General features: G+C 72.5%; 49 protein-coding genes and 2 pseudogenes (2 of these 51 only partly in view). 26 read left to right on the top strand and 25 right to left on the bottom strand.

The features are described 5' to 3' along the window. Together QFZ75_RS16755 and QFZ75_RS16750 are read left to right on the top strand one after the other, a co-directional pair. A protein-coding gene (locus QFZ75_RS16755) for a DUF6879 family protein (protein ID WP_307537800.1) crosses the window boundary here: on the top strand, positions 1–698 show its 3' portion. It extends 64 nt beyond the left edge of the window; 698 of the gene's 762 nt are visible here — the last part of the coding sequence; the start codon falls outside the window, past its left edge; it ends in the stop codon at positions 696–698. 16 nt (positions 699–714) lie between these two features. Beyond that, positions 715–1567, top strand: a pseudogene (locus QFZ75_RS16750) (helix-turn-helix domain-containing protein). A 44-nt stretch (positions 1568–1611) separates the two neighbouring features. Here the strand turns inward: QFZ75_RS16750 and QFZ75_RS16745 are convergent. From QFZ75_RS16745 to QFZ75_RS16735, 3 genes are read right to left on the bottom strand one after another with little or no spacing between them, the layout of a single operon-like run. Further along, complete coding sequence (locus QFZ75_RS16745) at positions 1612–2382, bottom strand: enoyl-CoA hydratase/isomerase family protein (protein ID WP_307537798.1); 771 nt, start codon at positions 2380–2382, stop codon at positions 1612–1614. Continuing rightward, a complete protein-coding gene (locus QFZ75_RS16740) occupies positions 2379–2813 on the bottom strand; it encodes a Zn-ribbon domain-containing OB-fold protein (RefSeq protein ID WP_307537797.1) in 435 nt (144 codons plus the stop codon). The genes QFZ75_RS16745 and QFZ75_RS16740 overlap by 4 nt, the downstream gene beginning before the upstream one ends. A gap of 59 nt (positions 2814–2872) precedes the next feature. After that, positions 2873–4036, bottom strand: coding sequence for a lipid-transfer protein (locus tag QFZ75_RS16735; RefSeq protein WP_307537795.1), 1164 nt, complete (start codon positions 4034–4036; stop codon positions 2873–2875). A gap of 93 nt (positions 4037–4129) precedes the next feature. Here QFZ75_RS16735 and QFZ75_RS16730 point away from each other — a divergent pair, with 93 nt between their 5' ends. Further along, positions 4130–5776 carry a FadD3 family acyl-CoA ligase gene (locus tag QFZ75_RS16730; RefSeq protein ID WP_307537793.1) on the top strand — a complete coding sequence of 549 codons (1647 nt, stop codon included), beginning with the start codon at positions 4130–4132 and terminating at the stop codon, positions 5774–5776. 97 nt (positions 5777–5873) lie between these two features. Here the strand turns inward: QFZ75_RS16730 and QFZ75_RS16725 are convergent, their stop codons facing one another. From QFZ75_RS16725 to QFZ75_RS16715, 3 genes are read right to left on the bottom strand one after another with little or no spacing between them, the layout of a single operon-like run. After that, the gene (locus QFZ75_RS16725) at positions 5874–8498 is read right to left on the bottom strand and encodes an FtsX-like permease family protein (protein ID WP_307537792.1); all 2625 of its coding nucleotides are present in this window, start codon (positions 8496–8498) and stop codon (positions 5874–5876) included. 4 nt (positions 8499–8502) lie between these two features. Further along, on the bottom strand, positions 8503–9267 hold the full coding sequence (locus QFZ75_RS16720) for an ABC transporter ATP-binding protein (RefSeq protein ID WP_307537790.1): 765 nt from the start codon (positions 9265–9267) through the stop codon (positions 8503–8505). Beyond that, positions 9264–9536: a hypothetical protein gene (locus tag QFZ75_RS16715; protein ID WP_307537788.1), complete on the bottom strand. Its 273-nt coding sequence runs from the start codon at positions 9534–9536 to the stop codon at positions 9264–9266. The genes QFZ75_RS16720 and QFZ75_RS16715 overlap by 4 nt, the downstream gene beginning before the upstream one ends. 753 nt (positions 9537–10289) lie before the next feature. Here QFZ75_RS16715 and QFZ75_RS16710 point away from each other — a divergent pair. Together QFZ75_RS16710 and QFZ75_RS16705 are read left to right on the top strand one after the other, a co-directional pair. Next, positions 10290–11615: a sensor histidine kinase gene (locus QFZ75_RS16710; protein WP_373466048.1), complete on the top strand. Its 1326-nt coding sequence runs from the start codon at positions 10290–10292 to the stop codon at positions 11613–11615. After that, a complete protein-coding gene (locus QFZ75_RS16705) occupies positions 11603–12262 on the top strand; it encodes a response regulator transcription factor (RefSeq protein WP_307537786.1) in 660 nt (219 codons plus the stop codon). The genes QFZ75_RS16710 and QFZ75_RS16705 overlap by 13 nt, the downstream gene beginning before the upstream one ends. Before the next feature lie 162 nt (positions 12263–12424). Here QFZ75_RS16705 and QFZ75_RS16700 read toward each other — a convergent pair whose 3' ends face one another. The 3 genes from QFZ75_RS16700 to QFZ75_RS16690 all read right to left on the bottom strand — a co-directional run bounded on the left by QFZ75_RS16700 (position 12425) and on the right by QFZ75_RS16690 (position 16200). Then, entirely contained in the window at positions 12425–12577 is a 153-nt protein-coding gene (locus QFZ75_RS16700; RefSeq protein WP_307537785.1) for a hypothetical protein, read from the bottom strand. Positions 12578–12763: 186 nt separating this feature from the next. Further along, positions 12764–13006: a hypothetical protein gene (locus QFZ75_RS16695; protein ID WP_307537783.1), complete on the bottom strand. Its 243-nt coding sequence runs from the start codon at positions 13004–13006 to the stop codon at positions 12764–12766. Between the two features lie 227 nt (positions 13007–13233). Next, complete coding sequence (locus tag QFZ75_RS16690) at positions 13234–16200, bottom strand: BTAD domain-containing putative transcriptional regulator (RefSeq protein WP_307537782.1); 2967 nt, start codon at positions 16198–16200, stop codon at positions 13234–13236. 223 nt (positions 16201–16423) lie between these two features. Between QFZ75_RS16690 and QFZ75_RS16685 the strand changes: the two genes are divergently transcribed. The 10 genes from QFZ75_RS16685 (at position 16424) to QFZ75_RS16640 (ending at position 28443) form a co-directional block, all read left to right on the top strand. Next, complete coding sequence (locus QFZ75_RS16685; protein WP_307537781.1) at positions 16424–17656, top strand: amidohydrolase family protein; 1233 nt, start codon at positions 16424–16426, stop codon at positions 17654–17656. Between the two features lie 160 nt (positions 17657–17816). Further along, positions 17817–18758 (top strand): LLM class F420-dependent oxidoreductase, encoded by a 942-nt coding sequence (locus QFZ75_RS16680; protein WP_307537779.1) that lies wholly within the window; start codon positions 17817–17819, stop codon positions 18756–18758. A 139-nt stretch (positions 18759–18897) separates the two neighbouring features. Continuing rightward, positions 18898–19680 (top strand): SDR family NAD(P)-dependent oxidoreductase, encoded by a 783-nt coding sequence (locus QFZ75_RS16675; protein ID WP_307537777.1) that lies wholly within the window; start codon positions 18898–18900, stop codon positions 19678–19680. Positions 19681–19810: 130 nt separating this feature from the next. Further along, entirely contained in the window at positions 19811–20929 is a 1119-nt protein-coding gene (locus tag QFZ75_RS16670) for an LLM class flavin-dependent oxidoreductase (RefSeq protein WP_307537776.1), read from the top strand. Between the two features lie 199 nt (positions 20930–21128). Beyond that, positions 21129–22913, top strand: a complete 1785-nt coding sequence (locus QFZ75_RS16665; RefSeq protein WP_307537774.1) for an amidohydrolase family protein — start codon at positions 21129–21131, stop codon at positions 22911–22913. A 47-nt stretch (positions 22914–22960) separates the two neighbouring features. Then, entirely contained in the window at positions 22961–24412 is a 1452-nt protein-coding gene (locus QFZ75_RS16660) for an aldehyde dehydrogenase family protein (RefSeq protein WP_307537772.1), read from the top strand. A gap of 398 nt (positions 24413–24810) precedes the next feature. After that, complete coding sequence (locus QFZ75_RS16655; RefSeq protein WP_307537770.1) at positions 24811–25662, top strand: hypothetical protein; 852 nt, start codon at positions 24811–24813, stop codon at positions 25660–25662. A gap of 191 nt (positions 25663–25853) precedes the next feature. After that, positions 25854–26609, top strand: a complete 756-nt coding sequence (locus QFZ75_RS16650; protein ID WP_307537769.1) for an SDR family oxidoreductase — start codon at positions 25854–25856, stop codon at positions 26607–26609. Between the two features lie 71 nt (positions 26610–26680). Then, positions 26681–27601: an SDR family NAD(P)-dependent oxidoreductase gene (locus QFZ75_RS16645; RefSeq protein WP_307537767.1), complete on the top strand. Its 921-nt coding sequence runs from the start codon at positions 26681–26683 to the stop codon at positions 27599–27601. Between the two features lie 38 nt (positions 27602–27639). Beyond that, the gene (locus QFZ75_RS16640; protein ID WP_373465887.1) at positions 27640–28443 is read left to right on the top strand and encodes a TetR/AcrR family transcriptional regulator; all 804 of its coding nucleotides are present in this window, start codon (positions 27640–27642) and stop codon (positions 28441–28443) included. A gap of 88 nt (positions 28444–28531) precedes the next feature. Here the strand turns inward: QFZ75_RS16640 and QFZ75_RS16635 are convergent, their stop codons facing one another. Continuing rightward, complete coding sequence (locus QFZ75_RS16635) at positions 28532–29107, bottom strand: DUF1062 domain-containing protein (protein ID WP_307537764.1); 576 nt, start codon at positions 29105–29107, stop codon at positions 28532–28534. 242 nt (positions 29108–29349) lie between these two features. Between QFZ75_RS16635 and QFZ75_RS16630 the strand changes: the two genes are divergently transcribed. Beyond that, a complete protein-coding gene (locus QFZ75_RS16630; protein ID WP_307537762.1) occupies positions 29350–29988 on the top strand; it encodes a LysE family translocator in 639 nt (212 codons plus the stop codon). Positions 29989–30040: 52 nt separating this feature from the next. Here the strand turns inward: QFZ75_RS16630 and abc-f are convergent, their stop codons facing one another. Beyond that, entirely contained in the window at positions 30041–31738 is a 1698-nt protein-coding gene (abc-f, locus tag QFZ75_RS16625; RefSeq protein ID WP_307537760.1) for a ribosomal protection-like ABC-F family protein, read from the bottom strand. 545 nt (positions 31739–32283) lie between these two features. On the opposite strand from abc-f, the gene QFZ75_RS41150 reads away from it, so the two are divergent. Both QFZ75_RS41150 and QFZ75_RS41145 read left to right on the top strand, forming a co-directional pair. After that, positions 32284–32808 (top strand): serine/threonine-protein kinase, encoded by a 525-nt coding sequence (locus QFZ75_RS41150; RefSeq protein ID WP_373465886.1) that lies wholly within the window; start codon positions 32284–32286, stop codon positions 32806–32808. Further along, entirely contained in the window at positions 32805–34055 is a 1251-nt protein-coding gene (locus QFZ75_RS41145; protein ID WP_373465885.1) for a DUF4328 domain-containing protein, read from the top strand. Before QFZ75_RS41150 ends, QFZ75_RS41145 begins: the two co-directional genes overlap by 4 nt. 24 nt (positions 34056–34079) lie before the next feature. Here QFZ75_RS41145 and QFZ75_RS16605 read toward each other — a convergent pair whose 3' ends face one another. Further along, on the bottom strand, positions 34080–35681 hold the full coding sequence (locus QFZ75_RS16605) for a CehA/McbA family metallohydrolase (protein WP_307537759.1): 1602 nt from the start codon (positions 35679–35681) through the stop codon (positions 34080–34082). Between the two features lie 232 nt (positions 35682–35913). On the opposite strand from QFZ75_RS16605, the gene QFZ75_RS16600 reads away from it, so the two are divergent. From QFZ75_RS16600 to QFZ75_RS16590, 3 genes are all read left to right on the top strand, one after another. Continuing rightward, complete coding sequence (locus QFZ75_RS16600) at positions 35914–36759, top strand: LLM class F420-dependent oxidoreductase (RefSeq protein WP_307537757.1); 846 nt, start codon at positions 35914–35916, stop codon at positions 36757–36759. Positions 36760–36863: 104 nt separating this feature from the next. Next, positions 36864–39449 (top strand): bifunctional FO biosynthesis protein CofGH, encoded by a 2586-nt coding sequence (locus tag QFZ75_RS16595; RefSeq protein ID WP_307537755.1) that lies wholly within the window; start codon positions 36864–36866, stop codon positions 39447–39449. Positions 39450–39560: 111 nt separating this feature from the next. Beyond that, a complete protein-coding gene (locus QFZ75_RS16590) occupies positions 39561–40133 on the top strand; it encodes a hypothetical protein (RefSeq protein WP_307537754.1) in 573 nt (190 codons plus the stop codon). A 12-nt stretch (positions 40134–40145) separates the two neighbouring features. Here QFZ75_RS16590 and sigJ read toward each other — a convergent pair whose 3' ends face one another. The 5 genes and pseudogenes from sigJ to QFZ75_RS16565 form a co-directional block, all read right to left on the bottom strand. Further along, positions 40146–41135, bottom strand: a complete 990-nt coding sequence (gene sigJ, locus QFZ75_RS16585; RefSeq protein WP_307537753.1) for an RNA polymerase sigma factor SigJ — start codon at positions 41133–41135, stop codon at positions 40146–40148. Then, positions 41132–41899, bottom strand: a complete 768-nt coding sequence (locus tag QFZ75_RS16580) for an SDR family oxidoreductase (protein WP_307537751.1) — start codon at positions 41897–41899, stop codon at positions 41132–41134. The genes sigJ and QFZ75_RS16580 overlap by 4 nt, the downstream gene beginning before the upstream one ends. After that, positions 41884–42309, bottom strand: a complete 426-nt coding sequence (locus QFZ75_RS16575; RefSeq protein ID WP_307537750.1) for a hypothetical protein — start codon at positions 42307–42309, stop codon at positions 41884–41886. The genes QFZ75_RS16580 and QFZ75_RS16575 overlap by 16 nt, the downstream gene beginning before the upstream one ends. Beyond that, positions 42306–43033: pseudogene (locus QFZ75_RS16570) on the bottom strand (IS5 family transposase); the annotation flags it as partial. The gene QFZ75_RS16575 and the pseudogene QFZ75_RS16570, both read right to left, overlap by 4 nt. Positions 43034–43185: 152 nt before the next feature. After that, complete coding sequence (locus QFZ75_RS16565) at positions 43186–43551, bottom strand: MarR family winged helix-turn-helix transcriptional regulator (protein ID WP_307537749.1); 366 nt, start codon at positions 43549–43551, stop codon at positions 43186–43188. A gap of 293 nt (positions 43552–43844) precedes the next feature. Here QFZ75_RS16565 and QFZ75_RS16560 point away from each other — a divergent pair, with 293 nt between their 5' ends. Beyond that, the gene (locus QFZ75_RS16560; RefSeq protein ID WP_307537748.1) at positions 43845–44480 is read left to right on the top strand and encodes an MBL fold metallo-hydrolase; all 636 of its coding nucleotides are present in this window, start codon (positions 43845–43847) and stop codon (positions 44478–44480) included. 422 nt (positions 44481–44902) lie between these two features. Here QFZ75_RS16560 and QFZ75_RS16555 read toward each other — a convergent pair whose 3' ends face one another. The 3 genes from QFZ75_RS16555 to QFZ75_RS16545 are packed head-to-tail and all read right to left on the bottom strand — an operon-like array spanning position 44903 to position 46489. Beyond that, a complete protein-coding gene (locus QFZ75_RS16555) occupies positions 44903–45451 on the bottom strand; it encodes an aminotransferase class V-fold PLP-dependent enzyme (protein ID WP_307537746.1) in 549 nt (182 codons plus the stop codon). A gap of 49 nt (positions 45452–45500) precedes the next feature. Then, positions 45501–45683, bottom strand: a complete 183-nt coding sequence (locus QFZ75_RS16550) for a DUF397 domain-containing protein (protein ID WP_307537745.1) — start codon at positions 45681–45683, stop codon at positions 45501–45503. Continuing rightward, a complete protein-coding gene (locus QFZ75_RS16545; protein WP_307537744.1) occupies positions 45680–46489 on the bottom strand; it encodes a helix-turn-helix transcriptional regulator in 810 nt (269 codons plus the stop codon). The genes QFZ75_RS16550 and QFZ75_RS16545 overlap by 4 nt, the downstream gene beginning before the upstream one ends. Before the next feature lie 113 nt (positions 46490–46602). Between QFZ75_RS16545 and QFZ75_RS16540 the strand changes: the two genes are divergently transcribed. Both QFZ75_RS16540 and QFZ75_RS16535 read left to right on the top strand, forming a co-directional pair. Beyond that, entirely contained in the window at positions 46603–47037 is a 435-nt protein-coding gene (locus tag QFZ75_RS16540) for an ATP-binding protein (protein WP_307537742.1), read from the top strand. A 108-nt stretch (positions 47038–47145) separates the two neighbouring features. Further along, on the top strand, positions 47146–49575 hold the full coding sequence (locus QFZ75_RS16535) for a tetratricopeptide repeat protein (RefSeq protein ID WP_307537740.1): 2430 nt from the start codon (positions 47146–47148) through the stop codon (positions 49573–49575). Between the two features lie 115 nt (positions 49576–49690). Here the strand turns inward: QFZ75_RS16535 and QFZ75_RS16530 are convergent, their stop codons facing one another. From QFZ75_RS16530 to QFZ75_RS16515, 4 genes are all read right to left on the bottom strand, one after another. Continuing rightward, complete coding sequence (locus tag QFZ75_RS16530) at positions 49691–51046, bottom strand: FG-GAP and VCBS repeat-containing protein (RefSeq protein ID WP_307537739.1); 1356 nt, start codon at positions 51044–51046, stop codon at positions 49691–49693. A 192-nt stretch (positions 51047–51238) separates the two neighbouring features. Next, positions 51239–51628: a hypothetical protein gene (locus QFZ75_RS16525; protein WP_307537738.1), complete on the bottom strand. Its 390-nt coding sequence runs from the start codon at positions 51626–51628 to the stop codon at positions 51239–51241. Between the two features lie 54 nt (positions 51629–51682). Continuing rightward, on the bottom strand, positions 51683–52198 hold the full coding sequence (locus QFZ75_RS16520; RefSeq protein WP_307537736.1) for a DUF2165 domain-containing protein: 516 nt from the start codon (positions 52196–52198) through the stop codon (positions 51683–51685). A 111-nt stretch (positions 52199–52309) separates the two neighbouring features. Continuing rightward, positions 52310–53161 carry a hypothetical protein gene (locus tag QFZ75_RS16515; protein ID WP_307537735.1) on the bottom strand — a complete coding sequence of 284 codons (852 nt, stop codon included), beginning with the start codon at positions 53159–53161 and terminating at the stop codon, positions 52310–52312. A gap of 128 nt (positions 53162–53289) precedes the next feature. Between QFZ75_RS16515 and QFZ75_RS16510 the strand changes: the two genes are divergently transcribed. Continuing rightward, positions 53290–54075: an SDR family oxidoreductase gene (locus QFZ75_RS16510; protein WP_307537734.1), complete on the top strand. Its 786-nt coding sequence runs from the start codon at positions 53290–53292 to the stop codon at positions 54073–54075. A 152-nt stretch (positions 54076–54227) separates the two neighbouring features. After that, complete coding sequence (locus QFZ75_RS16505; protein WP_307537732.1) at positions 54228–55793, top strand: sodium:solute symporter family protein; 1566 nt, start codon at positions 54228–54230, stop codon at positions 55791–55793. A 107-nt stretch (positions 55794–55900) separates the two neighbouring features. Here QFZ75_RS16505 and QFZ75_RS16500 read toward each other — a convergent pair whose 3' ends face one another. Then, on the bottom strand, positions 55901–56997 hold the 3' portion of the coding sequence (locus QFZ75_RS16500; protein ID WP_307537730.1) for an ADP-ribosylglycohydrolase family protein. Its footprint extends 64 nt past the window's final position; the window shows 1097 of its 1161 coding nt (coding positions 65–1161); the start codon falls outside the window, past its right edge — the gene reads right to left on this strand; it ends in the stop codon at positions 55901–55903.

The following is a 56997-nucleotide window of genomic DNA, read 5'->3' as shown; positions in this document are numbered from 1 at the left end:
AAGACCTTGACTCCGGAGAGCTCGTCGTGCACGGTCCGCCGCTCACGGACCCCGAGGATGTCGCCCGACTCCAGCACCTGGGTGAGGGCGAGGTGCCGATCGTCGTGCCGAGGGAGCTCCTGATGGACTGGGTGCCCAAGGGGCCGAAACGGCGGAAAGCGAGGTTCGTGCGCCTGGACGGCCTGAGCCGGTTGTTCACACAGTTCGAGCACACGGCCTGGCGGTTGGAGGCGCGTCGGCGTTACGCCTCCGACGAAGCCACGGAGACTTACGCCCGGTTCACCCGCGGCGAGCCTGTCGACTGGGACGACACGGACTCGGAATGGTGTGCCAACCGTCGCGTACAGACCGGACTCGGCAAGCGGATCGAGCGTGTCCGCGTCGTGGACGACCCGCCTACGACAGGGCAGCTGTACCTGCTGGGCAACGCACGGCGCAACACCGCCGTCGGTGAGACGATCATGAACCTCCGACGTGCGGACGCCGATCGCCTGAACCTGCCCGTCGAAGACTTCTGGATCTTCGACTCGCGGATGGTCGCATTGCTCGGCTTCGACGACGCCGACAATCTGGTGGACGTCGAACTCATCACGGAGCCCGCCGAAGTGGTCCGGTACTCCCAGGTGCGGGACGCGGCCGTGCATCATGCCGTTCCGTACGAGGAGTTCGTGGCCGGCCTGGCAGCGGAGAAACAGTAGAAGCAGGTGTGTATCAGTGAGTACGGACTACCAGAAGGCGCGTGAGGCCCTCGGGATACGCCTCCGGGAACTACGGCTGACGGCCCCTGGTGGGCAGGCTCACCGGTACACACCTCGCCGACAGGTGTGGATGGCACAAATCGAAGGTCAGCAAGCTCGAGAACGGCCGGACGACGCCTACGCCCGATGATCTGCGCAACTGGGCGGAGGGAACCGGCCGACCGGAGACGTACGACGAACTGCTGTCCAGGCTGCGGGGTTTCGAGTCCCATATCCGCTCCTGGCGACGTCAGCTCGCCGCAGGACACAAGCCCGTGCAGGACGCCCGTAACGCGGAACACGCCAGGACCCGCACTTTTCACGTCTGGCAGGGCGCCATGGTCGTCGGCATCCTGCAGACACCCGACTACGCACGGGCGGTCTTCACCCGGTTCACGGAGCTGCAGCGGTCCCCACGCGACATCGAGGAGGCCGTGGCCTCGCGCATGAAACGGCAGGATGCGCTGTACGACTCGACGAAGCGCTTCCACATCATCATGTGGGAGGCGGCTCTGCATGCCCGGATCTGCCCGCCCCCGGTGCTCGCGGCTCAACTCGACCGCCTCGCCGGTGCCATCGGTCTTCCCTCGGTCGACCTGGGGATCATCCCGCTGTCCGCCCCGCTCAAAATTCCCCCGGCCACCGCTTTCTGGATCTACGACGAGCGCCAGGTGATCGTCGAGAACTGGCACGCGGAGTTGTGGATCGACGACGAGAACAGCATGGACACATACCTGCGAACCTGGGGAACACTCCGGGAATCCGCCGTGTACGGCACCGGAGCACACCGGCTCGTCCACGCGGCGCGACAGGCGCTGGACCGGGACTGAGGCCGACGCGGCTCGGTGCGTCGGCGCGGACCGGGCCGGTCGGGTCAGCGGGTCCGGAACTCCGTGTGGCGGGCGCCGAACAGTTTCGCCTGTTCCGGGGACGGCAGGTTGCCGAGTGCGACGAGGTGCGGGGCCTGGGACAGGGCTGCCGAGCGGGTGGCCTCCTGGGCCGACCAGAGGGCGCGGACCGTGCCCTGTACGGCTGTGGGCGGGCAGGACGCGATGACCGTCGCGCAGCGGACCGCCGCTTCCACCGATTCCCCCCGCGCCGTCACCTCCGACACCAGCCCCACCTCGTACGCCCGCCGCGCGGAGACCCGTTCGGCCGTGCCCATCAGGGCCATGCGGGCCACCTCGCCGAACGGCGTCCGCTGCGCCAGGTACACCGACTCGTACGCGCTGACCATGCCGTACGTCGTGTGCGGGTCGAAGAAGGTGGCCGTCTCGTCGGCGATCACGAAGTCCGCCTCGCCGAGCAGGTAGAAGGCTCCGCCGCACGCCATGCCGTTCACCGCCGCGATCACCGGCTTCCACAGGCCCGCCGCCTTCGGCCCGACCGCGACCAGCGGGTCGTCCAGCATGTAGGGCGAGGCGGGCTGCGGTACCTCGGCGTCCCGGTCGAGCCCCGTCGAGAAGGCCCGCCCGCCCGCACCGGTCAGGACGATCGCGCGTACGGAGTCGTCGTGCCGGAACCCGTTCCAGGTGGCCGTGAGCCGGGCGGCCGTGGGCAGGTCGATGGCGTTCAGGCGCTCCGGCCGGTCCAGCGTGACCACCGCCACGCCCGTGTCCTCGTCCGTGGTGATCCGCAGGGTCATGGCCGCTCCAGCATCCAGCGCGGCAGCCGGACCCCGGCCCCGCCCTCCCCGAAGACCACGTGGACCCGCGCGCCGATCCGGAGCCGGTCCCCCGGGACCGAGTCGAGCGGCGCGTCCGGGCCGCTGACCACGTTCCCCACCAGCCGGATGTGCGGGGCCTCCGCCAGCTCGACGACGACCACGTTGTACGGGGCCTGCGCCGCGTAGTCCGGCAGGAGCGGGGGGTGCGGGACCACGTACGACCAGATGCGTCCCCTGCCGCTCATCGCGCGCCACTCGCTGTCGAAGGAGTGGCAGCGCGGGCAGCAGGGGCGGGGCGGGAAGCGCAGTTCGCCGCAGCCGGCCCCGGCGCAGGCCTGGACGCGCAGTTCGCCCCGGGCGGCGTACTCCCAGAACGGGGCGCCGTCGTCGTCCACGACAGGTGTGAGCATGTGGGTCCCCTTCTCGGTCGGGCTCGCCGGATCGCTCCCCGGCGCCGGCGCCGGCGCCGTCAGTTCCGCAGGAGCAGGGCCGACGTCGGGACGCCTTCGCCCGCCGTGACCAGGCAGGTCGCGGCGCCCGGCACCTGCGCGGTGCTGGTTCCCCGGAGCTGCTTCACGCCCTCGGTGATGAGGTTGAAGCCGTGGACGTACGCCTCCGAGAGCCCCCCGCCGCCCGTGTTCAGCGGCAGCCGCCCGCCGGTCTCCAGGGCGCCCCCTTCCGTGAAGGCGCCGCCCTCGCCCCGCCCACAGAAGCCGTACCCCTCCAGGGAGAGCGGGACGAGGGCGGTGAACGCGTCGTAGATCTGCGCGACGTCCACGTCCTGCGGGGTGAGGTCGGCGTGCTTCCACAGGTGGCGGGCCGCCGTCCAGGCGGGGCCGGTGAGCGGGTCGTCGTTCCAGTAGTTGACCATCCCGTGGTGCTGGGCGGGCAGGCCCTGGGCGGCCGAGTGGACGTACACGGGCCGGTGCCGGCAGTCGCGGGCCCGCTCGGCGGAGACGACGACGCACGCCAGCGCCCCGTCCGTCTCCAGGCAGTTGTCGAAGAGGCAGAGCGGCTCACTGATCCAGCGGGAGGTCATGTACATGTCCCGGGTCAGCGGGCGCTCGTACATCATCGCCGCCGGGTTCTGGTTGGCCCGGTTGCGGCAGGCGAGCGCGACGTTGAAGAGGTGGTCGCGGGTCGCCCCGTACGTGTGCAGGTAGCGGCGGGTGAGCATGGCTATCTCGTCGGCGGGGCGCAGGAGGCCGAAGGGGCGCGTCCACTGCGCCGGGGTGGGGAGCTGGACCGCCGTGTTCCGCCACGGGCGTGGTCCGCTGCCGCGCTTCCGGGACCGCCAGGCGACTCCGACCGTCGCCTGCCCGGTGGCCACCGCGCCCGCCAGGTGCGCGACGGTGGCGCACGAACCGCCGCCCCCGAAGCCGACCTTGGAGAAGAAGGTGAGGTCGCCGAGCCCGACGGCCTTGGCGACCTCCACCTCGTCGGTCTCCTCCATGGTGTAGGAGGCGAGCGCGTCGACCTCGGCCGGGGAGATCCCCGCGTCGTCGAGGGCGGCGAGGACCGCCCGGCAGGCCAGCGTCCGCTCGCTCTCGTGGAGGTGCTTGGCGAAGGCCGTCTGCCCGATCCCGACGACGGCGGTGGCGTCCTTGAGCCCTGCCGCCCCTGTGCCTGCCATGGGCACGCCTCCGCCTCCGGTCCGTGAATGCTGACAGTCCGTCAGGCTACCGCTAATCTGACGGGTAGTCAGCTAGTGGTGGGGAGGCCCGCTGTGCGCGGTGACTTGGAGTGGGGCACGATCCCGGGACTCGTACGGGCGGCGGCCGAGCGGTACGCGGACGTGGAGGCGGTCGTCGAGGGCCGCACCCGGATCACGTACGCGGAGCTGGGCGCCCGGGTCGAACGCGCGGCGGCGGCCTGCCTCGCGAACGGCGTGGAAGCGGGCGACCGCGTGGGCGTCTGGGCGCCCAACACCCTCGACTGGATCGTGTCCTCGCTCGGCGCGGTGTCGGCGGGTGCGGTCCTCGTCCCGCTGAACACGCGCTTCAAGGGCGCGGAGGCGGCGTACGTGCTGTCCCGCAGCCGGGCGAAACTGCTGTTCGTCACGGGCACCTTCCTCGGTACGTCGTACGTGGCCTCGCTGCGGCGCGCCTGCGCCGAGGGGCCGGCCGGCGCGGGTCCCCTGCCGGGGCTCCCGCACCTGGAGCAGGTGGTGGTCCTCTCCGACGACGCCCCCGACGACGGTCCCGCCGACGCTTCCGCCGACTCCCGTACCTGGAAAGCCTGGACGACCTGGAAGGACTTCCTGGCGAGCGGGGACGGGACGGGCACGCGGCAGGTGCGGGCGCGGGTCTCGGCACTCGACCCCGCCGCGCCCTGCGACATCGTCTTCACCTCGGGCACGACGGGCCGGCCCAAGGGCGCCGTGATCACCCATGCGCAGACCCTGCGGGCGTACGGCGTGTGGTGCGAACTGGCCGGTCTGCGCGAGGGCGACCGCTACCTCGTCGTGAACCCCTTCTTCCACACCTTCGGCTACAAGGCCGGCGTCCTCGCCTGCCTCATGCGGGGCGCGACGATGATCCCGCAGCCCGTGTTCGACGTCGGCACGGTCCTGGCGAACGTGGCCTCGGAACGCGTCTCGGTGCTCCCGGGCCCGCCCACCCTCCACCAGTCCCTCCTGGACCACCCGCACCGCGACGCCTACGACCTCTCGGCCCTGCGCCTGGTCGTCACCGGCGCCGCGGTCGTACCGCTGCGCCTGGTGGAACGGCTGCGGACGGAACTGGGCGTCGGCACGGTCCTCACCGCCTACGGCCTCTCCGAGGCGAGCGGGATCGTCTCGATGTGCCGCCGGGGCGACGAGCCGGACGTGATCGCGTCCACGTCGGGGCGGGCGATCCCCGGCACCGAGGTGAAGGTGGTGGACGGCGAGGGCACGGCGGTTGCCGCCGGCGTCCCGGGCGAGGTCCTGGTCCGCGGCTTCAACGTCATGCGCGGCTACTACGAGGACGCCCCGGCCACCGCCGAGGCCGTCACGGCGGACGGCTGGCTCCGCACGGGCGACATCGGGGTCCTGGACGGGGCGGGCAACCTGCGGATCACCGACCGCATCAAGGACATGTTCGTCGTCGGCGGCTTCAACGCGTACCCGGCGGAGATAGAGCAACTGCTCGGCCTCCACCCGGACGTCGCGGACGTGGCGGTGATCGGCGTCCCGGACGCGCGGCTCGGCGAGGTGGGCCGGGCCTACGTCGTACGCCGGCCGGACGCGCCCCTCACCGGCGACGGCCTGATCGCCTGGGCCCGCCGCGAGATGGCCAACTACAAGGTGCCCAGAACGGTCGAGTTCGTCGGCGAGCTGCCGCGCAACGCGAGCGGGAAGGTCGTCAAGGGCGAGCTGCGCGAGCGGTGTTGAGGACCACGCCGGGACGGGGTACGGGATATGGGATACGGGATAAGGGGTACGGGTCCCGGCCCGTACCCCGTACCCCGTACCCCGTCCCGGCGTGTCCCTACGCGTGGGCCGACAGCGCGTGGGCCGGGGCCGTGCGCAGGGCCTGCCTGGTGGGGAGTTCGACCGTGACGAAGGCCGTGCAGACCACCGTCAGCGCGACGGCCGGGAGCAGCCACACCGGGCCGGCCGGCCAGGGCCGGTGCAGGAAGCCGATGCCGAGCAGCGCGAGCGGGATCGCGGAGAGCAGCGTCCCGGCGGTGAGCGCGGTGACGCCGATCACCGCCGCCTCGCGGCGCATCATCGCGAGGATCTGGCGCGGGGTCGTGCCGTTCAGACGGAGCGTGGCGATCTCGTTGCGGCGCTGGGCGGTGGTCGCGACGAGCTTGTTCGCGATGCTGAGCAGCAGGTAGCCGAGGAGCACGACGATGACGGCCAGGTTGATCCAGACCGTCGCCGGCGCGCCGTCCAGACCGTCGCCGGCCCCCGTGTCGGTGGGCTCCAGGACCAGGCCGGGCCGGGACCCGGCGAGCGAGGCGAGGGCGCGTCCGGCGGCCGCGGTGCCGTCGGTGCGTACGAGGACGCTCCGGTCGAGGCCGGCGGTGGTGTGGCCGGCGGCGAGGTCGTGGGAGAGGACGACCGGGCCGAAGCCGAGGCCGCGGTCGTAGACGGCGACGACCTTCGCGTGGACCGTGCTGCCGTCCCCGAGGACCAGGGTGATCCGGCGGCCGACACCGGCGTCGCGGGAACGGGCGACGTCACTGCCGACGGCGACCGTGTCACCGGTGAGCCCGGCCAGACTGCCGTCGCGTACGCCGAGGTCCAGGACGTCCGGCGCGGCCGGGGTCAGGATCATCGCGGAGCTGGACTCGACCTCGGGTTCGCCGAACATCTCGTAGGTCCACACGACCGTGGTGTCGCTGACCGGGGCCGCCGCCCGTACGCCGTCGGCCCGCGTGACATCGGCCAGGGTGCCGGCCGGTACGCCGCCGAGGCCGGGCGCGCTCAGCCGCTGCTGGGCGAGGGTGCCGGTGCGGGTGTCCTGCGCGGTGGCGCTCATGACGGTCGTCTGGGCGAAGGTGTAGGTCAGGACGAACACCACTGCCATGGCGAGGGCGCTGACGACCCCCGACAGGCGCAGGGCGTACCCGCGGATGTTGGACACCGCGAGCCAGGTGGGCGCCGTGACACCGGGCCGCAGCCGCCGGGCGGCCGTGTCGCCGAGGGCCCGGACCAGGGCGGGGCCCGCCAGCGCCAGGCCGATCGCACCGATGATGCCGGCCATGGAGGTGGCCGCCGCGCCCAGGACCGTACGGCTCAGCAGCGGCACCGCCGACAGTGCCATGGCGCCGGCGATCAGCAGCAGCCCGGCGCGGGCCCGGACCTTCGACGGGGTGCGGGGCTCGCTGCGCGACTCGGCGACCGCCTCGGTGGCCGGCATGCGCGAGGTGCGCCACGCGGCGCCGCGGGCCGAGACCTGGACGCCGGCGCCCAGCAGCAGGACCGTGGCGAGCGCGGGCAGCGGACCGTAGGTGAGCGGCAGGCTCTCCGGGATCACCTCGCGGTCCACCAGCATCCGCCGGAACTGCCCGGCCAGCAGGTAGCCGAGGCCGATGCCGGGTACGGCCGCCACGGCCGCGATGAGCGAGGCCTGCCCGGCCGCGAGGCGCCTGATCTGCCGGGGTGTCGCGCCGACGGCCCGCATCAGGGCCAGGTCGCGGCGCTGGCCGCCGATCGACACGGCCAGCGCGCTCGCCATCACGAACCCGATGATCAGCACGATGATCCCGGCGAGCGAACCGGCGAGCAGGACCAGCAGGGAACGGGACGCGCCCGCGCCCGGAGAGGCGATGTCACCGCGGTCGGCACCGGTGGAGACGATGAGATCGCCGCGGGAGCCGGCGCCCTCGCCCTCGTCCGTGTCCCCGCCCCGGCCCGTCCCCTCGTCCCCGCCCGCGTCCTTGACCAGGTCGCGGGCCGCGGCGGCCACCGAGGACGCGGCGCCCGGCTCGGTGCGCAGGCCGACCAGGTCCACGGTCCCGGCCCGCGGCCCGGCGGCGTCGCCCCCGGCCGCGCGGCCGGACAGCCGCAGGGCCGTCGGGTCGGCGAAGAGGACGCCGGCGTCCGGGGCGTCGACCACGGCCGTGACGCGGTACGCGGCGGCGGGCCGCCCGGCCGCGACGACCTCGACCCGGTCGCCCGCCCCGACCCCGGCGGCCTTCGCGGTCGCGCTGTCGAGCGCCACCTCGCCGGCGCGGGCCGGCGCGGAGCCGTCGGTCCGCGGGTCGCCGAGCAGCTTCGTCGACGACCAGCCGTGGCCGGCCGTCCGGGGCTCCCCGGCCGGTACGACCCGGCCGTCGGCGTCGAGCACGGCGGCCGGGAAACCGACGTCGCCGGCCGCGGCCGTGACACCGGGCAGCGCGGCCAGCCGGCCGACCAGCGCGGCCGGGACCGTGCCGCGCTCCGGGAGGGCGATCGGCAGGTCCCCGGCCGGGTGGAGGCTCTGGTCGGCGGAGACCACGACGTCCGCGCCGGCGAGGCGTCCGGCCGGCAGCTGGGAGCGCAGGCCCGACTCGGCCAGGATCCCGGTGCCGGTGATCAGCGCCGCTCCGCCGAGCACCGCGAACGCCACCGCCAGCAGGGCGGTGATGCGGTGTCCCGCCATACGGACCGCGAGATGCAGCATGGTTCTAGACCTCTCCCAGCTTGACGAGGCGGTCGGCCAGTTCGGGGGCGGTGGGCCGGTCCAGGGTGTCGACCACCCGGCCGTCGGCCATCACCAGCGCGCGGTGCGCCTGGGCGGCGGCGGCCGGGTCGTGGGTGACCATCACCACCGTCTGACGCAGTGTGTCGACGAGTTCGCGCAGCAGGCCCAGCACCTCGTGGGCGCTGCGCAGGTCCAGGGCGCCGGTCGGCTCGTCGGCGAACACGACGGCGGGCTTCGCCACCAGCGCCCGTACGATCGCCGCCCGTTGCTGCTGGCCGCCGGAGAGCTCGGCGGGCCGGTGGGTGAGCCGGTCGGCGAGACCGACCCGCTCCACCAGCGTCCGCAGCCACTCCCGGTCGGGGGCCCGCCCCGCGAGCCGCAGCGGCAGGGTGATGTTGTCGGCGACGCTGAGGGCGGGGACCAGGTTGTAGGACTGGAAGACGAAACCGATGTGCTCGCGGCGCAGTTCGGTACGGCGGGTCTCGTTCAGGCCCGCGATCTCGCGGTCGCCGATGCGGATGCTGCCCGTGGTGGGGGAGTCGAGACCGGCGGCGCAGTGCATCAGCGTGCTCTTGCCGGACCCGGAGGGCCCCATCACGGCGAGGAACGTGCCGCGCGCCACGGTCAGCGACACGTCGTCGAGGGCGCGGACGCCTCCCGCGTACGTCTTGCCGACACCGGTCAGGGTGATGGCGGGGGTGGTCCGCGCCGCCACCGGGTGGCCGGCTCCCGCGAGGATCCCGCTCATCGACGGCCCCGCAGGTGCCGCACGACGAGCACCGTCGCGCAGAGCGCGGTGACCGCGCCGCAGACCAGGTGGACCTCGGTGGAGGCGGCGCCGAAGGAGGCCGCCATGTTGCCGACGGTGCTGATGACCAGCGCCAGCCACAGCGCCGTCCGCACGATGCCGTCCTTGGTGACGCCGTCCCGGCCGGTGCCGTCCCGGTCGGCGCCCGTCCCGGCCGGGTACGGGTTCTCGGCGCCGCCGTCGAGGCGGTAGGGGTCCGTGGTGGTCATGGCTGTCCTCTTCACGGTCTCGGGTGGCGGAGGACCCTGACCGGGCCCCGCTGTCGTGCCACCGAAACTACGGACCGGGACCCCGGCCGGCCGAGCCCGCCAGCAGCCCGAGTGGGGGTACAGCAGGCTGTACCTCTACGCTCCTCCTCGACGGCGGACCGGGCTGCGAACCGGTTGCCGTGACGGGTATGTCGCGCACGGAGAGGGAGTGGACGCATGCCGACCTCCAGCCGACACGACGACCCCGCCGAGGACGGAACGGCCGGAGACCGGACGGGCCGGACAGGGCGACCCTCCGAGGACGGGACCGGGCGGACGACCGGGAGCCAGGCGGCCGATGGCCGGGCGGCCGAGGAACAGGCGGCCGGGGATCGGGCGGGCCGGACGGGGCGGCCCTCCGAGGGCCGGACGGGGCAGACGGCCGGGAGCCGGGCGACGGATGGCCGGGCGACCGACGACCGGACGACCGGGGCGCGGGCGGCCGGGGACCGGACCGGACAGACGGGGCGGCCTTCCGAGGACGGGACCGGGCAGACGACCGGGAGCCGGGTGGTCGACGGCCCGGCGGCCGAGGAACAGGCGGCCGGGGATCGGGCGGGGCGGACGGGGCGGCCCTCCGAGGACGGGCCGGGGCGGACGACCGGGAGCCGGGCGACCGACGACCGGACGACCGGGGCGCCGGCGGTCGGGGATCGGACCGGGCAGACGGGGCGGCCTTCCGAGGACGGGACCGGGCAGACGACCGGGAGCCGGATGGCCGACGGCCGGGCGGTCGGGGCGCGGGTGGCCGGAGGCCGGGCCGGTGCGGGGCGGCCCGGGATCGGGGCCACCGTCGGGCGGGCCGCCCACGCCGCCGTCGCCGCGCTCGGCGAACTCGTCGGCGGCCTCGGCACCGCGCTGCTGGCGCTGCTCCTCCTGATCTGGACCGCCGTGACCGCCGTGACGTCCCTGCTGGGCGTCGGACTGCTCATGGTCCCGGCCGTCCTGCGCGCCCTGCACGCGCTCGCCGCACGCGAACGCCACCGGCTCGGCCGGCGCGGCCCCGAGGTCATCGGCCCGGACCCCGCGCCGACCCGCCTCAGGCCCGCCCTCGTCGACCCGACGACGCGGCGCGAACTGCGCTGGCTGGCCCGGCACGCCTCGCTGGGCCTGCTCCTCGGCCTCGGCGGCGCGCTGCTCCCGGTACTGGCCGTGCGCGACGTCGCGTTCCCGCTGTACTGGCGCCTGCTGCCGGAGAACGCGACCAGCACGTCCCTGGGCATCGGGGTCGCGCAGACCTGGCCCGACGCGCTCGCCGCCGGCCTGCTCGGGCTCGGCTGGACCGCCATCATCCTGGGCCTCACCCCCGGCATGGCACGGCTCCAGGCACGGCCGGGACGCACCCTCCTCGCGGCCGGGCCCGACACCGACCTGTCCCTGCGCGTCGCGGAACTCACCGCCACCCGGGCGGCCGCCCTGGACGCCCACGCCACCGAACTGCGCCGCATCGAGCGCTCGTTGCACGACGGCACCCAGAACCGGATCGTCACCGTCACCGTGCTGCTGGGCGCCGCGCGCCGCATGGTGGCCCGCGACCCCGCGGGCGCCGAGGAACTCCTCGAACGGGCCCAGAGCGCCGCCGAGCAGGCCCTGTCCGAGCTGCGCTCGGTCGCCCGGGGCATCCTGCCGCCCGTCCTGGCCGACCGGGGGCTCGCCGGCGCGCTCACCGGGCTCGCCGCGAGCTGCCCGGTGCCCTGCCGGATCGACGTCCAGGCGCCCGAGCGGTGCGCGGCGTCCGTGGAGGCGACCGCCTACTTCGTGGTGGCCGAGGCGCTGACGAACATCGCCAAGCACAGCGGGGCGCGGCAGGCCACGGTCACGGTCCGCAGCCGCGGCGGCCGGCTCCGGCTGGACATCACCGACGACGGCCGGGGCGGCGCCGGGGACACCTCCCGGGCCGCCCGCTCCGGGGGAGAGGCCGGCGGCTCCGGGCTCACCGGCATCCGCGACCGGATCGCGGCCCACGACGGCACCCTCGAACTGGCCAGCCCGCCCGGCGGCCCGACGACTCTCAAGGTGGAACTGCCATGCGGATTGTGATCGCCGAGGACGACGCGCTGCTGCGGGAGGGGCTCGCGCTGCTGCTGCGCGCCGAGGGCCTCGACGTGGTGGCCACGGTCGGCACCGCCGACGGCATCCTCGACGCCATCGGCACCCACGAGCCGGACGTCGCCATCCTCGACGTACGGATGCCGCCGACGCACACCGACGAGGGGATCGTCGCGGCCGTGGAGGCCCGGCGGCGACGGCCCGGCCTGGCGGTCCTCGTGCTCTCGGCGTACGTCGAGCAGTCCTTCGCCACCGAGCTGCTCGTGGGCGGGGTCACCGGGCTCGGCTACCTGCTCAAGGAACGGGTCGGGCGGGTCGAGGAGTTCCTGGACGCGCTGGGCCGCGTGGCGTCCGGTGGGACGGCCATCGACCCGGAGGTCGTCGCGCAGCTCTTCACCCGCAGCCGCCAGGACACCCGCCTGGAACGGCTCAGTCCGCGCGAGCGCGACGTGCTCGCGCTGATGGCGGAGGGACTGGGCAACGGCGCGATCGCGGAACGCCTCGTCGTCACCGAGGGCGCCGTCCACAAGCACATCCGCAGCATCTTCGCCAAGCTCGACCTGTCGCCCGCCGACCAGGTGGACCGGCGGGTCGCGGCGGTCCTGCGCTACCTCGACGACGCACGCCGCCACGCCTGACGGCACGTCACGAGGCGTCAGGCGTGCCCGCGTTCACGGACACGCCGTACGTCTCATGACACCCGGAACCCGGCAGGACCGGGACGCCCCGACCGGCGGTCGACTCCGCTCGTGAGCGCCGTCAGGGCGCCTGGACAGTCGGGCCGTCGGGCCGTCGGGCCGTCAGGGCGCCTGGGCGGCGGACGCGACCGGGCCCACGCCGCTGTCCGGCGGAGGCGCGGGCATCGAGTTGTCGGCCGCAGCCGTGCTCGCGGCCGCGGCGCTGACACCGAGCACCAGGGCGAGCGTGGCGAGGAACTTCTGCGTGCGGGTCATGTCGGCTCCTGAGGGTGGGGAGGACTTCCGGACGGTGCGGGACGTTCTCCTGTACGGGTACCACTCGTTCGACCCGATCGAACGCGCCGGGCGGCCCGGCCGCGTCCGGCCGTGTCCGGACAGACCTCGGCCGCGGTGGCTCCCCCTCCGCGCCACCGCGGCCGATCCCCGTCGGGAGGTTGGTCGTTACTTGGCGCCGCCGAGATCCAGGGCGGGCGGCGACGGCATGCCGTTGTCCATCGCGAGGACGTCGACCGGCGCGGGCGGGGTGGGCATCCCGTTGTCGAGCGGAACGGCCACCGGGTCCTCGGCGGGCGGGGTGGGCATCCCGTTGTCGTTCGGGGTGGCCACCGCCGGGTCCTTCGCCGGCGGCGCCGGCATCCCGTTGTCCTGGGTGGTGAAGTCGGTGTCCTTCGTCTGGTCGCTCATGGTCGGATCCCTCCCGTTGTGTTGACAAGTGAGGAACGCCCGTCCAGAGACTCCCCCGAGGGCCGCTGGACGGGCGTTCGGAGCCGCACACTAACCGGTTGGCTCCTGGTCAGACCGTCTGCCCCCCGACGCGACGGTGTGACAGGTATGAGAGTGCCGTGCGGAGATAAACGAATGCTGAACGTCCGCAACAGTCCTGTCGCGGGCGCGTTCCCCGGCCCGTTCCCTCACGCCGCCGTGGCGGGCGTGAGCAGGGCGCGGACCTCCTCGGCCTGTGCGGCGCCACCGTTCGACTCCAGGAGGTTCAGCGCCTCGCGCCAGCAGGCCCTGGCCCGGTCCAGCTGTCCCAGCATGGTGAGGGCCCGGCCCAGGAGCGTCAGGACGGTGCCCTGCATCCGGTCGCCGCCGATGCAGCCGAGCGCGAGCGCCTGCTCGGCGTGCTGGGCCGCCTGCGCGGGCCGGCGGGCCGCCAGGTGCACCTCGGCCATCCGGAAGTTGGTGGTCCCCTCCCAGAGCCGCTGCCGGTGGCTGCCGAAGACGGCCAGCGCGTCGGAGAACTGGCTGAGCGCCTCGGCGTGCCGGCCGGCCCGGGTCAGCGCGATGCCCAGCGTGAAGTGTCCGTTGGCCAGCCGCAGGGTCTTGCCGATCTCCAGGTAGGTCGCCAGGGCGCGCTGTGCGATCTCCACGGCCTTGTCGGTGTTGCCCATGCCGAGGTGGGCGCGGGACAGGTTGCAGAGGCTGAGGGCTTCGAGGGGCTGGTTGCCGATCGCGCCGTACCCCTGTATCGCCTGCTCGAAGTACGGTTTGCCGCTCGCGAACCGCTCCTGGTGGAGGCAGGTGAGCCCCCGGTCGTTGGCGGCCCAGCTCATGGCCATGGCGTCCTGGGCGGAGGTCGCGAGGTCCAGGGCGAGCTGTGCCTGCTCGGCCGCCTGCTGGATGCGGCCTGAGACCAGCAGCACGTTGGTGAGCGTGGTGCGCGCCCTGCCCTCCGCGCGGGCGTCCCCCGCGGCGCGGGTGGCGTCGCACATCGCGCCGGCCGTCGTCTCGTACTGGTGGGAGTTGGCGCCCGACTCGGTGAGGTCCTTGGCGGCCCACAGCAGGTCGACCGCGCGGCGCAGCAGCCCGGTGCCGGCGGACTGCCGTACGCAGGCCAGCAGCGGCGCGGCCTCGGTGTAGAGCCAGTCGAGGGCGGCGCTGCCCTCGGTGAACCGCAGGCCGGGGTACTGCGTCGTCTCCAGGTGGTCCACCAGCCGGTCGCCGGGCCGCTCGATGGCGTACACCCCGGCCGCCGTGGCCAGGTAGAAGTCGAGCAGGCGGGACATCGCGGCCGCCCGCTCGCTGGGAGGCTGTTCGTCCCGCTCGGCGCACGCACGCGCGTAGAGGCGGACCAGGTCGTGGTAGCGGTAGCGGCCGGGCGCCGCCGATTCCAGGAGCGAGGTGTCGACGAGCGACTCCAGTACGTCCTCGGTGTCCTCCGGTGAGAGGTCGAGGACGGCGGCGGCCGCCGCGAGGGAGATGTCGGGGCCGTCCGCGAGCCCGAGCAGCCGGAAGGCGCGGGCCTGGGCCGCCTCCAGCTGCCCGTAGCCGAGTTCGAAGGTGGCCTTCACGGCCAGGTCGCCCGCCTGCAGTTCGTCCAGCCGCCGCCGCTCGTCCGCGAGCTTGGCCGCCAGGACCGAGACCGTCCAGGTGCGCCGCGCGGCGAGGCGGGACGCGGCGATCCTGATGGCCAGGGGCAGGAAGCCGCAGGCCGCCACCACGTCCAGCGACGACTGCCGCTCGGACGCCACCCGCTCGGCGCCCACGATCTTCGTGAAGAGCTGCAGCGCCTCCTCGGGCGACATCACGTCCAGGTCCACCAGGTGGGCGCCGGCCAGGTCGACCATCCGCACCCGCGAGGTCACCAGCGCGGCGCACCCCTCCGTGCCGGGCAGCAGGGGCCGTACCTGGGCCGCGTCCCGGGCGTTGTCGAGGAGTACCAGCACCCGGCGGCCGTCCAGCACCGAGCGGTACAGGGCCGCCCGCTCCTCCAGGGTGTCCGGGATGGCCGAGTCCGCGGTGCCCAGGGCGCGCAGGAAGGCGCCCAGGACCGCCTGCGGTTCGGCGGCCCGCGCGCCCGCGCCCTGCAGGTCCACGTACAGCTGCCCGTCCGGGAAGACGCTCCGCGACCGGTGCGCGACGTGGACGGCGAGCGTCGTCTTGCCGACGCCGCCGATGCCGGCGAGCGCCGACACCGCCATCACCCGGCCCTCGGCGGTCGCGAGCACGTCGCTCAGTTCCGACACGAAGGACACGCGGCCGGTGAAGTCGGGCACGGTGGCCGGGAGCTGGGCGGGCCGCACCGGGGTGGCGGCGGCCTCGGGCGCCAGCGGCGCGGAGGGTTCCGCGAGGCCCGGGTCGGCCTGCAGGATGCGCTGCTGGAGTTCCTGGAGGTCGGGGCTCGGGTCCACGCCGAGCTCGTCGGCCAGCAGGCGCCGGGTGTCCGCGTACGCGGCCAGGGCCTCGGCCTGGCGGCCCGAGCGGTACAGCGCCAGCATCAGCAGTTCGCGCAGCCGCTCCCGCAGGGGGTGGGCCGCGGTGAGCGCGGTGAGCTCCGAGACGGCCTCGGCGTGGCAGCCCTGGTCGAGATCCATGTCCAGCCGGGTCTCGGTGAGCTGCAGGTGCCACTCCTCCAGGCGGGCGCGCTGGGTCTCCGCGTACGGGCCCGGGACGTTCGCCAGCACCTCCCCGTCCCACAGGTTCAGCGCCTTGTTCAGCAGGGCGCGCGCATGGCACAGGTCGCCGACGGCCTTCGCCTTCTCCGCGTCGGCCGTGAGCTCCTGGACGAGGGCCACGTCCAGGGAGCCGCCGGGGCCGCCCGGACCGGACACGTCGGAGAGCCGGATCGCGTAACCGCCCGACTCGCTGACCAGCACGCCGGGGGAGAGGACCTTGCGCAGCCGTGAGGCGTACGTCCGCACCGCGGCCAGAGCCTGCGACGGCGGTTCGTCGCCCCACAGGGCGTCGATCAGCTCACCCGACGTGGCCGTACGTCCCTCGCGCAGCAGCAGGGCGGCCAGCAGGGCGCGCTGCTGCGGAGATCCCATGGGCAGTGCCTCCGCCCCGCGCCAGGCGCGCACCGGGCCGAGCACGCTGAAGCGCAGGGCCACCGATTCCTCGGGACTCCACTGCTCCGGCACCCGCGGTACACCGTCCATCGCTGTCCCCCTGCCGAACCGTCATGACAACCAGGCCAGTTTGCCTTGTTCATGGCGGATGCGTCAGCCGTGGGAGACACCGATCACAGGCCGCCATGCGAGATTCACGCAAGCCCTCACAGGGCCCACACCCCGTCGTCGCAACCGCGGGGCGCGGTCCCGGCATTCCGGCAACCGCCTCCAGGGAGCTGACGCTCCGTCAGATCGGCGTTACCTTGGGACCATGGAGACCTTCCCGAAGATCATCTCGGTGGACGACCACACGGTGGAGCCCCCCCACGTCTGGCGGGACCGGCTCCCGTCGAGGTACCAGGACGAGGGGCCGCGCGTCGTACGCGCCCCGCTGAAGGAAATGACCTTCCTGGGCGGCAAGTTCGCTCCCGTCATGGGCGGCTCCGGCGACGACGGGCCCATCGGCGACTGGTGGGTCTACGAGGACCTCCACCGCCCGCTCACCCGTCTCGACACCGCCGTCGGGTACGACAGGGACGAGATCAAGCTCGAGATCATCACGTACGAGCAGATGCGCCCGGGCTCGTACGACGTCCCGCGGCGCCTGGCCGACATGGACGTCAACCACGTGCAGTCCGCCCTCTGCTTCCCGACCTTCCCCCGGTTCTGCGGCCAGACCTTCACCGAGGCGAAGGACCGCGAGCTGGGGCTGCTCTGCGTGCGGGCCTACAACGACTGGACGGTCGAGGAGTGGTGCGGCCCCGCGGCCCGGGGCCGGCTGATACCGCTCACGCTCGTCCCGCTGTGGGACGCGCGGCTCGCCGCGCAGGAGGTGCGGCGCAACGCCTCGCGCGGCGTACGGGCCGTCGCCTTCTCCGAGATACCCCCGCACCTCGGACTGCCCTCCGTCCACACGGACGAGTGGGATCCGTTCCTCGCCGCCTGCGACGAGACCGGCACGGTGATCGCCATGCACATCGGGTCGAGCAGCCGGATGCCCTCCACCTCCGCGGACGCGCCGCCCGCCGTCGGCTCCACCATCACTTTCGCCAACTGCTGCTTCTCGATGGTCGACTGGCTGATGAGCGGCAAGTTCGAGCGCTTCCCGAACCTCAGGGTGATGTACGCGGAGGGGCAGATCGGCTGGATCCCCTACATCCTGGAACGCGCGGACGTCGTCTGGGCGGAGAACCGCGCCTGGGGCGGCGTCGCGGACAAGGTCCACCGCCCGCCCTCCGAGCTCTTCGCCGAGCACGTGTACGGCTGCTTCTTCGACGACGCCTTCGGGCTGCGGAACCTGGACGCCATCGGCGCCGGGAACGTCCTCTACGAGACCGACTATCCGCACTCCGACTCCACCTGGCCCGAGTCGCGCCAGGTCGGCGAGGCCCAGATGGGCCACCTGGACGCCGACGTCGTCGACCGGATCGTCCGCCGCAACGCGATCGACCTCCTCGGTCTGACGCGGGACGGCCTGTGGGCGGGGGCGGAGTCCCGCCCCTGAGGGGCGCGGGGAACTGCACGACCGGCCCCCGCCGGCCCCGGCCGACCCCCGCCGGTCCGCGGCCGGTCGGGCACACAGGTCTTGTCTGACACGGCGTCAGCTACGACGATGGAGGCCGCCCACTCGAATGTGACGGTCCGTCAGCTGAAGGGTGCCGCTCATGCAGGTCCTGCCCGAAGGGCGACTGGTGTACGGGATGCAGTTGCCGGTCCAGTCGCAGAGCACCCTCTACGCCGAGGCGTGGGAGGCCGACGCCGGTCCGGACGATCTCGTGGAGATCGCCCGGACCGCCGACGGCTCCGGCTTCGCCTACCTCGCGAGCTGCGACCACGTCGCCGTCCCGCGCAGGCTCGCCCGGGCGATGAGCACCGTCTGGTACGACCCCGTCGCCACTCTCGCCTTCCTCGCCGGGGTCACCGCGCGCGTGCGGCTGCTCAGCCACGTCGCGGTCGTCGGACTGCGCCACCCCCTCGTCACCGCCAAGCAGTACGCGACCCTCGACCACCTGAGCGGGGGCCGCCTGCTCCTGGGGGTCGGCGCCGGACACGTACAGGAGGAGTTCGAGGCGCTCGGGGTGGACTTCGAGCGGCGCGGGGCCGTGCTGGACGAGTGCGTCGACGCGCTGCGGGCCGCGCTGGGCCCCGACGAGTTCCCCTCCCACCACGGGAAGCTGTACGACTTCGAAGGGCTCGGCCAGCGACCGCGCCCCGCGCAGGAACGGGTGCCGGTGTGGGTCGGCGGGTCCTCGCCCGCCGCCGTGCGGCGGGCCGCGGTCAAGGGGGACGGGTGGCTGCCGCAGGGGGACCCGCGGGAGCGGCTGCCCGCGCAGATCGACCGGATCGGGCGACTGCGGGAGGAGGCCGGGGTGACCGGCCCGTTCACCGTCGGCGCGATCACCGAGCCGCTGTACGTGGGGCGGCCCGGGTGGGCCGTGGGGCGCCGCACGGTCTGCGGCGCGCCCGAGGTGATCGCCGAGTCGTTGCGGGCGTACCGGGACATGGGGGTCCACCAGATCCAGGTGCGCTTCCGGTCGCGGAGCCGCAGCGAACTGACGGACCAGATGGCGGCGTTCGGGGTCGGGGTCGCTCCGCTCCTCGGATAGGGCCGCGAAGAGGACGACGGGGGCCTCGTCCCCGGCCGCGGCCCCGTCCGCGTCCCCGGCCGCGGGCCGTCCGCGGTTGTTCGCGGTTGTTCGCGCAGTTCCCCGCGCCCCTCGGGCGCCCTCTGTTCAGGGAGATGTCATGGGTCGGTTGGACGGGCGGGTCGTGGTGGTCACCGGGGCGGCCCGGGGGCAGGGCGAGCAGGAGGCCCGGCTCTTCGTCGCGGAAGGGGCGCGGGTGGTGCTCGCCGATGTGCTGGACGAGCAGGGAAAGGCCCTTGCCGAGGAACTGGGCGCCCGCGCCCGGTACGTCCACCTCGACGTGGGCCGGGAGGACGACTGGGCGGCCGCGGTGGCGGTCGCCAAGGACGCGTTCGGCAAGGTCGACGGGCTCGTCAACAACGCCGGCATCCTGCGCTTCAACGCCCTCGTCGACACCCCTCTCGAAGAGTTCCTGCAGATCGTGCGCGTCAACCAGGTCGGCGTCTTCCTCGGCATCAAGACCCTGGCCCCCGAGATCGGGGCGGCCGGCGGCGGGACCGTCGTCAACACCGCCTCGTACACCGGGCTCACCGGCATGGCGTACGTCGGCGCGTACAGCGCGACCAAGCACGCGATCGTCGGCCTCACGCGCGTGGCCGCGCTGGAACTGGCCGCCAAGGGCATCCGCGTCAACGCCGTCTGCCCCGGCGCGATCGACACCGCCATGAGCAATCCGGCCCTGCTCGACCCGGTGGCGGACCCCGGGGCGGGCTCGGAGGCCGTCGCCCGGTTCTACCGCAAGCTCGTCCCGCTCGGCCGCATCGGCAGGGCGGAGGAGGTGGCCCGGCTCGCCCTCTTCCTGTCCTGCGATGAGTCCTCCTACGTCACCGGCCAGCCGTTCGTGATCGACGGAGGGTGGCTGGCGGGTGTGAGCGCGCCGTGAACCCTTCACCGGCCTCATGTGACGGGTCGTCAGCTCTTGACGCTCCAGGGGTGCGGTGCAACAGTCGGCGGCAGGTGGATCTGACGGTTCGTCAGGTCGCGGACAGGGGAACAGGGGACGGTGAACCTCCGTGGAATTCGGGCTCTTTGTACAGGGGTACGTGGGCAAGCGGGCCGAGACCGATCCGCTCGCCGAGCACAAGGCGCTGATGGAGGAGACCGAGTACGTCATCCAGGCGGACAGGTCCGGCTTCAAGTACGCCTGGGCGTCCGAGCACCACTTCCTGGAGGAGTACTCGCACCTCTCCGCGAACGACGTCTTCCTCGGCTACCTGGCGCACGCGACCGAGCGGATCCACCTGGGGTCCGGCATCTTCAACCCGCTCGCCCAGGTCAACCACCCGGTGAAGGTCGCCGAGAAGGTCGCCATGCTCGACCATCTCACCGAGGGCCGCTTCGAGTTCGGCAGCGGACGCGGGGCCGGCTCGCACGAGATCCTCGGCTTCCTCCCCGGCATCACCGACATGAATTACACCAAGGAGATCTGGGAGGAGACCATTGCCGAGTTCCCGAAGATGTGGCTCCAGGACGAGTACGTCGGGTTCCGGGGCAAGCACTGGCAGCTCCCGCCGCGCAAGATCCTGCCGAAGCCGTACGGGAAGTCGCACCCCGCCATGTGGTACGCCGCCGGGTCGCCGCCCTCGTACGCGATGGCCGCCCGCAAGGGGCTCGGGGTGCTCGGCTTCAGCGTGCAGAAGGTCTCCGACATGGAGTGGGTCCTGGAGCAGTACAAGACGGCCGTCGTCGAGGCGGAGCCGGTCGGGGACTTCGTCAACGACAACGTGATGGTGACGACGACGGCGGTCTGCGCGCCGACGCACGCCGAGGCGGTACGGATCGCCGCGGCAGGCGGGCTGCACTACCTGCCCTCGCTCGTCTTCCGCTACCACGACACGTTCCCGCGGCCCGAGGGGTTCCCCGTGTGGCCGCAGACGCTGCCCGAGTACACCGAGGAACTGATCGAACTCCTCATCGCCGAGGAGCTGCTGATCTGCGGTGATCCGGACGAGGTGCTCACGCAGTGCAAGCGGTGGGAGCAGGCCGGCGCCGACCAGCTGTCGTTCGGGCTGCCGGTCGGGGTGCCGAAGGAGGAGACGCTGCAGACGATCCGGCTGATCGGGGAGCACGTCGTCCCGAAGATCGACACGGATCCCGTGCACCGGACCACCCGGTTCCGGGGCGCTGTCTGAGCTTCGTCGGTGGCCGCGGGCCGTCGGTGGCCGCTCGCGCGGTTCCCCGCGCCCCCGGGCCCCCGGGCGGACGAGGGTGCCGTGAGCCGGAAAGGTCCGGCCGGAGTGCCGGAGTGCCGGAGTGCCGGAGTACGGGAGTGCCGGAGTACCGGAGAACTGAAGAACCGGAGAACTGGGGTACCGGAGAAGGGGACTTGTCGTGCTTGACCATCTGATCAGGGGCGCGCGGATCGTCGACGGGTCGGGCGGGGCCGCCTTCGTCGCCGACGTGGGCATCCGGGACGGACGGATCGCCGTCATCAGGGCCGTCGGGGATGCCGGGGACGCCGGTGGGGCCGGAGACGCCGGTGAAGGCAGGGACGCCGGTGAGGGCGCGCGGACGAGTGAGGACGCGCGCGGGCTCGTCCTCGCGCCCGGGTTCGTGGACCCCCACACGCACTACGACGCGCAGCTCTTCTGGGACCCGTACGCGACGCCCTCGCTCAACCACGGCGTGACGACGGTCGCGGGCGGGAACTGCGGCTTCACCCTCGCCCCCCTCAACCCCTCGCGGCCCGGGGACGCCGACTACACGCGGCGGATGATGTCCAAGGTCGAGGGGATGTCCCTGATCGCGCTGGAGGAGGGGGCGCCGTGGAGCTGGCACGGCTTCGGCGAGTACCTGGACGCCCTCGAGGGACGTATCGCGGTCAACGCCGGTTTCATGGTGGGGCACTGCGCGCTGCGGCGGCACGTCATGGGACCGGACGCGGTGGGCGGACAGCCGAGCGACGAGCAACTCGACGCCATCGTCCGGCTGGCGCACGAGGCGATGGACGCCGGTGCGTGGGGATTCTCCACCACCCAGTCGTCGACCCACTCCGACGGCGACGGGCAACCGGTCGCCTCCCGGCACGCGCGGCCCGCCGAACTGCTCGCGCTGTCACGGGCGGTCGGCGAACACGAGGGCACGCAGATCGAGGCGATCGTGGCCGGGTGCCTGGACCAGTTCAGCGACGCCGAGATCGACCTGTTCGCGCAGATGAGCGCGGCGGCCGGCCGGCCCCTGAACTGGAACGTCCTGACCATCGACGCCGCGGTCCCCGAGCGCGTGCCCCGGCAGCTGTCCGCGAGCGAGCGGGCACGGAAGGCGGGCGGCCGGGTCGTCGCCCTCACCATGCCGATCCTCACCCCGATGAACATGTCGCTGGGCACCTTCTGCGCCCTCAACCTCATCCCCGGCTGGGGCGAGGTGCTCGGCCTCCCCGTGCCCGAGCGGATCGCGAGGCTCCGGGACCCCGGGGTCAGGGCCGACATGCTGCGGCGGGCCGGCTCGAAGGAGGCCGGCGTCTTCCGCCGCCTCGCCGACTTCGGGCGGTACGTCGTCGGCGACACGTACAGCCCGGAGAACGAGGGCCTGACCGGACGGGTCGTACGGGACATCGCGGCCGAGCGAGGCCAGGAACCCTTCGAGTGCCTCGTCGGGATCTGCGCCAACGACGGGCTGCGTACGGTCCTGTGGCCCATGCCGCCCGACAACGACCCCGCCTCCTGGGCCCTGCGCCAGGAGACGTGGCGGCACGAGGACGTACTGCTCGGCGGTTCGGACGCGGGCGCCCATCTGGACCGGATGTGCGGCGCCCCGTACACGACCCGGTTCCTCGGGGACTGCCTGCGCGGCCGGAAACTGGTGCCGCTGGAGCAGGCGGTGAAGATGCTCACGGACGACCCGGCCCGGCTCTTCGGACTCCGGGAGCGCGGCCGGATCGCGGAGGGTTTCCACGCGGACCTCGTGCTCTTCGACCCGGACCGGATCGACGCCGGCAAGGCCACCCTGGTGCACGACCTGCCGGGGGACAGCCCGCGCCTCGACTCGAAGGCCATCGGCGTCAGGGCCGTGTGGGTCAACGGCGTCGAGTCGATACGGGACGACGTGGTGACCGGGGCCGTACCCGGCAAGGTACTGAGGTCGGGCCGCGACACGCGCACGGTGAGTACGTGGTGAGTGCACGGTGAGTACGTGGTGACGCGTCGACGGTCTTGGGGGACCAGGTGAGCGACGGACAGCGGCTGTTCATCGGCGGATCGTGGGTGGAGCCGGACGGCGGCCACTACGAGGTGATCGACCCGGCGACCGAGGAGAGTGTCGGGGCGGCCCCGGAGGCCTCGCGCGACCAGGTGCACGCGGCGGCGGGCGCGGCCCGCGAGGCCTTCCGGTCCTGGTCGCGCACGCCTCCCGAGGAACGGGCCGCCGTCCTCGACCGGGCGGCCACCGCGATCCGGCGCAACCTCGTCCCGTACGCGGAACTGGCGCAGGCGGAGACCGGCGCGACCACCGGTACCGCGCGCGGGATGCAGGTGGGGGTCGGGGCGGCCCGGTTCCGGCGCTACGCGCGCGTGGAGCCCGTCGAGGAGCCGCTGCCCCCGCAGGTCAACGAGGCGGGCCCGTTCGGCGGGGCGGCCGTTCTCGGCGCCCTCGCCGTACGCCGGCCGGTCGGCGTGGTCGCCTGCATCACCTCGTACAACAACCCCTGGGCGAACCCGGCGGGCAAGATCGCGCCGGCTCTCGCGATGGGCAACACGGTCGTCGTGAAACCCGCCCCGCAGGACCCGCTCTCCGTGTACCGGATGGCCGAGGCGCTGGAGGCGGCGGGCGTGCCACCGGGCGTCGTGAACGTCGTCAGCGGTGCGCGGGGGGAGGTCGGTGAGGCGGCCGTCGACTCGCCCGACGTGGACATGGTGAGCTTCACCGGCTCCACCGCCGTCGGCCGGCGCATCGCCGAGGTGTGCGGGCGCGGCATGAAACGGCAGCTGATGGAGCTGGGCGGAAAGGGTGCGGCGATCGTCTTCGAGGACGCGGACCTGGAGTCGGCGGTACGGGGGATCGGGACCACCTTCTCCTTCTACAGCGGCCAGATCTGCACGGCCCCGACACGGGTGCTCGCACACCGGCCGATCCACGACCGTCTGGTGTCCCGGCTCGCGGCCTACGCGGCCCACCTGCGGGTCGGGGACCCGCGGGACCCGGACACGATCGTCGGCCCGCTGATCTCGGCGGCCCACCGGGACCGGGTCGAGTCCTACGTCGAACTGGCCCGTAAGGAGGGCGCGCGGGTGGTGACGGGCGGCGAACGCCCACCCCTGGCGCGGGGCTTCTACGTGGCGCCCACGCTCCTGGCGGACTGCGCCGGCTCCATGCGGGTGGTCCGCGAGGAGATCTTCGGCCCGGTCGTGGTGGTCCTCCCCTTCGACGACGAGGAGGAGGCCGTCGCCCTGGCCGACGACAGCGAGTACGGCCTGATCGACTACGTCTGGTCGGGCGACGCGGCCCGCGCCTTCCGCGTCGCGGGCCGCCTGCGCGCGGGGGGCGTCGGCATCAACACGGTGGGCCGCAACATGGAGGCCCCGTTCGGCGGCTTCAAACAGAGCGGAGTGGGCCGGGACGTGGGCTCGTACGCCCTGCGCGCGTACTCGGAACTCCAGTCACTGGTCTGGCAGGCCTGAACCCCGGGCCGGCGCCCCCAAGGAGCACGGGGAACTGCGCGCTCAACCCCACCGCCCCGCACGGGTACGCGGGCGGGTACACGAGCGGGTACACGGGCGGCCGGGGCCCGCCGTCCAGGCCCGCCCCCGCTTCCAAGGGGCGCGGGGAACTGCGCGCCCAGCCCCCACCGTCCCGCACGGGTACGCGGGCGGGTACACGGCGGGTACACGGACGGCCGGGGCCCGCCGTCCGGGCCCGGCCCCGCCCCCGCTTCCAAGGGGCGCGGGGAACTGCGCGCCCAGCCCCCACCGCCCTGCACCCGCACCTGCCCCCCACCCCCGGATGATCTAGAGTTCCCGCACGCGGAACGCGGTCGACCCGCGCCGCACCGACACGCACTGCAACCCAGGGGTGGGGATTGACCACGACATCACCGGCTGCCACTTCACGCAGCCACAGACGCTCGACCGCCCGCCGCACGGCCACCGTGGCCCTGACCGCAGCTCTGGCGCTGACCGGAGTGGCACTCACCGCGCCGACCGCGAGCGCTGCCGAGAGCGACATCTCGTTCTCGAACATCGTGCTGAACAACGGCAAACCGATCGTCGTCGGCATCAGCGCCGAGGTCGAGGCCCCGCTGACGTACACGGTGAAGAGCAAGGTGTCCCTCGACACGTGGTGGGTCTCGGCGTACCGGGGCACCTACGGCACCAACGAGTACACCCTCGCGAACACCACGACCCAGTGGGGCTGCCGCCAGTCCTCCGCGGGTGGTTACACCTATCGCGACTGCGACGAGACGATGACCATCGACCCTGACAGCATGCCGGGCGGCAACGGCAACAAGCTGGTCAACAGCGATGCGGCCGTGTGGAAGACCGCCGGCACGGCCATCAAGGAGAACGGCGGCTACGACACCGACCAGCTCTCCGCGACGGTCCGCCTCCAGCGCGCCTCACGCATCCAGAGCACGAACGCGACCCCGGAACCCGTCGCCACGGGCGGGCCGATCACGGTCACCGGCACCGTGCAGCGCGCCAACTGGAGCGCGCACCGCTACGACAACTACGGCGGCCGGTCGGTGAAACTGCAGTTCAAGCCGGCCGGCTCCAGCACCTACACCACGGTCACGTCGGTCACGGCGAACAGCACGGGACACCTGAAGACCACGGTGACGGCCACGAAGGACGGCACCTACCGCTGGCGCTACAGCGGCAACACGACGACGGGCGCGAGCAACTCGTCGGGCGACCACGTGGACGTGACCTAGCACTTCGCCCCACCGCCACACCTGCTGCACCCGCCACACCCAGCACGCGACGAAGGCCCCGCTCCGGCGGGGCCTTCGTCATGCGGTCCGTAGCATCGCTACGGAAAGGGGTAGCGCCGCTAAGAGCTCGATGGTAGCGTTGTTCTTGTCGGGGGCGAACAACGCTACCCGCCGAGACGAGGAGCACGCCCATGACCGAGCAGACAGCCACCGGAAACCCCACCCGCGTCGCGATCGTCACCGGCGGATCCCGGGGAATCGGCCGCGAGAGCGCGGAGCGGCTGGCGGCCGACGGATTCGCCGTCGTCGTGAACTTCGCGGGCAACCGGACCGAGGCGGACAAGGCGGTCGGCGCGATCACCGAGGCCGGCGGCCGGGCGATCGCCCACCGGGCCGACGTGGCCGAAGAGACCGAGGTCGCGGCACTCTTCGACGCCGCGGAGTCGGCCTTCGGCGGGGTCGACGTCGTCGTGCACGCGGCCGGCGTCATGACGCTGGCCCCGCTGGTCGACACCGACCTCGACGCCCTGGACCGCATGCACCGCACCAACATCCGCGGCACCTTCGTCGTCGACCAGCAGGCCGCGCGCCGGCTGCGCGCGGGCGGCGCGATCCTCAACTTCTCCAGCTCCGTACTGGCCCTGGCCCTCCCTGGCTACGCGGGATACGCGGCCACGAAGGGCGCCGTCGAGGCCATGACCCTGATCCTGGCCCGCGAGATGCGCGGCCGGGACATCACCGTCAACGCCGTGGCCCCCGGCCCGACCGCCACCGCCCTGTTCCTGGACGGCAAGGACGACGAGACGATCGCGCGGATGGCGGCCCAGCCGCCGCTGGAGCGCCTCGGCACGCCCCGCGACATAGCCGAGGTCGTGTCCTTCCTGGCGGGCCCGGCCGCCCGCTGGGTCAACGGCCAGGTGCTCCGCGCCAACGGCGGCATCGCCTGAGCCCAGCCCTCCCTCTCCCCTTCCCCCTCCCCTCCCCTCCCACCTCCCGCCACACCTCTCAGGAGTCCGACATGGGCAGGACGATCGTCATCACAGGCGCGGGTTCCGGGTTCGGCGCGCTCGCCGCGCGGGCTCTGGCCGACGCCGGGCACACGGTCTACGCGGCGATGCGCGACACCCGCGGCCGCAACGCGGACCGGGTCGCCGAGGCCGAGGCGTACGCGGCCGAGCACGAAGTGGATCTGCGCACGGTCGAGTTGGACGTCCTCTCCCAGGAGTCCGCGGACGCCGCCGTCGCCACGGTCCTGGCCGGGGCCGGCGCGCTGGACGTGCTCGTCCACAACGCCGGCCACATGGTGACGGGCCCCACCGAGGCCTTCACCCCCGAGGAACTGGCCGCGGTGTACGACACGAACGTGCTCGGCACCCAGCGCGTCAACCGGGCCGCGCTGCCGCACCTGCGCGCCCAGGAGCACGGCCTGGTCCTGTGGGTCGGCTCGACCTCGACCAGAGGCGGCACCCCGCCCTACCTCGCGCCGTACTTCGCCGCGAAGGCCGCGATGGACGCGCTCGCGGTGTCGTACGCGGCGGAGCTGGCCCGCTTCGGCATCGAGACGACCATCGTGGTGCCGGGCGCCTTCACCTCGGGCACGAACCACTTCGCGACCGGCGGCCACCCTGCCGAAGGGACGGTCCTGCCGGCGTACGAGGAGCGGTACGCGGGCCTGATGGACCAGGTCGCCGAGCGCCTCGCCGCCCTCGCCCCGGCCGACGCCCCGGCGTCCCTGGTGGCCGACGCGATCGTCGAGGTGGTCGGCGCCCCGCACGGCGAGCGGCCCTTCCGGGTCCACGTCGACCCGGCGGACGACGGGTCGGAAGAGGTCAGCCGGGTCGCGGACCGCGTCCGCGCGGAGTTCCTGACGCGGATAGGCCTGGACGATCTGCTCGCCCCGCGTTCCCCCTCCCCGGCCACCTCCCACCCCGGCATATGAGCTCGGATACCGTCACGGCCGTGAATACCGTGAACACCGTGGGTACGAAAGCGCGCATTCTCGAAGTGGCGGCGGCCCTGGTCGCCGAGTCCTCCAACGGGGACGTGTCGACCAGGGCCGTGTGCGAGGCCGCCGGTGTCGGCGCCCCCGCCCTCTACCGCCACTTCGGGGACAAGGAGGGGCTCCTGTCGGCGGTCGTCGACCACGGCTGGGACAAGTACCTCGCGACCAAGCGCGACCGTCCTGCCGGCACGGACCCGGTCGAGGACCTGCGGGACGGCTGGGACACCCACGTCGAGTTCGCCCTGGCGAACCCGAACCTGTTCCGCCTGATGCACTCACCGGCCATGCGCACGCCCCCGGCGGCGGCCCTGGAGTCCCACCGCATCCTCACCTCGGACCTGCGACGGGCGGCGGCGCAGCACAAGCTGACCATGGCCCCCGAACTGGCGGCGCAGATCATCATGTCGGCGAACGTCGGCGTGGCCCTGATGCTGGTCTCCCGCCCGGCGACGTTCACGGACAGGAGCGTGTCCCGGCGCGTACGGGACGGGGTCCACGCCCTGGTCTTCACCCCGGACGTGCCACCGCCCGCGGACACGGACGCGCCGGCCCCCACCGCAACGGCCCCGCAGGCCCCCGCCGCGCCAGATCGACAGAATCCGCAGGATCCGCAGGACCCGCAGATCCCCTCCACGGCAGCCCACCTGAACGCCCTCCTCCACCAGTCCCCGCCGACCGCCCTCACCCCGGTCGAGGGAGCCCTGCTCAGGGAATGGCTGGACCGCCTCTCGAACGGACCGCGGGACCAGGACGGCGGCCCTCTCCGGCCGACCGAATAAGACGCCACGACCTCGCTGGGCTTCGCAGCGTCCCAGCGGGTCCTGTCCGGCGGATCGCGCCGGACAGGACCGTGGGGCCGAGGCGAGCTCAGCGCTTGAGCGTGAACGTGAAGTCGCCGGAGAGTCTGCCGCCCAGCCGGACGGCGGAGACGAGTTTCCCCTCCGCGGCCAGCCGCTCCACCTCGGCCCGCGGCAGACCGCAGCCTTCGGCGATCAGCCGCACCGGCCGGACGGGAATCCGTGCCGCGAAGCGAACGGAGACGTCGAGCGCCTCGTGGTCCACCTGGTCCACGCGGTCCACGCGGTCCCTGTGATCCGGCCCGCCGGTGTCGAGACGCCAGGCGTTGTCCCAGTCCAGGGCGATGTGATTGCGGCGCCGTACGAACGGATCCTGGAGCAGTTCGGCCGCCAGGGCGGGGTCGTTGGCATGCAGCCGGTCCAGCAGCCCGGGGCGTACGGAGCGCACGTTCGTCCGCTCCAGGACCGTGAGCTTCGCGGTCTCCCCGCACGTCGTGCAGAGCGCGAGGAGCCAGACGTCGAGGAGCTTGTGGTGTGCGTTGACACGGAATTTTCCGCTTGTCCAAAAACGCTCGGACGCGCACGCGTGGCAGCGACGGCGGACGAGCGGCAGGCAGGTGGGTGCGACCACCCAGTTTTCGAGCACAGAAGTACACCGGTTCCAGTGTGAGAAGACCGCAGCGGAAAGCAGCGCGGCGCACATGCGGCGACGCGCGACAGATCAGCACTCGGGAGGTCTCACACGGTGTACAAGGGCACGTCCTCGGCTGGGCGACTCGGCCGGGCAGCACGGTAGGGGCACACGACGGCACCGTTCCACTCTTTTTCCGGGCGTCCGCCGCGGAAAACCGCTACCGGCCGATCGGACCCCGGGGCGAGGATGACCGCATGGTGTCCACAGACCGGCTGCTCGCCTTCGCGGCCATGTCGTTCCTGCTGATCGTGGTCCCCGGACCCAGCGTGCTGTTCGTGATCGGGCGGGCGCTGGCGCAGGGACGCCGCGCGGCGCTGACCACGGTCGTGGGGAACACGCTGGGCGCGTACGTCCTCGTCGTGGCCGTGGCACTCGGAGTCGGGGCCGTCGTGGAGCGCTCGGTGCTCGTCTTCACGACGCTGAAGCTGGTGGGGGCGGCGTATCTCGTGTACCTGGGGGTGAAGGCGGTGCGGCAACGCGGTGCGCTGCACGCCGCGTTCACCGGCGACGAACCCGCGCGCGGCGGTTGGCGCACGCTGGGGGAGGGCTTCGCGGTCGGCGTGGCCAACCCGAAGACGATCGTGTTCTTCGCCGCCGTACTGCCGCAGTTCGTCGACCGCGGCCAGGGCCACGTCGTCACGCAGATGCTGCTGCTCGGCCTGGTCTTCAACCTCATCGCGGTGGCGTCGGACAGTGTCTGGGGTCTGGGCGCCGCCGCCGCACGCGACTGGTTCGCCCGTTCACCCCGGCGGCTCGCGCTGGTCGGCGGGGTGGGCGGCGTCACGATGATCGGCCTGGGCGTCACGATCGCCACGACGGGCCACAAGGACTAGCCCCTGCCGCCCTCCCCGCCCTCCCCGCCCGTCCCGTCGCCCCGTCGCCCCGTCACTGCGGGACCTGGCAGGCACCGGCCGCCGGCAGTTCCAGCCGCAGCCCGTTGAAGCGTTCCCGCAGGAGGCGGTCGTGGGTCACCACGACCAGGGTGCCGGTGTAGTGGACCAGGGCGGCCTCGATCTCCTCCACCAGGGCGGGGGCCAGATGGTTGGTCGGCTCGTCGAGGAGCAGCAGGTCGAGCGGACCGGCCGTGACGAGCCGGGCCAGTTCGAGCTTGCGGCGCTGCCCGGCGGACAGGTCCCGTACGGGGACGGCGAGATCGGCACCGCGGAACAGACCGAGCGCGAGGAGCGCGTCGGCGTGCTCGCCGGGCTGCTCCACCCGGTCGGCCGCGAAGGCCGTCAGCAGCGTACGGGCGTCGAAGGCGTCGTCGGGCGCGCTCTGCTGACGCAGGAACCCGACGCGGCGGGGTCGGCGCAGGACACCGGCGTCGGGCGTCAGTTCTCCTGCGAGCAGGTGGAGAAGGGTGCTCTTGCCGGCGCCGTTGGGACCGGTGACGAGGAGCCGGTCACCGGGGGAGAGCTCCAGGGACGGAACGTGCAGCCGTCCTTCGACCCGGACATCCTCCAAGTGCACGGCTGCCGATGCGTCCTGAGTGTTCCGAGTGTCCGGCGTGCCCTCGAGGCGGCCCGTGAACAGCAGCGGCCGCGGGGGCGGCGGCACGGGGTGCTCCGTGAGCCGCTGCACCCGCTCGCGGGCATTGCGGATGCGGCTCTGCGCGCCGTGCGTCCGCGAGCGCGCCCGGAACGCGCCGGCGCCGCTGAACGCCCACGGCCCCTTGCGAGGGATCTCCGCCAGCATCCCGATGCTCGCGTCGGCGAGGCGTTCCTGCCGGGCGACCTCGTCGCGCCACCGCTCGTGCTCCCACGCCCACCGGGCGCGGGCCGCCGCCTTGGCGGTGAGGAAACCGGCGTATCCGTTCCCGTAGCGCCGTACCGTGCGCCGGTCCTGGTCGACTTCCAGAATGGTGTCGGTGACGCGTTCCAGGAACGCCCGGTCGTGCGTGGCGACGACGACCGTGCCCCGGTGCCGGTGCAGATGCCCTTCGAGCCAGGCCACGGCCTCGTCGTCCAGGTCGTTGGTCGGTTCGTCGAGCAGCAGCAGTTCGGGGGCCGAGGCCAGGGTCGCGGCGAGTGCGAGCCGGGAACGCTGCCCGCCGGAGAGGGTGCTCAGCGCCCGCTCCCGGTCCAGTGGCGCCCGTTCGCCGAGCCGGCGCAGGGTCACCTCGACCCGGCGGTCCGCTCCGTGCCCGCCGCGTGCGTCGAACTCGGCGACGAGTGCGGCGTAGCGCTCGAACTCGGCGGGGCCCGCCGTGCCCAGGGCGGCCTCGGCGGCGTGAATACGCTGCTCCAGGGCGCGCAGCTCACCCAGTACGTGGTCCACGACCTCGCCCACGCGCACCGGGCCGGGCAGGTCGAGGGTCTGGCGGAGATGGCCGGTCCCGCCCGGTGCGACGACGGTCAGGCTGCCGTTGTCGACCGGCTCCTGCCCTGCGAGCAGCCGCAGGAGCGTGGACTTCCCGGACCCGTTGTCCCCGACGATCCCGACCTTCTCGCCGGGCCGGACGGTGAGGGACACCCGGTCCAGTACCACGCGGTCGCCGTAGCGCTTGGTCACCTCGGCGAGAGCGATCTGCGAGGTGGTGACGGGAGAAGCCGTGCCGGCGGTACCTGCGGGAGCACAGTGCAAGGGCGTTCCTTCGGTCGGCGGTCAGGATCGTGCGAGCGACGGACGAGCGGCATGCGGGCGGAAGAAGCATCGGTTGCGGCCCGGCCGATGAACATGAAGCTAGACGAACCGGTCCGTCTCGTCAAGGGGGTACGCCGCGTGGCTCCGTCGGCGGCGGTGGTCATGATGTGGCGGATCCGTTCGCGCGGCAACTGGTGCGTGCGGTCGCGTGCGGTCGCGAAGCTCGCGACCACGGCGACCACGGCGACCACGGCGACCACGCGACGGCTCAGGCCCAGTCCGGCGAGACGCCCGTCGACCGGCCCGTGCGCCCGGCCGCGTCGCGACACGACGACGTGGTCGGCGCGGCGAACCGCCGCGGTGTGACGGTCCTCGCCCCGGAGAAGCGCCCCGAAGGCCTCGGGAGGGCTTTCGCGACGGCCACCGTGTCCCTGTCCGGGACAAGTACTGCCGACAGACGCGGGGTTGTGACGCGCCATCGCCCCGTATCTCCTATCCTCGCTGCGAAGGCGCCGACGGGGACGACGGGGATAGAGGAAACACGCATGGACGGGTTGGCCCCGGACGATCCGGGCTGGATAGGCAATTACCGACTGCTCGGCAGACTCGGCGAGGGCGGCATGGGGCGGGTGTACCTGGCCCGTTCCGACCGCGGCCGTACGGTCGCGGTCAAGGTCGTCCAGGAACAGCTGGCCCGCAGGCCCGACTTCAGGCGACGGTTCGCGCAGGAGGTGAAGGCCGCCCAGCGGGTCGGCGGCGAGTGGACGGCGCCCGTCCTGGACGCCGACACGGAGGCGGCGACCCCCTGGGTCGCCACCGGCTACGTCGCCGGGCCCTCCCTCGCCGAGGTGGTGGACAAGCAGTACGGTCCGCTGCCCCCGAACTCCGTACGGACCCTGGGGCTCGGGCTCGTCCGCGCGCTCCAGGCCATCCACGCCGCGGGGCTCGTGCACCGCGACCTCAAGCCGTCCAACGTCCTGGTGACGATCGACGGACCGCGCGTCATCGACTTCGGCATCGCCCGCGCCCTCGACCCGGCCCTGCAGTCCTCTCCGACGGGCTCACGATGACGGGTGCCGTCGTGGGCTCGCCCGGCTTCATGTCGCCCGAGCAGGTGCGCGGCGAGCGCGTCACGTACGCGAGTGACATCTTCTGCCTCGGCGCCGTGCTCGCGTACACCGCGTCGGGCAAGCTGCCGTTCGGCACCGGTGAGGGCGGCATCCACTCGCTGCTCTTCCGGATCGCCAGTGAGGATCCGGACCTGACGGGGGTCCCCGCGCCGTGGGACCGGCTGATCGCCGAGTGCCTGGCGAAGGACCCCTCCCAAAGGCCGTCCCTGGACACCCTGCTGGCACGCATCGAGGCCATGGAGGACACGGGCGGCGCCTGGCTGCCGGGCGAGGTGCTCGCCGAGCTCGGCCGGCACGCCGTGCAGCTGCTGAACAACGAGGACCCGCAGAGCCACGCGCTCACCGCGCAGGCCCCGGCGGCCGCACAGGCGCAGGCACAGGCACAAGCGCAGGCGCCGATGCAGGGCTTCGGCCCGCCCGTCTCGTACAACCCGTCCCCCTCCCCGTGGCAGAGCCCCCCGCCGGGCGTCCTGCACGCGGGCAGCCCGCCGCCGGGCAGCCTCCCGCCCTCGCCGCACTACTTCTCGCCGCGCCCGCCGGCCCGCGCGGCGCGCGGGCTGGGGACGGCGCTGGCCTTCCTGCTCGGCGTCTACACGCTGCCCCTGCTGGTCCGCGGCGCCGTCCTCGCCGGGACCTACCTGGAACTCGACGGGCAGAGCGGTGACTCCGACCCCGGCCTCATGCGGAACTACGAGATACTGCAGTTCGCGACGGACATCTCCGAGATCCTCGAGATGCTGGTGGGCCTGGCGGTGATCATCGTGTGGCCCCTGTGGTTCCAGCGGATGCGGAACAACGCCGACGCCTTCGCGCCGGTCCGCCTGCGCTTCGCGCCCGGGATGGCGGCCGGGGCCTGGTTCATCCCGGTCGTCAACCTCTTCATGCCCAAGCAGATGAGCAACGACATCTGGACGGCGACGGCCGGCCGGGCCCGGGGCGCCGGGCGGTGGCTGCTGCACCTGTGGTGGTGGTGCTGGGTCGCCTACCTGGTGTCGTACGTGAACGACTCGTTCGGCAGCTGGTACGACAACGACTCCGTCAGCGGCGCCATGTCCGACATCATCACCGCGCAGGCGAACATCCTCAGCGGCGTCGTGAGCGCGGTGGTGGCCGTCTTCTTCGTCAGACGGCTCACCTCCATGCAGCAGGCCCGCATCGAGGAGGCCCGCGGCCCCGGGCTCTCCTGACGGCGGCGATGCCCCCGGGCCCTCCTACCGTCCCAGGAAGACCGGGTTGGTGAACGCCGCCAGCGCGCCCGGCAGCGGCCCCGCCGCCGCCTCGTGCCGTACCTCCGCGCGTACGTAGGCCGCGTACTGGGCGGTCGTACGCCACTCCACCGTGCCGGAGCCGGACACCGGCAGGGCGGGGCTCGTGTGGAGGACCCCCTGGTCCGTGACGAGGCGGACCGTGCAGCGGGGGGCGCCCGTGACCTCCAGGCGGACGGTGACCGGATCGTCGCGGTCCACCTCCAACCGCCCGCCGATACCTGCGTGTTCGCCCTTCGGGCCGGTCGCCGAGAACGACAGCGACACCGCCTTCGATTCCGCCACGTAGGAACGGCCGGCGCGGATGCCCTCCTGGATCGCCTCGCGGGTCAGGTCGTCGGCGAGGACGACCGTCTGCGGGGTGCCCACGGGGTCGGGATCGCGGTGGGCGTCACTGTTCCCCATCGCCGGGATCCAGTCCCGGCCGCCCCGCCCCCCGGCCCGCCCCTCCCGCACCGAGGCGACGAGCATGCCGTCCCAGTCGGCCAGCGACACCTCGTCGTCGGGTCCGTACGCCCCGTTCCACACCTCGACCGCGTCCGCCTCGCCGAAGCCGAACTTCCAGTTGCAGCCGATGCAGGTGGCGTGCGGATGGGCGGGGACGACCAGGCCGCCGGCCCGGCGGATGCGGCGCGCGTACCTGCCGAAGCGGTTGTCGCGCGCCCGGTAGCGCCAGTCGATGAAGGTGCCGGGTTCCGTGCCGAGCGCGACGACGTGACCGTTCCGCGTCGTCACCTCCTCGCCCAGCAGGATCAGCAGCTCGCCGTCGGGGTGGGGGCCGGCCTGGTCGGCCCAGTGGGCGTGCGCGGAGTACGTGTTGTGGTCGGAGGTGTTGATGAAGTCCAGGCCCGCCGCCCGCGCCAGCGCCGCGATCTCGGCCGGGGTGCGGCGGCCGTCGGAGTACCAGGAGTGCAGGTGGCAGTCGCCCCGGTACCAGGCCCGGCCGCGCCCTGTGGCCCGCGACGGCGGGTACACCGGCTTCACCGCCTCGCCCGGTTCGCCGTACGTCAGCGTGACGGTGACCTCGTACGGGAGTCCCTGCGGGGCCACCGTGTACGGGCCCAGCGCGATGTGCCAGGTGCCCGCGCGGACCGGGCCCGGGATGTAGCCGGGCGTCGCGTCGTCCGCGCGGAGGAAGAACTCCGTGCGCGCCCCGCCCGACCAGCCCCGGAAGCCCTTGCCGCCCAGCTCGGTGCCGCGCTGGTCGAAGATCCCGATGTCGAGCGCGTTGCCCGCGGTGCCCGCCGGGACGGAGGGCCGCTCGTAGGTGTACGCGACCTTGATCTCCCGTACGCCGGAGGGGACTTCGACCGGCAGGTACACGAAGTCGGGCGCGCCGGTGGGCAGGGTGCCGCGCACGGTCCGCGTCTCGGACGCCCGGGCCGCGCCGGCGGCCGCGGCCGCGCCGGGGAAGCTCACACTCGCCAGTGTGAGCGCGGCGGCGGCCCCTGTCACGAACAGGGCGCGTCTGCCGACGCCGTGCTCGCCACCGTGCTCAGGGCCGTGTTCGGTGCCGTGCTCGGTGCCGTGCTGGTCGTCCTCGCACATGTCTGCTGCTCCCGGGTCTCGTGAAGGCGTGAAGGGCGTGAGGGGCGTGAGTGGCGCACGGTTTGCGCACAGGCGGTGCAGGAGTGCTGTCGGCAACCCTCGTATTCAGCCGTGAACCGCGGGGCAAGGGAAGGGGGTCGGCGGCTTTCGGGCACGGAGCGCTCGTACGTCACGACGAATATGCCGACCGGTCGGTATGGACACGGCAACCCCGCGCCGGTAGAGATGGGTCATGCGTATCTCCGTGACGATCTTCCTCACCGACGAGACGATCACTCCGACCCGGCTCGCCCGCGAGCTGGAGCACCGCGGCTTCGCCGGGCTCTACCTGCCCGAACACACCCACATACCCGTGGAACGGACCACCCCGTACCCGGCGGGCGGTGACCTGCCGCCCGAGTACGGCCGCACCCTCGACCCCTTCGTCGCCCTCGGCCAGGCCGCGGCCGTCACCGAGAACCTCGCGCTGGGCACCGGCATCACCCTCGTCGCCCAGCACGACCCGATCGATCTCGCCAAGCAGATCGCGACCCTCGACCACCTCTCCGGCGGCCGCTTCACCCTCGGCCTCGGCTTCGGCTGGAATGTCGAGGAGGCCGCCGACCACGGCGTCGAGTGGAGTACGCGGCGGGAGCTGGGCCGGGACCGGATGGCGTTGATGCGGGCGCTGTGGTCCCCCGAACCGACCGCGTACGAGGGCCGGTTCAGCTCCGTACGAGCCAGCCACGCCCACCCCAAACCCCTGCAGAAGCCGCGCGGGCCGCTCGTCGGGCCGCGCACGCTCGTCGGGGGAGCGGCCGGCCCCAAGCTCTTCACGCACATCGCCGAGTACGCGGACGGCTGGCTGCCGATCGGCGGGCGGGGCCTGACGCAGTCGCTGCCCGTGCTGCGGGCGGCCTGGGCGGAGGCCGGCCGCGACGCCGAGGCCCTCCAGATCGTGCCGTACGCCGTGCTGCCCGAGGCCGGCAAGCTCGCCCACTACGCGCACCTCGGCATCGAGGAGGTCGTCCTGCAGCTGCCGCCGTCGGGAGAGGGCGAGGTACTGCGCGTGCTGGACGAGTACGCGCAGTACGTGTAGGGGCCGCGGACCTGCCGCCGGTGTGCCACGGGCGTGCCACCGGCGTGCCGGCTGTGACGCGGCACACCGGTAGTGCCTGGTCACCACGATCGTATGCTCGAAGGATGACGACTTCCGCGACCTCCGGAACCGGGCCCACCGAGAACTCCATGCGTCGCGCCCTCAAACGCGCCCGCGAAGGCGTCGCCCTCGACGTCACCGAGGCCGCCGTGCTGCTCCAGGCGCGCGGCACCGACCTGGACGACCTGACGACGTCCGCCGCCCGGGTGCGTGACGCGGGCCTGGAGGCGGCGGGCCGCGCCGGTGTCATCACGTACTCGAAGAGCGTCTTCATCCCGCTCACCCGGCTGTGCCGGGACAAGTGCCACTACTGCACGTTCGTGACCGTCCCCGGCAAGCTGCGCCGGGCCGGGCACGGCATGTTCATGTCCCCGGACGAGGTCCTCGACATCGCCCGCAAGGGAGCCGAACTGGGCTGCAAGGAAGCCCTGATCACCCTCGGCGACAAACCCGAGGACCGCTGGCCCGAGGCCCGCGAATGGCTCGACGCGCACGGCTACGACGACACGATCGCGTACGTACGGGCCATCTCGATCCGCATCCTGGAGGAGACGGGCCTGCTGCCCCACCTCAACCCGGGTGTCATGTCGTGGACCGACTTCCAGCGGCTCAAGCCCGTCGCGCCGAGCATGGGCATGATGCTGGAGACGACCGCGACCCGGCTCTGGTCCGAGCCCGGCGGCCCGCACCACGGCTCCCCGGACAAGGAGCCGGCGGTCCGGCTGCGGGTCCTGGAGGACGCGGGCCGCTCCTCCGTCCCCTTCACCAGCGGCCTCCTGATCGGCATCGGCGAGACGTACGAGGAGCGCGCGGACGGCCTCTTCGCGCTGCGCCGCGTCTCCCGCGCCTACCACGGCGTCCAGGAGCTGATCATCCAGAACTTCCGCGCCAAGCCGGACACCGCGATGCGCGGGATGCCGGACGCCGAGCTGGACGAACTGGTCGCGACGATCGCCGTGGCCCGCCACATCATGGGCCCGGCCGCCTGCCTCCAGGCACCGCCCAACCTGGTCGACTCCGAGTACGCGCGGCTGATCGGCGCCGGCATCGACGACTGGGGCGGCGTCTCACCGCTGACCATCGACCACGTCAACCCCGAACGCCCCTGGCCGCAGATCGACCTGCTGCGCGAGCAGTCCGCGGAAGCGGGCTTCACGCTCCGCGAACGCCTCTGCGTCTACCCGGAGTTCGTACGGCGGGGCGAGCCGTGGCTGGACCCGCGGCTGCTCCCGCACGTACGGGCGCTCGCCGACCCGGAGACCGGGCTCGCCGTGCCGGACGCGGTCGTCGAGGGGCATCCGTGGCAGGAGCCCGAGGAGGCGTTCACGTCGTCGGGGCGTACGGATCTGCACGCGTCCATCGACACCGAGGGGCGCACCGCCGACCGGCGCGAGGACTACGACCACGTGTACGGCGACTGGGAGGCGCTGCGGGAGGCGGCGGCGCCCGGCATGGTCCCGTCGCGCATCGACACCGACGTACGTGCCGCCCTCGCGACGGCCGCCGACGACCCGACCCGCCTGACCGACGACGAGGCGCTGGCCCTCCTCCACGCGGACGGGCCGGCGCTCGACGCGCTCTGCCGGATCGCGGACGACGTCCGCAGGTCGATGGTGGGCGACGACGTCACGTACATCGTGACGCGGAACATCAACTTCACCAACGTCTGCTACACCGGCTGCCGCTTCTGCGCCTTCGCGCAGCGCCGCACCGACGCCGACGCGTACACGCTCTCCCTCGACCAGGTCGCCGACCGCGCCGCGCAGGCCTGGGACGTCGGGGCCGTCGAGGTCTGCATGCAGGGCGGGATCCACCCCGACCTGCCGGGCACCGCCTACTTCGACATCGCCCGCGCCGTGAAGGAGCGGGTGCCGGGCATGCACGTGCACGCCTTCTCGCCGATGGAGGTGGTGAACGGCGCCACCCGCACCGGCCTGTCCATCCGGGAGTGGCTGACGGCCGCGAAGGAGGCGGGCCTGGACTCCATGCCCGGCACGGCGGCGGAGATCCTCGACGACGAGGTCCGCTGGGTCCTCACCAAGGGCAAGCTCCCGACGGCGACCTGGATCGAGGTGATCACGACCGCGCACGAGCTGGGCATCCGGTCCTCGTCCACGATGATGTACGGGCACGTGGACCAGCCCCGTCACTGGCTCGGCCACTTCCGCACGCTGTCCCGGATCCAGCAGCGGACGGGCGGCTTCACGGAGTTCGTCACCCTGCCCTTCATCCACACCAACGCGCCGGTGTACCTGGCGGGAATCGCCCGGCCGGGACCGACGACCCGCGACAACCGCGCGGTGATGGCGATGGCCCGCCTCCTGCTGCACCCGCACATCCCCAACATCCAGACCAGCTGGGTGAAGCTGGGCACGGAGGGCGCGGCCGAGATGCTGCGGTCCGGCGCCAACGACCTGGGCGGGACGCTGATGGAGGAGACCATCTCCCGTATGGCGGGATCGAGCTACGGCTCGTACAAGTCCGTGAAGGACCTGGTCGCGGTGGCGGAGGCGGCGGGTCGCCCGGCGAAGCCGCGGACGACGCTGTACGGGCCGGTGCCGCAGGAGCGGCAGCGGGCGGCGGAGCTGTCGGACGGGCACCTGCCGGAGCTGCTGCCGGTCCTGGAGTGATCCGGTCGTGTCATCGGGTCGTGTCAGGTGTCCGCCGGTTCCGAGGCGTCTTCCCCGTCGGAGTAGGATGATCGCACCCTGCGACGGGGTGAGTCAGAGCTGAGGAGTTGCGTGCCCGTGCCTGCCCGACGGCCTCCCTCGTGGGCCTGGGTCACCGGTCTGACCGCCGCCGCTCTGGTGCTGGTGGCCGTGCTGGCCGTCAAGGCCGAGAACGGACCCCAGCCGACCGCGTCGGCGAGCCCGAAGCCGAGCGCCTCCGCGAGCGCCAAGCCCTCCGCCCCGCCCGAGGAGTCCGCGCCGGTCGCCGTACCGGACGGCTCCGGAACGGGCCGCCGCATCGTCTACTCCCTCGGCCAGCGCCGGGTGTGGCTGGTCGACGCGAGCGACGCGTCCCGGCGCACCTTCAAGGTGTGGCCGGGGACGGTGGGCCCGGCGCCCGGCACCTACACGGTCGGCACCCGCCGGGAGGCCGCCACCGGCAGCGACGGCGTGGAGATCGAGAACATCGTCTACTTCGCCGTCGCGTCCGGCGTGAACGTCGCCTTCTCCAACGCGGTGGACGGCTCCTCCCCGCCGCCGCCCGCCTCGGGCGCGACGACGGGCGGCGTCCGCATGAAGGCGGCCGACGGGGACGCGGTGTGGAAGTTCGGCGCGGCGGGGACGACGGTCGCGGTCGTGAAGTAGTCCCCGGCCTCCTCAGCCGCAACCGGCGTCGGTATCCGCGTCGGTGTCCGCCTCCGTATCCGCCTCGGTGTCGGTCCACGCGTGGAGCTTGTCCGGGTTGACCACGAGCCACAGATCGCTGACCCGGCCTCCGCGCACGCCCACCCCGACCACGCCGACGGTCGCCCCGGCGATGCGCACCGTGACGCCGGGGGAGCCGTTGACGTCCTCCTCCACGACCTCCGTCCCCGGCTCCTTGCGCAGGAGACCGAGGAGGAAGCGGGCCACCTTGTCCGCGCCGACGATCGGGCGCAGCGCCGCCCGCACCCGGCCGCCGCCGTCGCTGCGCGCCTCGACCGCCGGATCGAGCAGCGCGACGAGCGCGTCGAGGTCACCGGTCCCGCACGCGTCGAGGAACGCGGAGACGACCCGCCGGTGCTCCGTCGTCGTCACCGCGGCGGGCCGCCGTTCGGCGAGGCGCCGCCGCGCGGAGGACGCGAGTTGGCGGCAGGCCGCGGGGGAGCGGCCGACGGTCTCGGCGATCTCCGCGAAGGGCACGCCGAAGACGTCGTGCAGGACGAAGGCGACACGCTCCGCGGGTGTGACGGAGTCCAGGACGACGAGCATGCCCATGCTCACGGACTCGTCGAGCGTGACCCGGTCGGCGGGGTCGCCGCCGCCCTGGCCACGTGCGTCGCTCACGCTGGTCCAGACACCGGTGTCGCCCCTCACCGGCTCGGGCAGCCACTCGCCGGTGTAGCGCTCGCGGCGCACCCGCGCGGAGGCCAGCTGGTCGAGGCAGATCCGCGAGGCGACCCGGGTCAGCCAGGCCAGCGGCGTGTCGATCGCCTCCTGTTCGGCCTCGGACAGGGCGTACCAGCGGGCGTACGTCTCCTGTACGACGTCCTCGGCGTCCTGCACCGAGCCGAGCATCCGGTACCCGAGCCCGAGCAGCCGGCGCCGCTCGGCCATGAGGGACCCCAGGCCGGGGCCGCTGGACGAGGTGGACACGGAGCAACTCATCCTTCCTTCGCGCCGTCGCGCACGGCGTTCTCGGCCAGCCAGGCGTCGAAGGTCTGGGTGCCCCGGGGCCCGGGACCGGTCGGCAGGTTGCCGCCTCCGGCCATGGCGGTACCGGTTCTGCCGGGCAGCCTCACCGGCAGCAGCAACCGCCGCTGCCCGCGCGCCCGCAGCAGCCGGCGGGCCATGTCGGTCATCTCCTCGACCCGCGGCCCGGCCAGTTCGGGCGCCATGCCCCGCGGCGGACCGAGGACGAGCCCGACGAGGTGCCGGGCGACCTCACGGGCCGCCACGGGCTGCGTACGCATTCGGGGCACGACGGCGAGCGGCCCCGGGACCCGTTCGAGGACCTGCTGGGCGAACTCGTGGAACTGGGTGGCCCGCAACACGGTCCACGGCACCTCCCCGTCCTTCGCCAGGACCTCTTCCTGGCGCAGCTTTCCCTGGTAGTAGCCGAAGGGAACGCGTTCGAGGCCGACGATGGACAGGAGGACCTGGTGCCGCACTCCGGCCCGGGCGCCGCTTCCGGACAGGTTCCGCCCGCTTTTCTCGAAGAAGGCGATCGATGTCTTCGCGCCGGTGGTCTGCAGATTGCTGACGTCGACGACGGCCTGCGCACCGGCCAGCGCGGCGTCCAGCCCGGCGCCGGTGACGAGATCGACCCCCCGCGCCCTGGCGAGCACCACCGGCTCGTGCCCGCCCGCCGTCAGTTCCTCGACGACGTACCGCCCGACGAGCCCCGTCCCGCCCGCTACCGCGACGCGCATGACGAACCTTCCTTTCCCGGTACGAGGAGAACGGCCGACGCCAGGACCAGCGCCGACAGCAGGACGACGTTGAGGACCTGGTCACGCGTGCCGTACATGCCGAGGTGCTGCGTGTGGTAGCTGAGGTGCAGCACGTTGAAGACCAGCCAGGCGGCGCCGGTCGTCTGCACGAGCCGGGTGTTGCGCACGGACCGGACCGCGACGGCGGTCAGCGCCGCCAGCGCCAGGAACATGGCACCGGCGTCCTTGGCGAGGTGTTCGTTGTAGGGCCCCAGTTGCGGCAGCCAGCTCATCCCGAACCCGGGAAAACTCGCGTGCCACGCCCGCGGCGCGAAGTAGGCCCAGACCCCGGTGTACAGCGCGGTCACACCCAGGAACCCGAGGCAGGCGTACCGGATTTTCGTGTTCATACCCGTATGACGAAATGGCACCGCACAGTGTGAGGTGAGCGGGCGGACCCGCTACTCGGTGTCTCTGGGATGACGGTCTCGTCCGTTATGCGTCTGGCGAGGTCGTCGACCGATGCGATGTGGATCACGGCTTCGGAGCTGGTGGTGAGGGTCTCGTAGTCTCGGGCGAGACGACGGTGCATCACAATCCAACCGATACCCCGCTCTCGACCACCCAGCGCCTTTCACAACGTGAAACCCACGGGCGTCCGGGTTTCTGTCGACGACTTCGACGTCCGTTCCGAGGCGGGCGCCGTACCCAACGACGACGTTCTTGAAGCCAGTGTCGACCCAACTCCTGCGAATGGTCGAGGACTTCTCCTTGGCCTGGTTGAGGAGGCGAATTCCTAGGGCGTTCTCCGACAGGCCGACGGCGGTGACGATCACGGCCAGGATGAAGCCGATCGTGTCGGTGAGGATGCCACGCCTCCTTCCGACGATCTTCTTGGCCCCATCGGTTCCCTGGCTGGTCAGAGGCACTTTATTGGAGGTCTTCACGCTCTGGGTGTCGATCACGGAGGCGATCGGCTCGGGCTTGCGCCCCTCCTTCACGCGAGCCAGTCCCGTCAGGTCGTAATTGAGCTGGGCGAATAAACCCTTCGTCGCGCCAGGCAGCGTAGTAGGCAGAGACGGTGCCGTGGCTCGGGAAGTCATGCGGGAGGTATTTCCAGGGGATTCCCGCGCGCCGCTTCCCGAACGCCTCCGGCGCAACGCGATCGCACCGGCGGCACCACGGCTCGTGAGAGCCCGGGCTACACCGGGCAAGCCGAGCCGGGAGCGCTTCTCGCGCCAGGCGGGACGGGCGCCGACGGGCACGACGACGCATGTCCCGGCCTGTCAGGACTGGGGCGGGCGGTCGCCTTCCGCCTGGACGGCGCGCAGGATCCGGTTGCTGATCTGGCCCAGCTGACGGAGCTGGGTCTGGGTGAGCTGGTCGAAGACGAGCCGCTTGACGGCGTCGACGTGGCCGGGGGTGGCATCGACGGCCTTGTCCAGTCCGGCGTCACTGAGGGTGGCCAGGGTATAGCGCCCGTCGGCGGGATCCGGTGCGCGATTTACCCACCCACGGCGTTCCAGGCGGCTGACCGCGCGGGACAGTTTAGAGAGCGAGGCGTTGGCCACCACCGCCAGCTCGCTCATCCGCAGGGTGCGCTTGTCGGCTTGGGACAGAGCCCACAGGATGCCGTACTCGAAGAGCGTCAACTCGGCATCACGCTGCAACTGATTGTCGAGGGCTGCGGGCAACCACACCAACACGCTGGTGAACGAGTCCCACGTCTGACGGTCTTCTCCTTGAGCCATCACGACCGCCGCGCCGTCTTTGCCATGGCCGGATCCTACTCGACCGGGGGGAGACAGCCTCGCCCACTTATAGGATCACTTGACTGGGCAACTTATTTGATTAGACTTCGCTTGCTTAGTCAAATGATTGCAGCTGGCTTCGCCCCTGCGGAACCGCCTACGGAGCCGGCCGGACCTCACCCCGAAAGGCCACCATGGAGCTCACGAAGCACACCCATTCCACCGTCGTCCTCACCAAGGACGGCTCCGCCCTGGTGATCGATCCGGGGGCGTACACACCGAACTCCGCGGAACTGGTGGCCGGCACGACAGTCGTGCTCATCACGCACGACCACCCCGACCACTTCGACGCCGGCATTCTGAACGCCGCTCTCGACGCCCAGCCGTCATTGCGGGTGTGGGCTCCCGCGAACGTGGCGACCGAGCTGGGTTCGCACGCCGGTCGTGTCGTGGCGATTGCCGCCGGCGACAGCTTCGAAGCCGCGGGATTCGAAGTGGCCGTCTTCGGTGAGCGCCACGCGGCCATCCACGCCGACCTGCCGCCCATGAGCAATGTCGCCTACCTGATCGACGGCAACGTCTACCACCCCGGCGACTCATACTTCGTGCCCGGCGTCACGGTCGAAACCCTGCTCGTACCGGCGAGCGGCCCGTGGACCAAGGTCAGTGAGGGCATCGACTTCGTGCGGGCCACCAAGGCATCACGCGCCGTCCGAATCCACGACCTGACCCTGAACGACGCGGAAGCCGCCTCTTTCGCACAGTTCATCGGCGCCCTGACCGAGGCACCGCTGCTCACCCTCGCAGCTGGCGAGAGCATCACGGTCTGACCTTGCCGTTCAGCAGGCCTGGCGGTCCCTTTCCGCGGTGAGCGCGCCGAGCGCCGAGCGGGACGGGACGCGCAGGGCGCCGCCGGACCCTGGCCTGTTCGACGGCGCCGAGCATGGTGCGGCTCGGGAACCTCAGCAGCGCAGTCGCGGGCTGAGACCCTCGGCCGTAGGAATCCGGTCGCGGTAGGCGTCGGCGGCGAAGGTGCGGAAAGCGTCGACGTCGGCCCGGTTGGACGACAGACCCGCCGAGAGCGCACAGCGCCTCCGGAGGGAAGCCCGAGCGGGCGAGGTAGTCGTCGACGGTGCCGTCACGGGTGCGTTCGAGGCCGCGCAGGGCCGACGGGTCGATGGAGAACGCCGCCTCGCCGGCACCCGGGTTGCAGAAACAGCCGGTACGCAGAGAGATACCGAGGGCCGAGCTGTCACGGCTCACGATGCGTTCGTCGATGACATCGCCTCGGGGACCAACAGGTTGAGGCTGACGGTCGCACCTCGCCCTTCGGTATCAGGCGGGCCGTAGATGTGTGCCATGGGCTGCCCGTTGGCGCTGGGCTGCCGTTGGCGTGCCGCAACGAGTGCAGAGCGTCGAGCAGGTGGCGCGCCAGGCCGGTGACATGGTCGTGAACGGCGGCGATGCCGATCGACCGGATCCAGTCCGGGCCCACTTCGACACCAGGTATCGAAAAAAGGTCGAGGGTACCGTCCTCGAAGGCGGTCTCGTCGTCTGCCAGGCGGTGCCACCCGCCCGCGGCGCCGGCGACCTGGATCGTCCCACCGGAGAACCAGAGGCGTAGAAGCCGTGCCGTGATGTCCGCCGTCTCCTCGCGCTGCTGATCGTGGCGTGCGGTCGTCAGGTAGAGGTCCTCACCGTCCCGGCGCGTGATGTGCACACGCTGCGTCCGGTCGGGCGTTTCGGCGACACGCCTCGAATTCTTCGAGAGCTCGGAGAAGGCGACCGTGGGAGAAGACATGATCCGAAGTCAATCGGTGACGTTGTCCGTCCAGGTGCCCAGGAGCTTCTTACGCGGAGAAGTCCCCGACGAAGGCGGCCCATGACCTGTCCGCGAAGGCGATCCGCGCGCCTTCCTTGTCCTTGGAGTCGCGGACGTGGACGGTGGCGTCCGCGGCGGCTATCGCGACCTCGACGCAGTCAGGGCCTTCATTGCTGCTGTAACTGCTCTTGAACCACACAAGGGCGGTCATGTCTCTCCCAGTGTCTTCTCGATGAGGATCAGCGACTCCCGAGGAGTGAGAGCCTGGGCTCGGATGATGCCATAGCGCAATTCGAGAGGCTGCACCTCTCTGGCATCGCTGATCAGACGGTTGGAGGTCTGCCCCTCCTCGTGCGCGACCGTGTTGCCGTCCTGCAACTTCAGCAGACGGATCGGTCCGCCCATGCCTGCGTGGTCGTCGCGGTCCGTCGGCATCACCTGGATCTCGACGTGCCTCAACTCGCCGATCTCCAGAAGGCGTTCGAGTTGCTGCCGAAGCACCATCCTGCCGCCGAGGGGCCGTCGTAGCGTCACCTCTTCCTGGACGAACGTGAGCGTCGGCCGGGGGACACGCTCGAAGATGCTCTGGCGTGCCATGCGGGCACTCACGTGCCGGTCGATCTCGTCCTCCGTGTACGAGGGACGCCGCATCGTGTAGAGGGACCGCGCGTACCCCTCGGTCTGCAACAGTCCGTGCACGTAGTGGTTGGCGTACGAACCCAGTTCGACGGCCTCCTCTTCCAGTTTCGCCAGGTCGCGGACCTTCTTCGGGTAGCGGGCCTCCTCCACGTCCTTCTTCATCGCGGAGAGCTTCCCGGCCGCGCCGAGGACTTCGTCGGCCTTGTCCAGGAACTCCGGCTTGGGGACCCGCCGTCCCCGTTCCACCGACGAGACCATCTCCTCGCCGTACCCGATCGCGGCCCCGAACTCCGGCTGCCGCATCCCGGCGGCCTCGCGCCACGCCTTGATCTGGCGTCCGACCGCCTTGAGCACGGCCGCCGCCTCCTCGTCCTCCATGCCGCCCACCTCCCGCGTACGGACCGGACGACTGCGGGCAGTGTCCGGACAGTCGCGCTCCGTACCGACTTCGACGCTGTTCAGCGTAATCACAACCGGCCACGCTGAGTGACGTGAACCAAGGAACCACTCGAACCTTCGCCCCCGTACGGCACTTCACCGTGCTGTTGTCCGCCACGCGCCGGGGTGCCCGACTCGCCCGCCTGCTCACGGAACGTCAACTCGCCGACTGGGGTCAGCCTTCCGGTGCCGCCGAGCAGGTCGTCGCCGAGCTCGCGTCCAACGCCGTGCTGCACGGACTCGTACCGGGCCGGGACTTCAGACTGACGCTCGGCCTCGACGGGACCGGCACCCTGCGCATCGCGGTGGCCGACGCCCGCGGCGACCGGCTCCCGCAGATCCCGGCTCCGGCCGGGACCGGGGAGGAGTCCGGCCGCGGCCTGCTGCTCGTGGCGGCGTACGCGGACCGCTGGGGCGTGACGGACGGCCCGGGCCCGGGCGGCAAGACGGTGTGGGCCGAACTGGTACCGGATCACATGGCCGGGTGACCCGTCCGCGGACCGGAGCGCGCGACTCGCCGAATCCTGGCCCGAGCACGCCGGGTTGATCCACACTGAGGGTGGACGGAGACACCGGAGCAGGGTGGAGGCGGGTCGGTGGAGCGGGCGCGGGCGTCGTGGCAGGAGCTGATCCAGCAGGGCAACCGGGCCGGGTTCGTGGGCCGCGACGACGAGCGGGCCGCGTTCCTGGCGAACCTCGACGCCCCGGTCGGGGACGTCCGGCGCCGCTTCCGCTTCCACGTGCACGGCACCGCCGGCGTCGGGAAGACCTACCTCGTCCAGGAGTTGCGGCACCTCGCACGCGAACGCGGCGCGCTGACGGCGTACGTCGACGAACGGGCCGGGAGCGTGCCGGAGGCGATGGCCGAGGTGGCGCGGCAGTTCGCCGAGCAGGGGCGGCGGCTGAAGGAGCTGGAGCGGCGGCTGGCCGTGTACCGGGAGCGGCGGCACGAGGCGGAGGCCGCCGCCCTCGCGGCGCTCGCGCCGGAGCCGGGGGCGCCCCCGGGCCCCTCGGCCGGCAGCCGGACCGCCGTGGGGCTCGGCCTCGCGGCCGTCGGAGCGGTCGTGCCGGGCGCCGGTCTCCTCACGGGCGCACTCCCCGCCGACCTGCTCGCCCAGCACGCGGACCGCCTGCGCACCGGCCTGAGCGCCCGCTTCCGTGACCCCGACGACATCGACCTGGTGATGTTCCCGGAGCGGGTGCTCACCCCGGTCCTGCTGCGCGAACTGCGTACGGCGGCCTCCGCCGCGGCGTCGGTCGCGGCGTCGGCCGTCCTGTTCTTCGACACGTACGAGAGGACCGGGCCGTTCCTCGACCCGTGGCTGTACGAGCTGGTCACGCGCCACGGGGCGGACGGCGGGCTGCCCGCCTCCGTCGTGGTGGTCACCGCGGGACAGCGCCCCCTGGACACCGCCCGCTGGAGCGGCGTGGGCTCCGTGGCGGACGTGTCGCTGGCGCCGTTCACCGAGTCCGAGGCGCGCGGCCTCCTCGCCGGGAAGGGGGTCGTCGCCGAACCGGTCGTCAAGGAGGTGCTGCGCCTCACCGGCGGCCTGCCCGTCCTCGTGTCGACGCTCGCGCAGGCCCGCCCCGGCGCCCCGGACGACGTAGACGATCCGAGCGCCACCGCCGTCAAACGGTTCCTGCAGTGGGAGGCCGACGACGCCCGCCGCCAGGTCGCCCGCATCTGCGCGCTGCCCCGGCAGGTGGACGCGGACGTGTTCCGGGTCCTGGTCACCGACCGCCCGGACGGCGAACTCGACGCCCTGTACGAATGGCTGACCGGGCTCCCCTTCGTCGGCGTCCACGGGACGCGGACGCGCTACCACGACGTCGTACGGGCGCCGATGCTGCGCCTGGAGCGACGCCGGTCCCCGCGCGAGTGGGCCGCCCGGCACCGACGGCTGGCGGAGGCGTTCGCGCGGTGGCGGGGCGAGGCCGAGGAGGGGCGGGAGGGCGACGACCTGTGGGCGGACGAGGAGTGGCACGGGCTGCGCCTGGAGGAGACCTACCACCTGCTCTGCGCCCGGCCCGCCGCGGCGCTCGGCGCGGCGCTGCGGGCACTGGTCGAGGCCTGCCGCGAGGACCGTGTCGCCGGCCGCCGCTGGGCGCGGATGCTGGAGGACGCGGGCGACGCGGCGGACAGTCCCGACCTCCGCGCGTGGGGTACGCGGCTGGGCGAGGCCCTCGACGACGACGGGTCCGGCATCGCCGGGGCGATGGGCCTGCTCCTCGCCCGGCCCGGACCCGACACGGCCGGCCGGGCCCTGGCGCACACCCTGCGGGGCAGGGAACTGCGCCACGCCGGGGAGTACCGGCAGGCCCTCGCCGAGTACGACCGGGCCCTGGAACTCGACCCCCGGCTCGCCCGCGCCCACTACGGCCGCGGGTTCACCCACCACCTGCTGGGCGACTTCCCGGCCGCGCTGGCCGCCCTCGACCGGGCGGACGAACTGGCGCCCGGCACCGCGTGGATCATCGCCGGGCGCGCGGAGGCCTACCGGCTGGCGGGCCGCTTCGAGGAGGCCGTCGCCGACTTCGACCGCGCCGTCGCCCTCGACCCGGCCGCCGCCGGGCCGCTGGCCGGCCGGGCCGTGTGCCGGCACGCACTCGGGCGGTACGACGAGGCGCTGGCCGACTTCGACCGGGCGCTCGGCATCGAGGAGGACGACCCGTGGGCGCTGGTGCGCAGGGCCCGTCTGCGCCGCGCCCGGGGCGAGGAGGCCGAGGCGTTCGCCGACCTCGACCGGGCGGTCCGGGCCGCACCCGACGCGCCCTGGGTCGCGTCGGAACGCGGCGACGCCTACCGCCTGGCCGGCCGCTTCGAGGAGGCCGTCACCGAGCTGGGCAGGGCCGTCGCGCTCCTGCCCGACTACGCCTCGGCGCTGGCGAGCCGCGGAGCGTCCCTCCACGAACTGGCCCGCGACGAGGAGGCCCTGGCCGACCTCGACCGCGCACTCGAACTCCGCCCCGACTACCCCTGGGCCCTGCTGATGCGATCCCGCGTGAGGGGCACCCCGGACACCTGAGCCCTTTCAGGGGCGCGGGGAACTGCGCGATCGGCCCCCACCGGCCCGCACGCGCACGACAGCCCGGCCGCGGACCGGCACGCAGAACGAGGACGCGCCCGGCCGCCTGGAAGGCTTATTCCAGGAAGCCGCTGATGGGCGCCGTGTCGTATTCCGTCGCACCCGCCGTGGTGATGCCGCCGGCCGAGCCGGGCAGCCGCAGCGAGTCGAGGCCGCTCACGTACAGGTCGGCCGTCTTGTCACCCTCGATGTCGCGCAGCCGTACCAGACCACCGAACTCATCGTTGGCCGTCAACGGCCCCGGTACGCCGGGGGTGTTGCGGGCGAACCACTGCGAGCCGGTACCGGACAGGCCGCTCGCCCGCCCCTTGAGGACGTGCACGCCGCCCGCGTAGTCACGGCCGTCGATGTCCTCGCCCCGCACGCCGACCGCGAGATCCGCGTAGCCGTCGCCGTTGACGTCGCCCGCCGAGACGGATGAGCCGAACTCGTCGTAGTTCTCCGGGGACCCGGCGACGCCACTGGTCGACTGGGTGAAGCGGGCGCTTCGGGACGGGCCGCCGGACGAGCCGTACCAGACGCTGACGCGGCCCTTGTGCTTCGAGTGGAGGGACGTGCCGATGGCGATGTCGCCGTAGCCGTCCTTGTCGAAGTCGGCGATGACGCCGTCGCCGCCGCGCTCGCCCTCGCCGCCGTCGCCGGACTGGGACTCCAGGCGCAGGCTCGTGCCCGGGGTGAGCGAGCTCGCGCCCCCCTTGATGAACCAGACGTCGGAGGCGATGGATTCGGAACCGACCACGTCACCGATGATCGCGAGGTCGGTCGGCTTGTCGCCGTTGACCTTGCCGGAGACCAGGGCCGAGGCGTAGAAGGACGTCGTCCTGTCGAGCTTGGTCACGGTGCCGGTGGTGCCGGAGCGCTTGAGCGGGCCGCGGTAGACGTAGGTCATGGCTTCGTTGATGACGGCCAGGTCCTGCTTGCCGTCGCCGTTGAAGTCGCCGGTCGCCAGGTCCTTGCCCATGTAGTTGTTGCGGCCAGGGTTCTTGTTCGGGAGCGTCGTGCCCTTGGACAGGCCGGAGGCGGATCCCCACAGGATGGTCACGGCGCCCTGGAAGCCGTTCTCGCCGGTCGCCGCCACCGCGAGGTCGCCGTATCCGTCGCCGTCGAAGTCCGCGGCGGCCCGTACCTCGCCGAACATGTCGTCGGCCTCGTCGGCGCCGGGCACGCCGGAGCTCGCCTGGGTGATGCGCTGGTGTGTGGAGCCGGGCCCGGTGGCGGTCCCGAAGATCACGCTGACGCCGCCGCCCCCTCTGGCGCTGAAGCTGGAGTACGCGTAGTCGCGGTAGCCGTCGCCGTTGAAGTCGTCGCCGTACTTCGCGGGCGCGGCGTTCGCCGCCGCGGCGGGCAGGGTGAGGGGGGTCAGGCCCGCTACCAGGAAGGTGGCGAGCGTGGTCGTTGCGCGGATACGCATAAGTGGTGGGGTTCCTTGTCGGTCGCGAGGGCGGGCCGGCCGGCGGTCCGGTCGCCGAAGCAGGTTTCGTGGCCAGATGGCGCGTGGGGCCCGCGAACAGGAGACCGGTAGCGGGGCCACAGGGTTGTACGCCGGCGCCGGGAAACGTCGTGAGTGCGTGCTCGCCCCGTTTGTCGAGGTGGCGGCGGACGGTCAGACGTCAGGGTCGGCTTCGGGGTGCGTGAACCGCACGGGCCTGCCCAGCGACCGGGCGTAGGCGATTTCGGCTCGGGTGCTGTCCCCGATGCGGTCGCCGACCACGAGCACCTCGTCGGCGAGCCGGATCTTCGCCCGGTGCAGATCACCGAGTCGCACCTTCAGCGCCTCGGCCTCGACGGGACCGTACCGAAGCGCGTGCGGCGACTTCATGTCGCAGCACGGTTTGACGACGATCCTTCCGGCTTCGGTCTCCCGCAGATCGGCCTCGTCCATCTCGGTCATGAAGCGGGTGGAGCCGCAGATCACGACGATCCGCGGGAGGTCCGACTGCTTCTTCGCGTCGGCGAGCTTCTCCGCGGGGGTGAGCAGGTGCGGGTACGACACGGGTTCCTCCTGGCGGCGTGGTCCAACAGCTCGGCCTCGAACGGAACAGATCAGCTAGAGGGCCCCGTTGGCGCCGCCCCCGGCCGGGTCCCGGTCCACCGGCAGGTGGATGAGCACCAGCACCACCCCGCTCAGCAGGAACACCCGCATCGCGGCATCCAGCCCGTTCCAGTCCTCCGACTGCCACATGGCGAACCACTCACCGCCGATGGCGATGAACCCGGCGCCGAAGAGCAGCATCAGCATCAGCAGCCCGACGGTGGACGTCCGCCGGGCCCGGACGTGGTCCCGTCGCAGCCACTGGAACGTGCCGAGGATCAGGACGAGCGCGGCCACCGTCTCCCACGCGATGATCGCCACGTACGCGGCGTTCTGGAGCCCCTCGGACTCCACGGCCCGCCACATCAGGTCGTCGTCCTTGAAGGTGGTGTCCATGGCGAGCACATGCTGGACGAACTGCTGGTTGGTGCCGAAGTCGGTGATGTTCCCGAACGCCACGAGCGTGATGTAGAGCGCGACCGTGCCGGTGAGCAGGGTCGCGGTGATCGGTAACGCGCGTGCTACGGCCATCCTCAAGTCCCCTCGTTGACAGGTGTGTTGCTCAACGAACACCTGACACCATCTATGCCGCGCAAGACCACCGGATTACCGGTTCACCGCAACCGATTCACCGAAACCAGCTCACCGCAACCGGTCGACGTACAGGTCGGTCCCCGGCACCGTCGGCACGAACGGCGCCACCAGTTCCACCCGTCCCAGCCCCGTCCCGGCCACCGGCGCCTCCAGCCCGGTGAACCACTCCTCCCAGCACTCCCGCGGATCCGCCTCCAGGAACCACAGCAGCGTCAGCCGCGTGCCGACCCCCTCGACCTGCTTCACGTACGACATCCGGTCCCCGGGCAGCGGCGTCGGCCGGAAGACGGTGACCATGGCGGCGGGCGACCCCGCGAGCCGCTCGGGCAGGTACCGGGAGCGCAGCCACTCCAGCAACTCGCCCCGCCCGGCCGGGGACCGCGCGTCCACGACCTGCAGCACCAGCCCCGCGTACGGATGGTCCAGCGCGTGGAAGTCGCGCGGCCCGGCGTCCCCGTCCCGGTACACCGTCGCCTCGTGGTCCTGGAACGCGGTGAAGACGTGCGTACGGTCCTGACAGACCCGCCCGTCCCTGTTCAGCCGCTTGTTGATGCCCACGGTCCACTTCATGTGGTCGTCGTAGCGGCCCTCCGTGATCCAGTACGTCGACAGGTAGCAGCCGGTGGTGACCGGCCGGGCGACCGCGGACTTCTCCGGCACGCGCAGGAGCTGCAGGTCCCGGGTAGCGACCCAGCGGCGGCCCGCGTACATCCAGGGCATCGCCATCGCGCCGGCGTAGTAGTGATCGTCCTCGTACCAGCGGTTGTACGCGTGCTCGTGTCCCGGGTGCGGCTCCACCATCGTGATCAGGGCGTGGCCGGGACGCACTCCGTACGGGCCGGCGGCGGCCAGTTCCCCGTACACCTCGCTGCGCGTGTCGACGGGCGTGTCATCGGGCACGGCGCTCCCCCTCCTCCCTCTCGACCTCTCGGTCCCTCTCGGTCCCTCTCGGTCCCTCTTCCTTCGTCCCCCGCACACGCCTACTCTGACGGACCGTCAGATTGTGCGCCAGGGTCGGGAGGTCCGTGATGTCGTTGCTGCAGGGGAAGACCGTCGTCGTGTCGGGGGTCGGGGCCGGGCTCGGGCACCAGGTCGCGGCGGCCGTCGTGCGGGACGGCGGGAACGCCGTGCTCGGCGCGCGTACGGAGGCGAACCTCGCCGAGGCCGCCGCCGAACTCGACCCCGGCGGCACCCGCACCGCGTACCGGGCGACGGACATCACCGACGAGAGCCGGTGCGAGGCGCTCGCCGCGCTCGCGGTCGAGCGGTTCGGGCGGCTCGACGCCGTCGTGCACGTGGCCGCCCGGGACAGCTGCTTCGGCGGCCTGGAGGACGCGGACTTCGTCACCTGGCAGGCCGTCCTCGACGTCAACCTGCTCGGCACCCTGCGGATGACCCGCGCCTGTCTGCCGGCGCTGAAGGAGCGCGGCGGGTCCGTGGTCGTCATCGGGACGCAGTCGTCCGTCGCCGCCCCCTCCCAGGTGCGGCAGGCGGCGTACGCGGCCTCGAAGGGCGCGCTGACCAGCGCGATGTACTCCCTGGCGCGCGAACTGGGCCCGCACCGGATCCGGGTGAACACCGTGCTGCCCGGCTGGATGTGGGGCCCGCCGGTGCAGGCGTACGTGCAGTTCACCGCGCACACCGAGGGCGTGCCGGAGGCCGAGGTGCTGGAGCGGCTGTCCTCCCGGATGGCGCTGCCCGAGCTGGCCACGGACGGGGACGTGGCGGACGCCGCGGTGTTCCTGGCGTCGGACCGGGCGAGGGCGATCACGGGACAGTCCTTGCTGGTCAACGCGGGGGAGCTGATGCGATGACAGCTTCCGTGTCGCATTCATGGACATGAACCGAGGTCGGTAAGCTGAACTATTTTGCTTCGCCTTGACCGTACGGGATGTTGTCGCAGTCATGCCATCGAACCCACGATGAGCGGGCGCTTCACGACCCTGACGATCCTGGGAGAAGGCATATGAACGGTCTCGACTGGGCCGTGCTCATCGGCTACTTCGGTGTGATGGTCGCGATCGGTGTCTGGTCCCACAAACGGGTCGACAACGTCAGCGACTTCTTCACCGCCGGCGGCAAGATGCCGTGGTGGCTGTCGGGCATCTCGCACCACATGTCCGGCTACAGCGCGGTCATGTTCACCGGGTACGCGGCCATCGCCTACACGTACGGCGTCACGTCCTACGTCACCTGGTCCTTCCCCATCGCCATCGGCGTCGCGATCGGCGCGAAGGTGTTCGCGCCCCGCCTCAACCGGGTGCGCTCACGCCTGCACGTGGCCTCGCCGCTGGAGTACCTGAAGAACCGCTACGACCTGCCCACCCAGCAGGCCCTCGCCTGGTCCGGCGTCCTGCTGAAGATCGTGGACGTGGGCGCCAAGTGGGCCGCCATCGCGACCCTGCTGTCCGTCTTCACCGGCGTCTCGCTCAACACGGGCATCCTGGTCACCGGCTTCGTGACGGCGATCTACTGCACGGTCGGCGGCCTCTGGGCGGACGCGCTGACCGAACTGGGGCAGTTCATCATCCAGTTCATCGCCGGTGTCGCGATGCTCGTCGCCGTCATGGCCGAGCTGAACGGCTTCAGCACCCTGTGGAGCGTCTGGGACGAACCCGCCCTCGACGGGCACACCAAGCTGCTGGCCGGCCCGTACATGATGGTCTTCCTGATCGCCTATCTCTTCATCAAGACCTTCGAGTACAACGGCGGCATGTGGAACCAGGCCCAGCGCTACATGGCCACGGACTCCGCGAAGTCGGCCACGCGCTCGGGCATCCTGTCCGCCTCGCTCTGGCTGGTCTGGCCGCTGGTGCTGTTCTTCCCCATGTGGGTCGCGCCGCTGATCATCAAGACCGACGTGCCGGCGGACTCGTACGCGCTGATGGCCGAACACCTGCTGCCGCACGGGCTGCTGGGCCTGGTCATCGTCGGGTTCTTCTCCCACACCATGGCGATGTGCTCCTCGGACGCCAACGCCATCGCGGCCGTCGTCACCCGCGACATCATGCCCGCGGTCTCGCGCAAGGCGCGCGAATGGGACACCCGGATGGGGCTGCTGGCCGCGCGCTGCGCCACGCTGCTCTTCCTCGGCCTGTCGATGGCCATCGCGACCCAGGTCGACTCCGCCTTCTTCGGCGACATCATCACCGTCGTCATCAAGTGGGTGGCCGGACTGATGGGCCCGATCGCGATCCCGCTGATGCTGGGCCTGCTCCCCTGGTTCCGCAAGAGCGGACCGACGGCCGCGCTGATCAGCTGGGGCGTCGGACTGGTCACCTTCTGGCTGGTCAACTACCCGATCAGCTGGAACGTCGAGGGCGGGGTCCCGCTCCAGTACCAGGTGTCGATCCCGCTCGCGGTCTCGCTCGTCCTCTACATCCTCATCGGATACGTGAAGCCGGAGGACACCCCGGAACGGGACGCGCTCATCGCGAAGATCAACTCGGACGACGGCGGCTCCGCGGCCGCGGCGGTACCGGCTCCGGCCGGCCCGGCGGACGACGTGGTCGGCACACCGGCCAAGGACTGACCGCAGCCGTGCACGGGGACGGCGGGGCGGCCGCTCGCACCGGGCGCCCCGCCGTCCTGCCGGTCACCCGCCCCTGCCGCCCCTGCCGGACCGGTCACCCGGACCGGTCAGCCCGCCGTGACCGGGGTGGCGGTCGAGCCGGACAGGGCCGCGTACGCGCGCGGGTAGCGGGCCAGCCAGGCCGGTGAGGAGCCCGCCGGACCGTGCAGGGCGGGGCCCTGGGTCATCTCCATCGCGAAGTCGTCCGCCAGGACCAGCATGGTGGGGCGGCCCTCCAGCTCGGCCAGCCAGGACGGCGGCAGCGCCGTCTCGCCGTGCAGGGCGCCGAGCAGCGCGCCGGTGAGCGCCCCGGCGGCGCCCGACGCGCCGCCGTGGTTCACCGACAGGGACAGTCCGTGCCGGGTGTCCTCGCCGACCAGTGCGCAGTACACGGCCACCGAGAGCAGCCCCTCGGCCGTCCCGTTCCCGGCCAGGTCCTCCACCCGGGCCGGGGACGGCATGCCCTGCCGTACCGCCCCCAGGGCCCGCTGCAGCGCCTCGGCGACGGGCTGCTGCCCCGGGCGCGGGGCCAGCTGCTGCAACGCCCGCTGGACGGCGGTGTCCAGACTCTCCCCGCGTGCGAGCCCGTGCACGATGACGGCGTACGCCCCGGCCGACAGATAGCCCAGCGGGTGGCCGTGGGTCTGCGCCGCGCACTCCACCGCGAGTTGCATGACGAGCTGTGGCTCCCAGCCGACGAGCAGCCCGAACGGCGCGGAGCGGGCCGCGGCCTCGACGCCTCGCTCGTCCGGGTTCTTCGGCGCGTCCAGCGTGCCCATCGTCTCGTCGCCGAGGCCGAGCAGACAGGCGCGGGTCGGCTCACGGCGTGCGTACAGCCATTCCTCGCGGGCCAGCCAGCCGTCCTCCTTGCGCCGCTCGTCCGGGCCCCAGTCGCGTTGGGTGGCGGCCCACCGCAGATAGGCGCGGTGCAGGTCCGTCGGCGGGTGCCAGGCGCCGGTGTCACGGCGCACCTGGGCCCGTATCAGGCCGTCGAGCGAGAACAGGGTCAGCTGGGTGAGGTGCGAGACGGCTCCGCGCCTGCCGAACCCCCGGGCCAGGTCGGTGAGTCCTTCGGCGCCGTGCGCCGCCCGGATCAGCTCCATCGAGAGGCCGTCGACGGGCGAACCGAGCGCGTCGCCCACCGCTGCGCCGAGGAGCGTGCCGC

This window comes from Streptomyces sp. V3I8, assembly GCF_030817535.1.
GTDB lineage: Bacteria > Actinomycetota > Actinomycetes > Streptomycetales > Streptomycetaceae > Streptomyces.
The sequence above is the reverse complement of the archived record's forward strand: the minus strand, read 5'-3'. Positions and strand labels throughout refer to the sequence as shown.

Coding starts and splice junctions, on each gene's coding strand:
- QFZ75_RS16745 (WP_307537798.1), bottom strand. CDS start 2,382: ATGACCCTGCGGATCACCACGGACGAGGACACGGGCGTGGCGGTGGTC.
- QFZ75_RS16740 (WP_307537797.1), bottom strand. CDS start 2,813: ATGCTCACACCTGTCGTGGACGACGACGGCGCCCCGTTCTGGGAGTAC.
- QFZ75_RS16735 (WP_307537795.1), bottom strand. CDS start 4,036: ATGGCAGGCACAGGGGCGGCAGGGCTCAAGGACGCCACCGCCGTCGTC.
- QFZ75_RS16725 (WP_307537792.1), bottom strand. CDS start 8,498: ATGCTGCATCTCGCGGTCCGTATGGCGGGACACCGCATCACCGCCCTG.
- QFZ75_RS16720 (WP_307537790.1), bottom strand. CDS start 9,267: ATGAGCGGGATCCTCGCGGGAGCCGGCCACCCGGTGGCGGCGCGGACC.
- QFZ75_RS16715 (WP_307537788.1), bottom strand. CDS start 9,536: ATGACCACCACGGACCCCTACCGCCTCGACGGCGGCGCCGAGAACCCG.
- QFZ75_RS16710 (WP_373466048.1), top strand. CDS start 10,290: ATGGCCGACGGCCGGGCGGTCGGGGCGCGGGTGGCCGGAGGCCGGGCC.
- QFZ75_RS16705 (WP_307537786.1), top strand. CDS start 11,603: ATGCGGATTGTGATCGCCGAGGACGACGCGCTGCTGCGGGAGGGGCTC.
- QFZ75_RS16700 (WP_307537785.1), bottom strand. CDS start 12,577: ATGACCCGCACGCAGAAGTTCCTCGCCACGCTCGCCCTGGTGCTCGGT.
- QFZ75_RS16695 (WP_307537783.1), bottom strand. CDS start 13,006: ATGAGCGACCAGACGAAGGACACCGACTTCACCACCCAGGACAACGGG.
- QFZ75_RS16690 (WP_307537782.1), bottom strand. CDS start 16,200: ATGGACGGTGTACCGCGGGTGCCGGAGCAGTGGAGTCCCGAGGAATCG.
- QFZ75_RS16685 (WP_307537781.1), top strand. CDS start 16,424: ATGGAGACCTTCCCGAAGATCATCTCGGTGGACGACCACACGGTGGAG.
- QFZ75_RS16680 (WP_307537779.1), top strand. CDS start 17,817: ATGCAGGTCCTGCCCGAAGGGCGACTGGTGTACGGGATGCAGTTGCCG.
- QFZ75_RS16675 (WP_307537777.1), top strand. CDS start 18,898: ATGGGTCGGTTGGACGGGCGGGTCGTGGTGGTCACCGGGGCGGCCCGG.
- QFZ75_RS16650 (WP_307537769.1), top strand. CDS start 25,854: ATGACCGAGCAGACAGCCACCGGAAACCCCACCCGCGTCGCGATCGTC.
- QFZ75_RS16645 (WP_307537767.1), top strand. CDS start 26,681: ATGGGCAGGACGATCGTCATCACAGGCGCGGGTTCCGGGTTCGGCGCG.
- QFZ75_RS16630 (WP_307537762.1), top strand. CDS start 29,350: ATGGTGTCCACAGACCGGCTGCTCGCCTTCGCGGCCATGTCGTTCCTG.
- QFZ75_RS41150 (WP_373465886.1), top strand. CDS start 32,284: ATGGACGGGTTGGCCCCGGACGATCCGGGCTGGATAGGCAATTACCGA.
- QFZ75_RS41145 (WP_373465885.1), top strand. CDS start 32,805: ATGACGGGTGCCGTCGTGGGCTCGCCCGGCTTCATGTCGCCCGAGCAG.
- QFZ75_RS16605 (WP_307537759.1), bottom strand. CDS start 35,681: ATGTGCGAGGACGACCAGCACGGCACCGAGCACGGCACCGAACACGGC.
- QFZ75_RS16600 (WP_307537757.1), top strand. CDS start 35,914: ATGCGTATCTCCGTGACGATCTTCCTCACCGACGAGACGATCACTCCG.
- QFZ75_RS16595 (WP_307537755.1), top strand. CDS start 36,864: ATGACGACTTCCGCGACCTCCGGAACCGGGCCCACCGAGAACTCCATG.
- sigJ (WP_307537753.1), bottom strand. CDS start 41,135: ATGAGTTGCTCCGTGTCCACCTCGTCCAGCGGCCCCGGCCTGGGGTCC.
- QFZ75_RS16580 (WP_307537751.1), bottom strand. CDS start 41,899: ATGCGCGTCGCGGTAGCGGGCGGGACGGGGCTCGTCGGGCGGTACGTC.
- QFZ75_RS16575 (WP_307537750.1), bottom strand. CDS start 42,309: ATGAACACGAAAATCCGGTACGCCTGCCTCGGGTTCCTGGGTGTGACC.
- QFZ75_RS16560 (WP_307537748.1), top strand. CDS start 43,845: ATGGAGCTCACGAAGCACACCCATTCCACCGTCGTCCTCACCAAGGAC.
- QFZ75_RS16555 (WP_307537746.1), bottom strand. CDS start 45,451: ATGTCTTCTCCCACGGTCGCCTTCTCCGAGCTCTCGAAGAATTCGAGG.
- QFZ75_RS16550 (WP_307537745.1), bottom strand. CDS start 45,683: ATGACCGCCCTTGTGTGGTTCAAGAGCAGTTACAGCAGCAATGAAGGC.
- QFZ75_RS16545 (WP_307537744.1), bottom strand. CDS start 46,489: ATGGAGGACGAGGAGGCGGCGGCCGTGCTCAAGGCGGTCGGACGCCAG.
- QFZ75_RS16530 (WP_307537739.1), bottom strand. CDS start 51,046: ATGCGTATCCGCGCAACGACCACGCTCGCCACCTTCCTGGTAGCGGGC.
- QFZ75_RS16520 (WP_307537736.1), bottom strand. CDS start 52,198: ATGGCCGTAGCACGCGCGTTACCGATCACCGCGACCCTGCTCACCGGC.
- QFZ75_RS16510 (WP_307537734.1), top strand. CDS start 53,290: ATGTCGTTGCTGCAGGGGAAGACCGTCGTCGTGTCGGGGGTCGGGGCC.
- QFZ75_RS16505 (WP_307537732.1), top strand. CDS start 54,228: ATGAACGGTCTCGACTGGGCCGTGCTCATCGGCTACTTCGGTGTGATG.